General features: G+C 71.8%; 52 protein-coding genes (2 of these 52 cut by a window edge). 23 read left to right on the top strand and 29 right to left on the bottom strand.

Annotated features, from left to right (window positions below):
* A protein-coding gene (locus K318_RS21450) for a transglycosylase domain-containing protein (protein WP_084500153.1) crosses the window boundary here: on the bottom strand, positions 1-299 show its 5' portion. It extends 2026 nt beyond the left edge of the window; the window shows 299 of its 2325 coding nt (coding positions 1-299); the start codon lies at positions 297-299; its stop codon lies off the left edge, out of view.
* A gap of 368 nt (positions 300-667) precedes the next feature.
* Here K318_RS21450 and K318_RS25610 point away from each other — a divergent pair, with 368 nt between their 5' ends.
* Positions 668-1081, top strand: a complete 414-nt coding sequence (locus tag K318_RS25610) for an Rv0909 family putative TA system antitoxin (protein ID WP_051297928.1) — start codon at positions 668-670, stop codon at positions 1079-1081.
* A gap of 82 nt (positions 1082-1163) precedes the next feature.
* Here K318_RS25610 and K318_RS0111775 read toward each other — a convergent pair whose 3' ends face one another.
* Together K318_RS0111775 and K318_RS21440 are read right to left on the bottom strand one after the other, a co-directional pair.
* Positions 1164-2309 carry an acyl-CoA dehydrogenase family protein gene (locus tag K318_RS0111775; protein ID WP_029089628.1) on the bottom strand — a complete coding sequence of 382 codons (1146 nt, stop codon included), beginning with the start codon at positions 2307-2309 and terminating at the stop codon, positions 1164-1166.
* Positions 2310-2490: 181 nt separating this feature from the next.
* A complete protein-coding gene (locus tag K318_RS21440; RefSeq protein ID WP_035281742.1) occupies positions 2491-4182 on the bottom strand; it encodes a 5-(carboxyamino)imidazole ribonucleotide synthase in 1692 nt (563 codons plus the stop codon).
* A gap of 59 nt (positions 4183-4241) precedes the next feature.
* On the opposite strand from K318_RS21440, the gene K318_RS0111765 reads away from it, so the two are divergent.
* Positions 4242-4748, top strand: a complete 507-nt coding sequence (locus K318_RS0111765; protein ID WP_029089627.1) for a GtrA family protein — start codon at positions 4242-4244, stop codon at positions 4746-4748.
* A 3-nt stretch (positions 4749-4751) separates the two neighbouring features.
* Here K318_RS0111765 and K318_RS0111760 read toward each other — a convergent pair whose 3' ends face one another.
* Both K318_RS0111760 and K318_RS0111755 read right to left on the bottom strand, forming a co-directional pair.
* Positions 4752-5948 (bottom strand): alkaline phosphatase family protein, encoded by a 1197-nt coding sequence (locus K318_RS0111760; RefSeq protein ID WP_051297927.1) that lies wholly within the window; start codon positions 5946-5948, stop codon positions 4752-4754.
* 2 nt (positions 5949-5950) lie between these two features.
* Positions 5951-6538, bottom strand: coding sequence for a DUF5998 family protein (locus K318_RS0111755; protein WP_029089625.1), 588 nt, complete (start codon positions 6536-6538; stop codon positions 5951-5953).
* A gap of 62 nt (positions 6539-6600) precedes the next feature.
* Between K318_RS0111755 and K318_RS0111750 the strand changes: the two genes are divergently transcribed.
* Both K318_RS0111750 and K318_RS21435 read left to right on the top strand, forming a co-directional pair.
* Entirely contained in the window at positions 6601-9285 is a 2685-nt protein-coding gene (locus tag K318_RS0111750; RefSeq protein WP_029089624.1) for a bifunctional acetate--CoA ligase family protein/GNAT family N-acetyltransferase, read from the top strand.
* Between the two features lie 140 nt (positions 9286-9425).
* Complete coding sequence (locus K318_RS21435) at positions 9426-10376, top strand: siderophore-interacting protein (protein ID WP_084500118.1); 951 nt, start codon at positions 9426-9428, stop codon at positions 10374-10376.
* A gap of 55 nt (positions 10377-10431) precedes the next feature.
* Here K318_RS21435 and K318_RS0111740 read toward each other — a convergent pair whose 3' ends face one another.
* The 4 genes from K318_RS0111740 to K318_RS25035 form a co-directional block, all read right to left on the bottom strand.
* On the bottom strand, positions 10432-11163 hold the full coding sequence (locus tag K318_RS0111740) for a response regulator transcription factor (RefSeq protein WP_029089623.1): 732 nt from the start codon (positions 11161-11163) through the stop codon (positions 10432-10434).
* A complete protein-coding gene (locus tag K318_RS21430) occupies positions 11160-12542 on the bottom strand; it encodes a sensor histidine kinase (protein WP_051297926.1) in 1383 nt (460 codons plus the stop codon). The genes K318_RS0111740 and K318_RS21430 overlap by 4 nt, the downstream gene beginning before the upstream one ends.
* Positions 12543-12616: 74 nt before the next feature.
* A complete protein-coding gene (locus K318_RS0111730; RefSeq protein WP_029089622.1) occupies positions 12617-13330 on the bottom strand; it encodes a GNAT family N-acetyltransferase in 714 nt (237 codons plus the stop codon).
* On the bottom strand, positions 13311-13493 hold the full coding sequence (locus tag K318_RS25035) for a hypothetical protein (protein WP_169721465.1): 183 nt from the start codon (positions 13491-13493) through the stop codon (positions 13311-13313). The genes K318_RS0111730 and K318_RS25035 overlap by 20 nt, the downstream gene beginning before the upstream one ends.
* Positions 13494-13648: 155 nt before the next feature.
* Between K318_RS25035 and K318_RS0111720 the strand changes: the two genes are divergently transcribed.
* Positions 13649-14167: a hypothetical protein gene (locus K318_RS0111720; RefSeq protein ID WP_245579879.1), complete on the top strand. Its 519-nt coding sequence runs from the start codon at positions 13649-13651 to the stop codon at positions 14165-14167.
* Positions 14164-14616 (top strand): hypothetical protein, encoded by a 453-nt coding sequence (locus K318_RS0111715; RefSeq protein WP_029089619.1) that lies wholly within the window; start codon positions 14164-14166, stop codon positions 14614-14616. Before K318_RS0111720 ends, K318_RS0111715 begins: the two co-directional genes overlap by 4 nt.
* A gap of 36 nt (positions 14617-14652) precedes the next feature.
* On the opposite strand, the gene K318_RS0111710 is transcribed toward K318_RS0111715, so the two are convergent.
* Positions 14653-15399, bottom strand: a complete 747-nt coding sequence (locus K318_RS0111710) for a response regulator (RefSeq protein WP_084500116.1) — start codon at positions 15397-15399, stop codon at positions 14653-14655.
* A gap of 126 nt (positions 15400-15525) precedes the next feature.
* Between K318_RS0111710 and K318_RS0111705 the strand changes: the two genes are divergently transcribed.
* The 4 genes from K318_RS0111705 (at position 15526) to K318_RS0111690 (ending at position 22542) form a co-directional block, all read left to right on the top strand.
* A complete protein-coding gene (locus K318_RS0111705) occupies positions 15526-16755 on the top strand; it encodes a hypothetical protein (protein ID WP_029089617.1) in 1230 nt (409 codons plus the stop codon).
* 1 nt (position 16756) lies between these two features.
* Positions 16757-18892: a sensor histidine kinase gene (locus K318_RS23790; RefSeq protein ID WP_051297925.1), complete on the top strand. Its 2136-nt coding sequence runs from the start codon at positions 16757-16759 to the stop codon at positions 18890-18892.
* 30 nt (positions 18893-18922) lie between these two features.
* Positions 18923-19600 (top strand): DedA family protein, encoded by a 678-nt coding sequence (locus K318_RS0111695; protein ID WP_051297924.1) that lies wholly within the window; start codon positions 18923-18925, stop codon positions 19598-19600.
* Between the two features lie 176 nt (positions 19601-19776).
* Positions 19777-22542 (top strand): DNA gyrase/topoisomerase IV subunit A, encoded by a 2766-nt coding sequence (locus K318_RS0111690; protein ID WP_029089615.1) that lies wholly within the window; start codon positions 19777-19779, stop codon positions 22540-22542.
* Positions 22543-22645: 103 nt separating this feature from the next.
* Here K318_RS0111690 and K318_RS0111685 read toward each other — a convergent pair whose 3' ends face one another.
* Entirely contained in the window at positions 22646-22870 is a 225-nt protein-coding gene (locus tag K318_RS0111685; protein ID WP_029089614.1) for a hypothetical protein, read from the bottom strand.
* 129 nt (positions 22871-22999) lie between these two features.
* On the opposite strand from K318_RS0111685, the gene K318_RS0111680 reads away from it, so the two are divergent.
* The gene (locus tag K318_RS0111680) at positions 23000-23437 is read left to right on the top strand and encodes a MerR family transcriptional regulator (protein ID WP_029089613.1); all 438 of its coding nucleotides are present in this window, start codon (positions 23000-23002) and stop codon (positions 23435-23437) included.
* Positions 23438-23565: 128 nt separating this feature from the next.
* On the opposite strand, the gene K318_RS21420 is transcribed toward K318_RS0111680, so the two are convergent.
* Positions 23566-24219 (bottom strand): TetR/AcrR family transcriptional regulator, encoded by a 654-nt coding sequence (locus K318_RS21420; RefSeq protein ID WP_084500113.1) that lies wholly within the window; start codon positions 24217-24219, stop codon positions 23566-23568.
* Positions 24220-24323: 104 nt separating this feature from the next.
* On the opposite strand from K318_RS21420, the gene K318_RS21415 reads away from it, so the two are divergent.
* Both K318_RS21415 and K318_RS21410 read left to right on the top strand, forming a co-directional pair.
* Positions 24324-25163, top strand: coding sequence for an SDR family NAD(P)-dependent oxidoreductase (locus tag K318_RS21415; protein WP_035281739.1), 840 nt, complete (start codon positions 24324-24326; stop codon positions 25161-25163).
* 13 nt (positions 25164-25176) lie between these two features.
* Positions 25177-26118 carry an SDR family NAD(P)-dependent oxidoreductase gene (locus tag K318_RS21410; protein WP_035281737.1) on the top strand — a complete coding sequence of 314 codons (942 nt, stop codon included), beginning with the start codon at positions 25177-25179 and terminating at the stop codon, positions 26116-26118.
* A 36-nt stretch (positions 26119-26154) separates the two neighbouring features.
* On the opposite strand, the gene K318_RS21405 is transcribed toward K318_RS21410, so the two are convergent.
* Positions 26155-26628, bottom strand: coding sequence for a hypothetical protein (locus K318_RS21405; RefSeq protein ID WP_156913969.1), 474 nt, complete (start codon positions 26626-26628; stop codon positions 26155-26157).
* 220 nt (positions 26629-26848) lie between these two features.
* Between K318_RS21405 and K318_RS0111650 the strand changes: the two genes are divergently transcribed.
* Positions 26849-27364, top strand: a complete 516-nt coding sequence (locus tag K318_RS0111650; protein ID WP_029089611.1) for an OsmC family protein — start codon at positions 26849-26851, stop codon at positions 27362-27364.
* Positions 27365-27592: 228 nt separating this feature from the next.
* Here the strand turns inward: K318_RS0111650 and K318_RS23785 are convergent, their stop codons facing one another.
* Positions 27593-29413 (bottom strand): adenylate/guanylate cyclase domain-containing protein, encoded by a 1821-nt coding sequence (locus tag K318_RS23785; RefSeq protein ID WP_051297921.1) that lies wholly within the window; start codon positions 29411-29413, stop codon positions 27593-27595.
* Positions 29410-30333 carry a biotin--[acetyl-CoA-carboxylase] ligase gene (locus tag K318_RS21395; RefSeq protein WP_156913967.1) on the bottom strand — a complete coding sequence of 308 codons (924 nt, stop codon included), beginning with the start codon at positions 30331-30333 and terminating at the stop codon, positions 29410-29412. The genes K318_RS23785 and K318_RS21395 overlap by 4 nt, the downstream gene beginning before the upstream one ends.
* Before the next feature lie 99 nt (positions 30334-30432).
* On the opposite strand from K318_RS21395, the gene K318_RS0111635 reads away from it, so the two are divergent.
* Together K318_RS0111635 and K318_RS21390 are read left to right on the top strand one after the other, a co-directional pair.
* Positions 30433-32040 (top strand): acyl-CoA carboxylase subunit beta, encoded by a 1608-nt coding sequence (locus tag K318_RS0111635; protein WP_029089610.1) that lies wholly within the window; start codon positions 30433-30435, stop codon positions 32038-32040.
* Positions 32037-32396 carry a hypothetical protein gene (locus K318_RS21390; protein WP_156913965.1) on the top strand — a complete coding sequence of 120 codons (360 nt, stop codon included), beginning with the start codon at positions 32037-32039 and terminating at the stop codon, positions 32394-32396. Before K318_RS0111635 ends, K318_RS21390 begins: the two co-directional genes overlap by 4 nt.
* Before the next feature lie 293 nt (positions 32397-32689).
* On the opposite strand, the gene K318_RS0111625 is transcribed toward K318_RS21390, so the two are convergent.
* Together K318_RS0111625 and K318_RS0111620 are read right to left on the bottom strand one after the other, a co-directional pair.
* On the bottom strand, positions 32690-33877 hold the full coding sequence (locus K318_RS0111625; RefSeq protein ID WP_029089609.1) for an MFS transporter: 1188 nt from the start codon (positions 33875-33877) through the stop codon (positions 32690-32692).
* A gap of 77 nt (positions 33878-33954) precedes the next feature.
* Entirely contained in the window at positions 33955-35151 is a 1197-nt protein-coding gene (locus tag K318_RS0111620) for an MFS transporter (RefSeq protein WP_029089608.1), read from the bottom strand.
* A 252-nt stretch (positions 35152-35403) separates the two neighbouring features.
* Between K318_RS0111620 and K318_RS0111615 the strand changes: the two genes are divergently transcribed.
* The 3 genes from K318_RS0111615 to K318_RS0111605 all read left to right on the top strand — a co-directional run bounded on the left by K318_RS0111615 (position 35404) and on the right by K318_RS0111605 (position 38164).
* A complete protein-coding gene (locus tag K318_RS0111615) occupies positions 35404-35901 on the top strand; it encodes a hypothetical protein (protein ID WP_029089607.1) in 498 nt (165 codons plus the stop codon).
* Positions 35898-36236 (top strand): transcriptional regulator, encoded by a 339-nt coding sequence (locus tag K318_RS21385; RefSeq protein ID WP_035281733.1) that lies wholly within the window; start codon positions 35898-35900, stop codon positions 36234-36236. The genes K318_RS0111615 and K318_RS21385 overlap by 4 nt, the downstream gene beginning before the upstream one ends.
* 161 nt (positions 36237-36397) lie before the next feature.
* Positions 36398-38164, top strand: coding sequence for a DUF885 domain-containing protein (locus tag K318_RS0111605; RefSeq protein WP_035281731.1), 1767 nt, complete (start codon positions 36398-36400; stop codon positions 38162-38164).
* Positions 38165-38180: 16 nt separating this feature from the next.
* Here the strand turns inward: K318_RS0111605 and K318_RS21380 are convergent, their stop codons facing one another.
* The 9 genes from K318_RS21380 to K318_RS0111560 form a co-directional block, all read right to left on the bottom strand.
* Positions 38181-38483: a helix-turn-helix domain-containing protein gene (locus tag K318_RS21380; protein ID WP_051297919.1), complete on the bottom strand. Its 303-nt coding sequence runs from the start codon at positions 38481-38483 to the stop codon at positions 38181-38183.
* Between the two features lie 73 nt (positions 38484-38556).
* Complete coding sequence (locus tag K318_RS0111595; RefSeq protein WP_029089605.1) at positions 38557-39174, bottom strand: hypothetical protein; 618 nt, start codon at positions 39172-39174, stop codon at positions 38557-38559.
* Positions 39171-40766: a sodium/proline symporter gene (locus tag K318_RS21375; protein WP_084500111.1), complete on the bottom strand. Its 1596-nt coding sequence runs from the start codon at positions 40764-40766 to the stop codon at positions 39171-39173. The genes K318_RS0111595 and K318_RS21375 overlap by 4 nt, the downstream gene beginning before the upstream one ends.
* The gene (locus K318_RS25750) at positions 40763-40897 is read right to left on the bottom strand and encodes a hypothetical protein (protein ID WP_281170695.1); all 135 of its coding nucleotides are present in this window, start codon (positions 40895-40897) and stop codon (positions 40763-40765) included. Before K318_RS25750 ends, K318_RS21375 begins: the two co-directional genes overlap by 4 nt.
* An 82-nt stretch (positions 40898-40979) precedes the next feature.
* Positions 40980-41279: a hypothetical protein gene (locus K318_RS0111580; RefSeq protein ID WP_029089604.1), complete on the bottom strand. Its 300-nt coding sequence runs from the start codon at positions 41277-41279 to the stop codon at positions 40980-40982.
* Positions 41280-41334: 55 nt separating this feature from the next.
* The gene (locus K318_RS0111575) at positions 41335-42147 is read right to left on the bottom strand and encodes a Bax inhibitor-1/YccA family protein (protein WP_029089603.1); all 813 of its coding nucleotides are present in this window, start codon (positions 42145-42147) and stop codon (positions 41335-41337) included.
* A 197-nt stretch (positions 42148-42344) separates the two neighbouring features.
* The gene (locus tag K318_RS0111570; protein ID WP_245579893.1) at positions 42345-43862 is read right to left on the bottom strand and encodes an AbgT family transporter; all 1518 of its coding nucleotides are present in this window, start codon (positions 43860-43862) and stop codon (positions 42345-42347) included.
* 336 nt (positions 43863-44198) lie between these two features.
* The gene (locus K318_RS0111565; RefSeq protein WP_029089601.1) at positions 44199-45284 is read right to left on the bottom strand and encodes an inositol-3-phosphate synthase; all 1086 of its coding nucleotides are present in this window, start codon (positions 45282-45284) and stop codon (positions 44199-44201) included.
* A gap of 192 nt (positions 45285-45476) precedes the next feature.
* Positions 45477-47081: a peptide chain release factor 3 gene (locus K318_RS0111560; RefSeq protein WP_029089600.1), complete on the bottom strand. Its 1605-nt coding sequence runs from the start codon at positions 47079-47081 to the stop codon at positions 45477-45479.
* 57 nt (positions 47082-47138) lie between these two features.
* On the opposite strand from K318_RS0111560, the gene K318_RS0111555 reads away from it, so the two are divergent.
* Entirely contained in the window at positions 47139-47528 is a 390-nt protein-coding gene (locus tag K318_RS0111555; protein ID WP_029089599.1) for a hypothetical protein, read from the top strand.
* On the opposite strand, the gene erm is transcribed toward K318_RS0111555, so the two are convergent.
* Together erm and K318_RS24740 are read right to left on the bottom strand one after the other, a co-directional pair.
* The gene (gene erm, locus K318_RS0111550) at positions 47506-48300 is read right to left on the bottom strand and encodes a 23S ribosomal RNA methyltransferase Erm (RefSeq protein ID WP_029089598.1); all 795 of its coding nucleotides are present in this window, start codon (positions 48298-48300) and stop codon (positions 47506-47508) included. The two genes, K318_RS0111555 and erm, sit on opposite strands and share 23 nt — an antisense overlap.
* A 347-nt stretch (positions 48301-48647) precedes the next feature.
* The gene (locus tag K318_RS24740; RefSeq protein ID WP_156913963.1) at positions 48648-48821 is read right to left on the bottom strand and encodes a hypothetical protein; all 174 of its coding nucleotides are present in this window, start codon (positions 48819-48821) and stop codon (positions 48648-48650) included.
* A gap of 204 nt (positions 48822-49025) precedes the next feature.
* Here K318_RS24740 and K318_RS21370 point away from each other — a divergent pair, with 204 nt between their 5' ends.
* Both K318_RS21370 and K318_RS21365 read left to right on the top strand, forming a co-directional pair.
* A complete protein-coding gene (locus tag K318_RS21370) occupies positions 49026-50057 on the top strand; it encodes an alpha/beta hydrolase (RefSeq protein WP_211233326.1) in 1032 nt (343 codons plus the stop codon).
* Positions 50054-51814, top strand: a complete 1761-nt coding sequence (locus K318_RS21365) for a flavin-containing monooxygenase (RefSeq protein WP_084500108.1) — start codon at positions 50054-50056, stop codon at positions 51812-51814. Before K318_RS21370 ends, K318_RS21365 begins: the two co-directional genes overlap by 4 nt.
* A gap of 16 nt (positions 51815-51830) precedes the next feature.
* Here K318_RS21365 and hrpA read toward each other — a convergent pair whose 3' ends face one another.
* Positions 51831-56330, bottom strand: a complete 4500-nt coding sequence (hrpA, locus tag K318_RS21360) for an ATP-dependent RNA helicase HrpA (RefSeq protein WP_156913959.1) — start codon at positions 56328-56330, stop codon at positions 51831-51833.
* Between the two features lie 96 nt (positions 56331-56426).
* Here hrpA and K318_RS0111525 point away from each other — a divergent pair, with 96 nt between their 5' ends.
* Positions 56427-56523 carry the beginning of an AEC family transporter gene (locus tag K318_RS0111525; RefSeq protein WP_029089597.1) on the top strand. The gene runs 827 nt beyond the window's last position, so 97 of the gene's 924 nt are visible here — the first part of the coding sequence; its start codon is at positions 56427-56429; the stop codon falls past the right edge of the window.

Genomic DNA, 56523 nt, shown 5'->3' with positions numbered 1-56523 from the left:
TTCATCGCCTGTGAGATCTCGTCGAAGGCGACCTCCTCGCGGTTCTGCCAGTAGAACGTCGCGATCTCCGAGCCGTCTGCGGCGAGCATCCGGGACTGCTCCGCGAGCGGCCGCTCGTCGAGTTCGGCGGGCAGGGCGCTGAACACCTCAGCCCCGGTCTCGGCACCCGCGGCGGCACCGCCCACGGCGGGGATCGCGAGCCCGGCGCCCACGAGCCCCGCGATGCAGCTGACCGCGACGAAGTGGACGAGCGCCCGGAAGGAGGCGCCCTGCTGAATGCTGGACCCGGATGTCACCATGGCGGTGACGGTACCGAAGACCCTGCCCGGCCGCATTCAGGCCATGTGGAGGGAACTTTCAAGGGACATTGCTCTCCGAGTGTCGCAGGGGAAGCGATGCGCCTCTGGCGCGGGACAGCCCTCGCGTCCGACCGGAGGCGTCGAAGCGCTGTCGCGGGCCGGCCAATATAACCGTGGGGAGTAACACTTCGGCGGCGGTTGAGTGGGCAGTCGCCGTGAGTCTCCCGGGGAGTCTGAACGGGCTCTGAAACTTGTGAAACCATCCCGAGACATTCCCCCGATCCGGTTGCGCCGCTCGGCCCCTATGCCGAAGCGTGTCTGCCAAGCCGCAGCACGCGGTGGAGTTCCAGCGACGTAAGGAGACGCTCATGGGCATTGAAGACCTCGGCAACCGGGCAGCGGACGCGTTCAACTCCGAAGAGGGGCAGAACCTCGCGAACCAGGGCCTCGACCAGGCGGCACAGGCCGCTGACAGCGCAACGGGAGGCCGGTACTCCGAGCAGATCCAGCAGGGCCGCGAGGCCGCCGGCGAGTACGTCGGCGGCGGCGGAGGCCAGGGTCAGGGCGGCGGCGAAGGCCAGGGTCAGGGCGGCGGCGGAGGCCAGGGTCAGGGCGGCGGCGGAGGCCAGGGCCAGGGCGGCGGCGGAGGCCAGGGCCAGGGCGGCGGCTTCGGCGGCGGCGAGAACAGCCAGGGCGGCTACGGCGGTCGCGATGACGACCGTCAGGGCGGCGGCTTCGGCGAGGAGAGCAGCCGAGGCGGCGGCTTCGGCGGGGAGCGCTGAGCGTCCGCTGAGCTGAACCGACAGGGGCCGGGCCTGCACGTGCAGGCCCGGCCCCCTCTGTCAGCTCACTGCATCTGTCGGCTCACCGCAGCAGCTGGCGTCCCATCACGAGGCGCTGGACCTGGTTGGTCCCTTCGTAGATCTGGGTGATCTTCGCATCGCGCATCATGCGCTCGACCGGGTGGTCCTGGACGTAGCCGGCACCGCCGAGCAGCTGCACGGCATCCGTCGTGACCTCCATCGCGACGTCCGAGGCGTAGGCCTTCGCGGCGGCGCCGAAGTAGCCGAGGTCTGCGTCCCCGCGCTCGCTCTTGGCCGCTGCGGTGTAGGTGAGCTGCCGTGCGGCCTCGAGCTTCATGCCCATGTCCGCGACCATGAACTGGATCGCCTGGAAGTCCGCGATGTGCTTGCCGAACTGCTTCCGCTCCTTGATGTAGCCGATCGCGTAGTCCAGCGCACCCTGGGCGATGCCCACCGCCTGCGCGGCGATCGTCACGCGCGTGTGGTCGAGCGTGCGGAGCGCGATCTTGAGACCTTCACCCTCCTCACCCACGATCCGGTCCGCCGGCAGGAAGACGTCCTCGAAGAACAGCTCGCGCGTGGGGCTGCCCTTGATGCCGAGCTTGCGCTCCTTCTCCCCGAAGGTGAACCCCTCATCGTCCTTCTCCACGACGAAGGCCGTGATGTTGGACCCGCGCTTGCCGTCCGGATCCGTGACCGCCATGACGGTGTAGAAGTCCGAGACCCCGGCGTTCGTGATCCAGGTCTTCACCCCGTTGAGCCGCCAGCCGTCGCCCTCGCGCACCGCCCGGGTCTTCATGGAGGCGGTGTCGGAGCCGGCCTCGCGCTCGGACAGGCCGTAGGAGAAGCCGCGGCCCTCCGCGAGCTGCGTGAGGTACTTCTCCTTGACCTCCTCACCGCCGCCGAGCTCCACCGGCAGGGAGCCGAGCTTGTTCACGGCCGGGATGAGCGAGGACGAGGCGCACCCGCGGGCCACCTCCTCAATGACGATCGCGGTCGCGAGCGCATCCGCACCCACACCCCCGTACTCCTCCGGCACATGCGGGGCGTAGAAGTCCGTGGCCAGCAGCGCGTCGTGGGCCTCCTGCGGATACCGGGCCTCGGCATCGACCTCCGCGGCGTACGGCGCGACCTTGGCCTCGACCACCTCGCGCACGGCTGCGCGCAGCTCCTCGTGCTCCTCGGTGGGACGGTAGAGATCGTTCATGGGTTCTCCGTTCTCGGTGAAGGACTTCCGCACGGTCGTGCTCACGCGGGCTCCGGTGGGACAGTGTGCGGTGGGCTCCGGTGCCGCCTGCTGGGGTTCCGCCTCAGGTTACTCGCCGGAAGTGTGGGCTCGCACACGCCGGGCGCCCGCATGGGTGCGGGCCCCGGCGCGGACGGAAGACTCAGCTCCCCTGAGCGATCCGCTCCTGCAGGGCACGGCCCTTCGCCGCGGCGGTGTCGCGGAGCCCCGCACGGTGCGCATCGAGCGCCGCTGTCAGCCCTTCGTCCCCTCCTGCCGCGAGGATCCGGACGGCGAGCAGGCCGGCGTTCGCCGCCCCGCCCACGGACACCGTCGCCACCGGCACCCCTGCGGGCATCTGCACGATGGAGAGGAGGGAGTCCATGCCGTCGAGGTATTTGAGCGGCACCGGCACCCCGATCACGGGGACCGAGGTGACCGAGGCGAGCATCCCCGGCAGGTGAGCTGCTCCCCCGGCGCCGGCGATGATGACCTCGAGCCCGCGCTCGGCGGCCGTCGCACCCCAGTCGATCATCTCGTGCGGCATCCGGTGGGCGGAGACGACCTCGGCGGTGAAGGGGATGCCGAAGTCCCGCAGCTGCGCGGCCGCGGCCTCCATCGTGGGCCAGTCCGAGTCCGAGCCCATGACGATGCCCACGCGCGCACGGGCGGATGCGGCCTCGGCGGCGGTCTGCTCCCCGCCGAGGTCCGGGTGCGGGTTCGTGTCCGTCCCGGCGATGAAGTCCGCGGCGTGGCGGGCGCGGGCGAGGAGGCGCTCGGGATCGCCGGAGCCCGCGAGGTTGACGTGGCCGAGCTTGCGGCCCGGCCGCACGCCCTTGCCGTACATGTGGACCTTCACCTGCGGATCGTGCGCGAGGACGTGGAGGTAGGCGTGGTAGAGATCCTCACGGTCCGCGCCGAGGACGTTGACCATCGCGGTGGCGGGGAACTGCGCTGCGGGATCGCCCAGCGGGAGGTCGAGGACGGCGCGCAGGTGCTGCTCGAACTGGCTCGTGTACGAGCCGTCCTGCGTCCAGTGGCCGGTGTTGTGGGGGCGCATCGCGAGCTCGTTGACGAGGTAGCCGTCCGCGGTCTCGAACATCTCCATCGCCATGACGCCGGTGACGCCCAGGCGGGTGGCGAGCTCGATGACATCGCGCTGGATGCGCGCGGAGACCTCATCGCTCAGGCCCGGGGCGGGTGCGACGGCCTCCTTGCAGATGCCGTTGTCCTGGTAGGTCGCGACGACCGGCCACACCGCGGTCTGGCCCATGGGCGAACGGGCGACCATGACGGCGAGCTCGCGGGAGAAGTCCACCTTCTCCTCGGCCAGCAGGGGGCCGGGTGCGGAGTCGAACCAGTCGGCGGCCTCGGCGGGATCGTGGATGACCCGCACGCCGTGGCCGTCGTACCCGCCGCGGGGGGTCTTGAGGATGAGGGGCAGGCCGATGCGCTCGGCGGCCTCGGTCAGCTCCTCGACGCTGCTCACCTCCGCCCAGGCGGGGTTGGGCAGGCCGAGCTCGTCCATCTTCCGGCGCATGACGATCTTGTCCTGCGCGTGGATGAGCGCATCCGGCCCGGGATGGACGCTGTGGCCGGCCGCGGCGAGCGCGCGGAGGTGCTCCGGCGGCACGTGCTCATGGTCGAAGGTGAGGACGTCCACCGTCTCCGCGAACGCCCTGAGCGTCTCGAAGTCGCGGTAGTCGCCCACCGTCACCTGGGAGGAGACCTGCGCGGCCGAGGAGCCGGGGGCCTCGGAGAGGACATGGAAGGAGACGCCGAGCGCCTCTGCTGCGGGCGCCATCATGCGGGCCAGCTGTCCGCCGCCCACCACGCCGATCTTGGGAAAAGTCACGGGTCTCAGTCTACGCACCGGTGCACGGGCTCCTCAGCCTGCGTCGTTATCGTGGACGCATGGGAGCACTCGCGGAGGTCCGCAGACTGGGGAAGTTCTCCGTGGTCGGCGGAATCGCGTTCGTCGTGGACATCGCCCTGTTCAACCTGCTCCGGCCCGAGGCGGTGGGCATCGGCCCCCTGTGGGCGAAGGTCGCCTCGGTCGCCTCGGCCACCCTCGTCGCCTGGCTGGGCTCGCGCTACTGGACCTTCCGCGACGGCAGGAACCGCTCGGCCGGGTTCGAGGCGGTGGGCTTCTTCGCCGTGGGTGCGGCGGGCATGCTCATCGCGGTGGGCTGCCTCTGGTTCTCCAACCACGTGCTCGGACTCACCTCCGCGCTGGCCGACAACGTTTCCGGCAACATCGTGGGCGTGGCCCTGGGCAATGTGTTCCGCTACGGGATGTACCGCTTCGTGCTGTACCGGCCGAGGCGCGAGGGCGCACGCGGTGCCTCCCGCCGCCCGCCGAGGCGCGAGGTGGTCGAGCTCGACGCCCCTGAGGTGCGCCCCTCGGGCGGACGGCCGTGAGTCTCACACCGTCAGCAGGGGGATCTCCAGTTCGTCGTCGCTCACACCGCCGTGGTGGCCCAGCAGCGACAGCGCCGAGGCGGAGTCGCTGAGGGAGTCCACGATCCCGAAGCCCTCACCGGCGATGGCGATGACATCGCCCAGGCGCGGCAGGTTCTCCGGCCGCACCGTGTGGGCCGGACCGAACAGCCCCGCACGCACGGCCTCCTCGCGAGTGAGCACCGTCGCGCGGTCGCCCGCGAGTTCGCGCAGTCCGGCGGTGGCCTCGGCGGCGGCACCGGCCCGTGCGTACAGATGCGCGGCGCGCGGCTCGCCGCCGACCGCCCGCAGCAGCCCCCGCAGTCCGGGGTGCTCGGCCAGGTCGAGCCGGCCCTCATGGGGCACATCGACCATGCCGTGATCGGCGGTGATGAGCAGGGAGGCGTCCTCCGGCAGCGCGTTCGCCAGCATCCGCATCTTCTCGTCCGCGTGCTCGAGCTGCTCCAGCCATTCCCAGGAGTCCACGCCCTTGCCGTGGCCCGTCTTGTCCAGCGCGCCCCAGTACAGGTAGATCACCCGGGAGCCCGGCCTCCGCGCCTCCGCGACGGCGTGCCGCACCCGTTCCTCGAGCGAATGCGAGCCGCGGAACCTGGCTCCCCGCATCGAACCGTTGTTCAGCCCGCGCCCGGCGAATTTGGGCTCACCCAGATTGACGGCCTCGACCCCGCCGGCCATGAGCCGGTCGAACAGGGTCGCATCCGGCACCCAGGCGCGGCCGTCCACGTGCTCGGAGCCGGTGAGCTGGTTGAACACCTCGTCGCGCTCGGGGTCGAGCAGCCGGTAGCCCATGACGCCGTGGGCGCCCGGCAGCAGACCGGTGCCCAACGAGGACAGCGAGTTCGCCGTCGTGGAGGGGAACCCCGCGCTCAGCAGCTGCTCACCGGCGAGCAGCGAGCGGAGGAAGGGCGCGTGCGCGGCCCGCCTGCGCAGCAGCCGCGAGCCCAGACCGTCGACGAGGACGACCACCGCCGTCCGGGCGGCAGCGGCCGGAGCGATGCGGGCCGCGCGGGCTGCGGCCTCGGCGTCGAGGATGTGCTCCGCGCCCACGGCCAGGGCCGCGGCCGGGATCACATCGGAGAGCAGGGGGCTCGCATAGTCCGGGCCGCGGATCAGACCCGCCGCACCCGCATCGGGTCCGTCCTCGGCACCGGCGTCCGCCATGCTCAGCCCAGGCCCCGGCGGGCGCGGAAGACGGCCCGGCGCAGGTCGATCGCGAACGACTCCGCGCGCTCGACCACCTCGGGCCCCTCTGCCTGGGCGGAGATGCGCAGATTGAGGTCCTCGGACAGGAGGCTGCCGCCGTAGCCGTGGTCGGCATCGCACTGCGGGTCCGCACACGTCTCCGGGAACGCGTCGATGCGGGAGTTCTGCCCCCACCCCAGGGTGAGCGAGACCTCCACGGGTGCCTGGCCCGGCTGGAACCCCGCGGGCTTCTCGTACGTGCGGCCGATGAGCACGGTGCGCACGTCCGTGAGCTCGACGGCCTCGGAGGAGGTCATGCCGCGCGGGGGCTCGCCCGGGGCGGCCGGCTGCGGATCGTCATCCACGTGCGCGATGAGCAGGCGCGTGGGCGTGAGGGCGAAGGCCGTGACGTGCCGGTGGATCGAATCGAGGTCCACATGCGTGTCGATGTGGACGAGGTGGTTGGCGATCTCCTCGCCGAACAGGCTCTCGACGAGCATGGTCCCGGCGAGCTGCGGGTAGTAGCCGGCGGCCTGCAGGTCCGTCACGAGTGCATGGGGAATCGACATGCGACCAGCATAGACTTCCGGCCGGACACGGGAGACCTCCCGGCCCCGCATAGACTGGCGGCATGACGAGCTATCCCGCCCAGTGGGAGGCCGATGTCGTCCTCCGCGACGGAGGCACCGCGCATCTGCGCCCCATCGTGCCCGAGGACGCCGACGCCCTCCAGCGCTTCCACAAGGCCCAGTCCCCCGAGTCCATCTACCTGCGCTTCTTCGCTCCCATGCCCGAGCTCCCGCCCAGGGAGCTCGCCCGGTTCGTCACGGTCGACCACACCGACCGCGTGGCCTTCGTGCTCCTCGTGGGCGAGGACATCATCGGGGTGGGGCGCTACGACAGGCTGGACGCGATCTCCGCCGAGGTCGCCTTCAACATCGCCGATGCGCACCAGGGCCGCGGGATCGGCTCGATCCTGCTCGAGCACCTCGCCGCCGCCGCACTGGAGAACGGCATCACCGTCTTCACCGCCGAGGTTCTGCCCCAGAACCGCTCCATGCTCCAGGTGTTCGCCGCGGCCGGCTACGAGGTCTCGCGCGAGTTCGACGACGGTGTCGTCGCCGTCCGCTTCGAGATCGACCCCACGGACAAGTCCATGCAGGTGGTGGCCGCCCGCGAGCACCGCGCGGAGTCGCTGAGCGTCCGCCAGATCCTCCATCCGCGCTCGGTCGTCGTCATCGGCGCCTCGCGCACGCGCCATTCGACGGGCAACCTGCTGGTGCGCAACCTCTCCTCGGCCGGCTTCACGGGCCGGCTCACGATCGTCCATCCCGAGGCCGATTCCATCGCGGGCCTGCCCACCGTCCGCAGCCTCGAGGACCTCACGGAGCCCGCGGACCTCGCGGTCATCGCCGTCCCCGCCGAGGCCGTCTCCGGTGTGGTCCGCGACTGCGCCTCCCACGGGGTCAAGGCCGTGGTGGTCGTGTCCTCCGGCTTCGCCGAGACGGGCGCGGAGGGCACCGCGCTGCAGCGCGAGGTCGTCGCGACCGCGCGCATGCACGGGATGCGGCTCGTGGGGCCCAACAGCTTCGGCATCGCGAACACCGCCGGGGACATCGCGCTCAACGCCTCGCTCTCCCCCTTCTTCCCGGAGTCCGGCACACTGGGCCTGTTCAGCCAGTCCGGAGCGCTGGGCACCGCGCTCCTGGCGCGGGCCACGCAGCTGGGCCTCGGCATCTCCACCTTCGTCTCCGCCGGCAACCGCGCAGACCTCTCCGGCAACGACGTGCTGCAGTACTGGGAGGAGGACCCGGCGACCTCGGCGGTGGGCCTCTATCTCGAGTCGATCGGCAATCCGCGCAAGTTCTCCCGCATCGCCCGCCGGGTCTCCCGGGTCAAGCCCGTCGTGGTGGTCAAGAGCGATCTCACCGGGCAGGAGCTCCCGCCCGGGCACCAGGTGCGGCTGTCCGGGCTCGAGGAGCGGGCCTCGGGCGCCCTCGACGAGGTCCTCGCCCAGGCCGGGGTCATCCGCGCCGCCTCGACCCGCCAGCTCTTCGACGTCGCCCAGGTCCTCACCTCCCAGCCCCTGCCGGCCGGGCGCCGGGTGGGCATCGTGGGCAACTCCGCAGCGGTCGGGACGCTGCTCGCGCAGGGCGCGCGCGCCGACGGCCTCGAGGTGCCCCACGCCCCCGTCTCCCTCCACCCTGAGGTCCAGGCGGACGAGTTCGCCCGCGCGCTCGCGGAGATGTTCGCCCGCGAGGACGTGGACTCCGTCATCGTGAGCTTCACCCCCTCCGCGGGCGCCTCGGAGGCGGAGATCGCCGGAGCGCTGTCCGAGCTCGCCGCGACCTCGGACAAGACGACCGTCGCCTGCTTCTCCGGCGTGCAGGGCGTGCGCGAGGAGCTCACGGCCTTCGTCGCGGACGCCGACGGCCGGCGCATCTCGCGCTCCGTGCCCAGCTACTTCGGCCCCGAGGAGGCGGTCTGGGCACTCGCCCGGACGGTGGACTACGCGATGTGGCGGGCCGAGGACCACGGCCGCTACCCCGAGCTCGAGGGAATCGACCGGCGCTGCGCGCGCGGGATCGTGGACGAGGCGCTGGCCTCGGTGCCGGTGGGCGAGTCCGTGCTCCTGGGCGCCCCGGAGACTCGAGCGCTCATGTCCGCCTACGGCATCGCGCCCCTGCCCCTCATCACCACCCATTCCGTCGCAGAGGCCCGCGAGGCGGCGGAGCAGCTGGGCTACCCGGTCGCGATCAAGGCCGTCAACAAGCGGCTGCGGCACCGGATGGAACTCGGCGGTGTGCGGCTCAACATCGAGACCCCGGAGGAGCTCGCAGACGACTACGCGCAGGTGTGCGAGCTCGTCGCGGAGTACGCGGACGACGACGGGCCCACCGGCATCGACGTGCAGCAGATGGCCCCGCCCGGCATCCCCTGCGTGGTGCGCGCCGGCGAGGACCCGCTGCTCGGCCCCGTCGTATCCTTCTCCCTCGCCGGGGACACGAGCGAGCTGGTCGGGGACATCGCCCACCGGGTCGCCCCGCTCACGGACGTGGACGCCTCCGAGATGATCCGCTCGGTGAAGTCCTCCCCCCGCCTGTTCGGCTACAAGGGCCTGCCGGTCGCGAACGTCGAGCCCATCGAGGATCTGCTGCTGCGGGTGGCCGAGCTCGTCGACGACATTCCCGCAGTGGCCGATGTCGAGATCCACCCCGTCGTCGCCACGCCTGCGGGGGCCCATGTCCTCAGCACCCGGGTCATCCTCCGCGAATCTCACGACCGGATCGACTCGGGCCGGCGCCGGCTGGCGTGAGCCGGCGCGTCTCAGGTCAGGCACCGCTCACTGCGCTTAGGCTTGCCTGACCCGGAGAATAACGGTACGTTGGTGTGACGGAAAGGCGTGAAGAGTGCGGCTCACGAGGAGCTGCGCGAGGCCCGCTGGAGGAGGACACCATGAGCATTCTGCTTCCGTACGAGGGCCTGGAGGCTCCGGCCGCGCGCGGAGGGATCGCCGAGCTGTCCCCCGCAGCGCCCCGCCCGGCCTTCCGCACCCCGCACGAGGCGATGCGCGAATCCGCCCGGACCGCCACCTACCGCTTCTCCCCCCGTCCCCGCGTCCTCACCGTGGTGAGCGCCGTCCAGCTGTCCGCGAGCCTCAGGCGCGTGCGCTTCCGCGCCGATGACGATTTCGCGGACTTCCCCTTCATCAGCCCCGACGACCACCTCAAGCTCATCTTCGACACGGACACCGCGGGTGAGCCCGTGCTGCCCCCGTTCGCGGACGGGCAGTGCTCGCCGCGCGGCTTCGTCCACCGCGATTTCACGGTGCGCTGGTACGACACGACGGCCCGCACCATCGACATCGACTTCGTGCTCGGCACCCACGGGGTCGCCGCGCACTGGGCCGCGGATGCCGCCCCCGGCGACCGCCTGGGCTCACTCGGCCCCCGCGGCACCTACCTCGTCAAGGACGGCGTGCACGACTGGTACGTCCTCGCCGCCGACGACTCCGCGCTCCCCGCCCTCGCCCGCTGGGCCGAGTCCCTGCCGGAGGGCACACCCGCGACCGCCTTCGTCGAGGTCCAGGACGCGGCCTCGCACATCGACCTCCCCAGCCGGGCCGATCTCACCGTCCACTGGCTCCACCGCGGCGAGGCCGCACCGGGCACCACGACGCTGCTCGCCGATGCCGTCATGCAGCACGAGCTGCCCGACCGGAACGGCTACGTCTGGGCCGCGGGTGAGGCGCTGAGCGTGAAATCGCTGCGCTGCCACCTCCAGTTCCGGGCGGGACTGCCGCGGGACAGCTGGAGCGTCGAGGGCTACTGGCGCCGCGGCCGCGCCGACTACGAGCGCCCCGAACCCCTCCCCTGCTCCCGCTGCCAGGCCGAGGCCGCGCGCTGAGAGCCTGTTGTGAACCGCGTCCCGGAGACTTCTCCGGGGCGCGGTTCGAGCGCGCTCAGCCGCCCAGTCCTGCGCGCTGAGCGAGGAGGGCGAGCTCCGTCCGGTCGCGGGCGCCGAGCTTCGTGAGCATGCGGCTCACATAGGTGCGCGCTGTGGCGGGGCTGAGGAACAGGTGCGCGCCGATCTCCGCATTCGTCTCCCCGTGTGCGAGGCGCGCGAGCACCTCCATCTCGCGCTCCGTGAGCGCCGAGAGGTCGACGGGTACAGCTTCGGCCGTCGGGCCGATCCGGCCCGCGGCCGCCGCCTCGGTCTCCTCCCGGTCCTGGCCGCCTGTCGCAGTCGTGCGGGATGGGAGAGGACCAGCCTCCGCCATGTGCTCCATGAGAGTGCGTGCGACCTGCGGTGAGAGAAGGTTCCCGCCAGCGGCGACGGTGCGGACGGCCTCCCGCAGCGCCTCGGCGCGCGTGTCCTTGAGCAGATAGCCGGCCGCCCCCGCGCGCACCGCCGCGAGCACGTCCTCATCGTCGTCGAACGTCGTGAGCACGAGGACGCGGGTGCCGGACAGCGCGGTCTCGGCCCGAATGCGGCGTGTGGCCGCGGTCCCGTCCATGACCGGCATGCGGAGGTCCATGAGGACGACAGCGGGCACATGCGTCAGGGCCGCGGTCACGGCCGCCGCGCCATCAGGGGCCTCGGCCACGACCTCGATGTCCTCGGCACCGCTCAGCAGGGCGCGCAGGCCCGCGCGGACGAGATCCTGGTCATCGGCCAGCAGCACGGTGATCATGGGCGCTCCGCCTCGCCCGCGGCCTGCCCGTGCACACCTGGCCCTGCCGCGGCCGCCTCACCGCTCGGGCCGAGGGGAAGGCGCGCCTCGACGGCGAATCCGCGGCCCTGTGCGTCCGCGCGGTCGAAGCCGAGCGCGGCGGGGCTCCGGGGTCCGGCCTCGAAGGAGCCGCCCAGCGCCTCGGCGCGCTCGCGCATGCCCTGCAGGCCCAGGCCGCCGGGAGCGGGGCCCGCCTCCGGCCGAGGCGGACCGGGGTCCGCGATCAGCACGCACAGGTGCCCGGCGTCATCGTGTCCTCCGTGGCCTTCGCGGAAGCGACGCCGGGAGGTGCCGAGGCCACTGCCGCCCGCGGTCTCGAGCGCGACCGTGACCCGCGCTTCGGCGGCGAGCGAGTGCCTCACGACATTGGTGAGGGCCTCCTGGACGATCCGCACCGCTGCCGCCTCGACCTGTGCGGGCAGGGTGATCTCGCCGGTGCGCAGCGCACGGTCCAGCGCCGCGTCGACCTCCAGCGGCAGGGCGACGATCATGGGCGCGAGCGCGGAGAGGGAGAGCGGCGCCGGGGTGGAGCCGACGGAGGGCGAGCGGCCGCGCGGCCTCAGCGCGCGGACGGTCTCGTGCAGTTCGCCGGACATCGCATCGGCGGTCTCCCGGATGACGGCGAGCGCAGAGGCGAGAACAGCGGTGTCGGCCTCCCTCTCGTTCGTCTCGACGGCCTCGGCCGCGACCTCGGTGTGCAGGGAGAGCACGGCCAGACGGTGACCGAGGGAGTCGTGGAGCTCCCGGGCGAGTTCGGTCCGCTCCATGGCGAGCGCGGCTTGGGCCCCACTCCGCTCCCGCTCTCGCACGACGCTGAGCAGCTGCGCCGAGCGCTCGGCCAGTTCCCGCCGCAGCCGCAGGCTCGCGCCGAGGGCGATGGCCGCGGCCATGAGGCCGAGGTGGCCCACCAGCTCGTAGCCGATGATCCGGGTGAGGTCCTGCCCCTGGAGCAGCCGCACCCCGTAGCTCACGGCCAGGAGAACCGCCGAGGCGAGCAGCGGCCACCGGAGGCGGCAGAACTCCGCGGCGGTGAGCAGGGCACCGGCGGCGGGCACGCTGAGGCCCACGGCGGGATAGCCCGCGAAGTAGTAGCCGAAGAGCGCGGCCACCGTGATCCAGAGGACGAGCTGCGGGTACCTGCGGCGGACGAGCATGAGGCAGCCGAGCCCGAGCGCCCACAGATAGGCCAGCGCGTCCGGGGCGCGCTCACCGGCCTGGTCCGCGGTGATGAGCCAGGAGACGGAGCCCCACACCAGCACGGCGAGCATCACATCGAAGGCGAGCGCGCGGGAGAGCAGCGCGGAAGCCGGTGCCGGCGGTGCGCTCGCATTCGACGTCATGGTCCCAGTCTAGGAAGCGCGCCGCCCGCGCACAGTCGCCTGCAGGCGAATCCTCAGCGGCGCGCGCTGTCTCCTCAGGTCGACCCGGGGCGCTTCCACCGATGCCATGTCGCCCTCGATTCCCTCACGAAACCCAGGCTCAGGTAGAGGGCACCGGCGGCCTCGGTCTCATAGGAGATCTTGATCCGCTCCGCTCCGCGTGCGGCGAGCCTCGCGATGCCCTCGGCCAGCAGGACGCGGGCCACGCCGCGTCTGCGGAATCCCTCCATCACGCGGACCGGTTCGACGAGGCCGACCTTCGTCACCGGGTCGTGCCAGAACACTGCGTAGCCCGCGAGGCGCCCGTCCTCGCTCTCCACGGACAGATCGAGCTCGGGTGCGTAGAGGGAGCACTGCCGCATGCGGCTCTCGACGGCCGCACCGTTGAGGTGCCGGAGGGGATGCGGCGCATCGGCGCGCTGCGTGCGGTCGGTGAGCACGAGGCCTGCGGGCAGCGGCTGCGCCTCCGGCCGCTCGGCCGCGGGCATCCAGGCCGTGGCATCGCCGTCGCCGGGCACGAGGCCGGAGGCGCGCACGAGGGCCCCGAGCTCGGTGTCGTCGTCGCGGACGAGCACCCCATAGCCCTGTGCGGCATGGGCGGCCGCGGTCTCCTGGGCACATGCCCAGACCTCGGCGAGCGCAGGGCCGGGGAGGTCCGGGCTCCACAGCGGAGCGCACTCCCAGGTCTCCTTTCGGGCCTCGAGCACGAAGCCGGCGACGGGTCCCGCGTCATCGCACCAGAACCGCACCCCCCACGGCGTTCGCCGGACTCGGCCGGCGCCAGGCCCACTGGATGTCGGCAGCCTCCCACACGCCTCCCACCGCTGAGACCAGGCGCATGCGCTGCAGCAGCGCCGTGGCATGCTCCACTGCGGCCAGGCCGCTCACCTCCGCTGTCCTCAGCTCCGCCATCTCCGTCTCCCTTCCGTGCGAGTCCCGTCCCCGGCCGGGCACCGCATCGTTCCTCCCGATCGCGGGAGCTGTCGCCCAGAGGCGATTGCATTGCAGCGCGGACTGTCGCCCCTGGACGGATGTGCCGCATGCCCCGGCGTCCCTAGCGTGGAGCCATGATCGATTCTCCTCATGGCAGCCCCTCCCGTCCCATCACCGACCGCACCGACCGCACAGCGGCACCCGGCCCCGGAAGCCGCGGGCTCGTCCTCCTCGTCCTCGGCCTGGCGCTGCTGGGCGTGCCCCGCGTGGTCCTCCACGACCTGCACATCATCGAGGAGGGCACTGCGCTCAACGCGCTCTTCGTGTTCGTCCCTGTCGTCGTCTGGGTGGCGGCAGTGCTGCTCCTGCGCGTCCGGAGGCCGTTCCTCGTCCTCCTCGTGGTGGGCCTCGTCTACGGCGTGCTCCTCGCTGCGGTCCACCAGATCTTCTGGGCCACGACCTTCCCCGGAGGTCCGCCCCAGCTGGGCGGGAACCTCGCCGGCCTCGCTCCCGAGGTGCATAGCCTCATCGTCCGCGGCTTCTCGGTGTTCTCCAGTCTCGTGACCGGCACGCTCGTGGGCGCGGTGTGCGGGCTCGTCGCCGCCGGACTCGACGCCCTGCGCACCCGTATGCGCCCGGGAACCGCATCATGACCGCGGTCCCTCCCGGCCCCGCCTCCGGTCCGAACCCGGCGGGCAGCACGCCCCGCTTCCCCGCAGCCAGCCTCATCTGGGCGCTCGCCCTCGGCACTTTCGCGCTCGTCCGCCCCCTGCTGAAGATCACGGGGGTCGTCGGAGAGTCCGGGCCCGTGTCGTCCGCCGTCGGCTCGCTGGGTGCCACGGCCGTCATCACCCTCGTGTGGGTGCTGGTCGTCGGCCTCAGCCGGATTCCGCGTCCCCTGCTCACCCTCATCGCGGCGGGACTCACCTACGGTGTGCTCTCGATCCTGCTTTCGGGAGTGCTCTCCCCCATCCTCCTCGGGCAGCTCGAGGGCCCGCTCGCCCATCCCATCGCGATCCCGATGGTCCTGCTCACCAATCTGGTCTGGGGTGCGATCGCCGGCGGTCTCGCGCTCGGCCTGCGCCGGCTCCGGCGTGTGTGAGGAGCGGCCGAGCCGGCTCGGTGAGCGGCTGCTCCCTCAGCCGCCGACGCTCACGAGTCCGGATTCGTAGGCCGTGACCACCATCTGCGTGCGGTCGCGCAGACCGAGCTTGCCCAGCGTCCGCGAGACATGCGTCTTCACGGTCTGCTCCGAGACCACGAGTTCCTCCGCGATCTCCGCATTGGACCTCCCCGCCGCCACGAGCCGCATGACATCGAGCTCGCGCTCGGTGAGGTCGGCGAGCACGGCGCCGCTGCGCGGGGCGGGGCGACTCGCATAGTCGGCGATGAGGGTGCGCGTGACGGACGGCGACAGCAGGGCATCGCCGGCCGCGACCACCCGCACCGCGGAGACCAGCTCGTCCGCCGTCGCGTCCTTGAGCAGGAAGCCCGAGGCGCCCGCCCTCAGCGCGGCGAACACGTACTCGTCCGCATCGAAGGTCGTGAGGATGACGACGCGAGGGTGCCCCTCCCCCGGCATGGCGTGGATCGCGCGGGTGGCGTCGAGCCCGTTCATCCGGGGCATCCGGATGTCCATGAGCACGACGTCCGGCTGCGTCCGCCGGACGAGGTCCACGACCTCGCTCCCATCCTCCGCGCTGCCCACCACCGTGAGGTCCGGCTGCGCCTCCAGCAGAGCCCCGAAGCCCTGCCGCACCATCGCCTGATCGTCGACGATCGCCACACGGACGGGACGGGATGCGGAGGCGGAGTCCGCCGGTGAGACCGACTGACCCGGGACCGGCTGGGACGGACCGGACTGCGGCGCGGCTGTGTGCTCCATGCCTCCGAGCGTATCCCGCGAGGCACATCCGCGGGTCCGCAGCGCCGCACGTCATCCTCAGGGATGACATGCGTTTCACTCCGCGGAGTGATGCGCGGGCGCGCACCCCCTCCCTAGCTTCGAGTCATGGTCATCACCCCCGTCTTCCTCCTCGGCATCGCACTCGCCGCGCTCGGTGCGATCCTCCTCGCCGTCGGGACGCACATGCAGCACAGCGCGGTCACGCGCGAGCGCATCGGGCCCGGCACCTCCGGCGCTGTGAGCTCGGCGGGCGCCTCGCCCGCAGCCGCCCGCTCCCGCAGCGGAGTCCGGCTGGCCGTGCTCATGCGCCCGCTCTGGCTGCTCGGGACCGGTCTCATCGTCGCGGAGACGGTCCTCAACGTCCTCGCCCTGGGCCTGGCCCCCGTCGCGCTCATCCAGCCGCTCGGCGCGCTGTCGCTGGTGACCGCCGTGCTCATCAGCGCCGGGGTCGCGGGGCGGAGCTCCGGCTCCCCGCTGCCGCTCACCCGCGGCCTGTGCGCGGCCATCGCCGTCACCCTGGGCGCCGTGGCGGTGTTCGTGGGCATCTCCGCCCGCTATGCCCTCACCCCCGAGGTGACCCCGGCGCGCGCGGGCACCCTCACCGCGCTCCTGCTGCTGGGATCGCTCGCGGCTCTCCTGCTGGCCCGCAGTCCGGCAGGTCATCTGCCGCGCGTCGCCGGTGCCGGCATGCTCTTCGGCGGGGTCGCGACAGGCGCGCACCTCCTCGCCGTCCAGGTGTTCTCCTCCCTCGCCGTGCCCGAGGCGCACGGGGCCTCCGAGTCCGCCGGGATCGGTGCGACCCTCGACCGTCTCGGGCTCGGCGATCCGGACCCCTTCCTCTCCGCGGCCGCTCAGCTCTCCCCCGCCATGTGGGCGCTGCTGGTGAGCCTGGTGCCCGCCTCGGCGGCGGGCATGTGGCTGGTGCAGACCTCCTACGCCTCCGGGCCGCCGGAGACCGTCCTCGCCGGGCTCACCGTCATCGACCCGCTCACGGCGGTGGGCCTCGGCGGCCTCCTCCTGGGCGAGTACGCGCCCATGCCCCCGGCCGCCGTGCTGCTCCTCGTGCTGAGCGCGCTCGCGGCCGTGGGCGGCATCGGACTCCTCTCCCGGCACCACCCGCGAGCGGGAGCGCCCACGGCGGCAGCTCCCGAGACGGCACCCGCCGCCACAATCCCCGCGGCCCCTTCTGCTTCCCCAACCCTTCAGGCCTCCCCGGCCCCACGGCCTCTCTCCTCACTCCGGCCTGCAGCCCCTGCCGCGAACATCCACGCTGCTGCCCCCGCCTCTCTCCCCCAGGCACCTCATGGTGTCCTCGCACAGAACAGGAGACACTGACATGGTGAACCGCACGCACCCGGCCGCACCACACGACCGGAATCTCTCACGGCCCGGACCGGTGGGCACGCTCCGTCCCGGCCGCCATCCGATCTGGAGCCTCCGCGAGCTCGGCCGCGACTGTGCGTACGTGCTCGCCGGCTTCCCCCTCTCCCTGTTCGCGTTCGCCCTGCTGATCCCGCTGTTCGCGATGTCCGTGGGCACTGCGGTGATCTGGGTGGGAGTCCTCCTGCTGCCGGTCACCCTCATGCTCGCCTCGGGCTTCGCCGCGCTCTCCCGCGTCCGGCTCCGAGCCTGGGGACTGCCGCTCGCCCCCGCACAGCATCCCGTGCGGCCCAGCAGTGTCATGGGCCTCGTCCGCCGCATCGGGGAGCCCCGCCGCTGGCTCGACCTCGTGTTCGAGACCCTTGTGGCCTTCCCGCTGCGCACCGTGACCTTCGCCGTGGGCGTCGCGTGGCTCACAGGTGCCCTCGCAGGAGTCACCTTCCCCCTGTGGGGAATCTTCGTCCCCCGCAGCGACGGGACCCTGCCGGGCCTCATCCTCGACGCCCTCACCGACGGCGCGGCACCGGCCTCCCTCACCCGCTCCTATCTGCTGGACGCCGCCTTCAACTTCAGCGCGGGCGTGATCCTCCTCGCTACCCTGGCCCCGGTCATGCGCGGCCTGGCGTGCGCGGACGCCGCGATCACGCGTGCGGCACTGGGCGCCCTGCCCGACGAGCTCCTCGCCGCTGGGATGCCCACCACCCCTCAGACCCCAGGCGTCCCGCATGACCCCGCCGGCCCGCGGACCGCCCACCCCGGTCCGGCCGTGCTCAGCGCCGGCCCCGTCTCTCCGGAGTCTCGTCCCTCGCCCTCTTCTCACCCCCAGCCCTGCCCGCAGGCACCGACCTCCGCGCCCACATCCGCCCCCGGCGTGCTCAGCCGCAGCATCTCCGCGCGCGGCTGGGCGTGGCTCGGCGCAGGCTTCGCCGCGGCCGTCCTGCTGGCCGTGAACTGGCCCGTGACCGCCGCCGCCTACGGTGTGCCCGCCGTCTTCGCGATGCTCACCGCCGCAGGCCACAGCACGGGCCTGGCCCTCGCGGCGGCCCGCCCGTACGCGGCGGTCGTGCTCACCGCCGCCTCGGCCGCGGCGACCGCCCTGCTCACCGCCCACACCACCGGCCTGCCCTGGCCGTGGCCCGTGCCCGGCCTGCTCGCCGCCGCCGGAACCGTGCTCGTCCTCGCGCTCACCGGCCCGTGGCACAGGGCGCTCACCGGCTGGATCCTGTCCCAGGCCGCCGTGCTCGCCGCCCTCGCACTCGCAGCGCTCGTCAGCGGTTCCCCCTTCTCCCCCGGACTCACTCCCGGCGCGCTCTCCAGCCTCGTCACCGCCGCCTCGGTCACGGCTGCGGCCGGCCTGCTGGGCGCAGGCGTGCGCGCTCTGGCCGAGAGCCGCGGAGCACTCGCCGCCGAACGCCGCACGAGCGCAGACCTCACCGCCAAGCAGCGGGAGCTCGCCGAACGCAACCGCATCGCCCAGGAGCTCCACGACGTCGTCGCCCACAGCATGTCCGTCATCAGCGTGCAGGCCACCACCGCCCCCTACCGGCTGCAGGGCACGGGCCCCGAGGAGCAGGCGGAGTTCGCCTCCATCGCGGACTCCTCCCGGCGCGCGCTCACGGAGATGAGAGGGCTGCTGGCCCTCCTCCGAGCCACGGACGCCGAGGCTCCGCTCGCGCCCCAGCCCGGCCTCGCGGACGTGCCCGCCCTCGTGGAGGCGACCCGCGCCTCGGGCACGGAGATCACCCTGAGCGCGGGAGCCGGGGGCACCACGGACCCCGGCGGTCTCGCAGCCCCCGCGGCCACGGGACTCACCGCCTACCGGATCGTGCAGGAGGCGCTGTCCAATGCCGTGCGCCACGCCCCGGGCGCGCCCGTCTCCGTCACCCTCGCAGCGGATCCGGAGAGCGTCACCGTCGATGTGGTCAACGGCTCCGGCGCCCCGGATGCGGAGAGGCGCCTGACCGCGGCGCCCGGTGCCGGCCTCGGCCTGCGAGGAATCCGAGAGAGGGCCCAGGCTCTGGGCGGTATCGTGGAGGCGGGCCCTGCTCCGGACGGCGGCTTCCGGGTCCATGCGGTTCTGCCGCTGGGCTGACGCGGCGCCGAACTGAGGGGGGGTATCCGGATGGAGCTGCTGAGCGGTCTGGCCGAGCTGCTCTCGCACATCGAGGGCTATGTGGTGGACCTCGGCGCCTCGCCCTGGCTGCTCCTGGCCGTCGCCGTCCTCTCCTGCATCGACGGCTTCTTCCCTCCTGTGCCGAGCGAGTCCATCGTCATCGCAGGCGCCTCACTCGCCGTCACTGGCGATGCCGCCTGGTACTTCCTCCCCGCGCTCGCGCTCGCCGCCGCGGCGGGCGCGTTCTGCGGGGACCTCATCGCCTACCGGATCGGCGCCCGTGTGCCGGTCGAGCGGCTGCCGGGATTCCGCGGCCGGCGCGGGCGCATCGTCCTCGAACGGACCCGGCTGGCGCTGCGCCGCAACGGGACCACCTTCGTCATGGCAGGCCGGTTCATCCCCGTCGGCAGGGTCGCGGTCAACCTCACCGCGGGTGCCGTGGGCTTCCCCTTCGCCCGCTTCCGCATCGTGGCGGCGGCCGCCTCGCTGCTGTGGGGATGCCTCTCCGTGGCGCTCGGCCTGGCCGCCGGTCACGTCCTGGGGCACTCGCCGCTGCTCGCGATGGTCGTCGGCATCGTCGTGGGCGCGCTCGCGGGCTTCGGGGTGGACCGGCTCATCAGCGCGGTGGGCGGCCGGCTCTCGCGCATGCGCACCCACGTGCCGGGAGACCACCTGCCGCTGGACTGAGCTCCGCCTCGGCGGGCGCCAGTTCGAGGCGGAAACCGTACACGCGGGCGGCGGTCCCGCCCCACGTCCGTCCCAGCCGCTACGATGTCCCTGCACATGGGACGACCGGTGCGTGAGGCCGGCGCTCGCCGGCCCGTCGCGGCCGGAGAAGACCACAGGGAGCTGAAGCAGACATCATGGCAGGCGGCACCGCGGGGCACGACGCGCCGGGAAGCATCGAGGACATCGACGTCTCGCAGGAGATGGAGACCTCCTTCCTCGAGTACGCGTACTCCGTCATCTACTCCCGCGCCCTGCCGGACGCCCGTGACGGCCTCAAGCCCGTGCAGCGGCGCATCGTCTACCAGATGGGCGAGATGGGCCTGCGGCCGGACCGCGGCTTCGTGAAGTCCTCGCGCATCGTCGGCGATGTCATGGGCAAGCTGCACCCGCACGGCGACACCGCCATCTACGACGCCCTCGTGCGCCTGGCCCAGCCGTTCACCATGCGCCTGCCGCTCGTCGACGGCCACGGCAACTTCGGCAGCCTCGACGACGGCCCCGCCGCCCCCAGGTACACGGAGGCGCGCCTCCACTCCGCCGCTATGGCGATGATCGCGGGGCTCGACGAGGACGTCGTGAGCTTCGTGCCCAATTACGACGGCACCATCACGCAGCCGGAGGTGCTGCCGGCGGCGTTCCCCAATCTGCTGGTCAACGGCGCCTCGGGGATCGCGGTGGGCATGGCGACGAACATGGCCCCGCACAATGCGGGCGAGGTCATCGCCGCCGCCCAGCACCTCATCCGCCATCCGGATGCCACGCTGGACGAGCTCATGCGCTTCGTCCCGGGCCCGGATCTGCCCTCCGGCGGCCGGATCATCGGCCTCGACGGCGTGCGCGAGGCCTATGAGACCGGCCGCGGCACCTTCCGCACCCGTGCGAGCGTGAGATTCGAGAACCTCACCTCCCGGCGCAAGGGCATCGTCGTCACCGAGCTGCCGTATCTCGTGGGCCCGGAGAAGATCATCGAGCGGGTCAAGGACCAGGTGCAGGCCAAGCGCCTCACCGGGATCGCCTCGATCGACGACTTCTCCGACCGCAAGAAGGGCATGCGGCTGGTCATCGGGATCAAGACGGGCTTCGATCCCAAGGCGGTGCTCGAGGAGCTCTACCGCCTCACGCCCATGGAGGACAGCTTCGGCATCAACAACGTGTGCCTCGTGGACGGCCAGCCGCGCACCCTCGGCCTGCGCGAGCTCCTCCAGGTGTACGTGGACCACCGGATCGACGTGGTCCGCCGCCGGACGGCGTTCCGGCTGGGGAAGGCGAAGGACCGCCTCCACCTCGTCGAGGGACTGCTCATCGCGATCCTCGACATCGACGAGGTCATCCAGCTCATCCGCTCCTCCGATGACGCCGCGACCGCGCGCGGGCGCCTCATGGAGGTCTTCGACCTCTCCGAGGTGCAGGCCACCTACATCCTCGACCTGCAGCTGCGCAGGCTCACGCGCTTCTCCCGCCTCGAGCTGGAGGCGGAGAGGGACGAGCTGCGCGCGCTCATCGAGCAGCTCGAGCGCCTGCTCGCGGACGAGGGGGAGCTGCGCGAGCTGGTGGCTCGGGAGCTGGGCGAGATCGCCGAGCAGATCGCCGATCCCCGGCGGACGGTCCTCGTCGAGGGCTCGCTCAAGGAGCTCTCCGCGAAGGGCCGCAAGAAGGCTGCCGCCCCGCTCACGGTGGCCGACGACCCCTGCTGGGTGCTGCTGTCCACCTCGGGCCGGATCGCCCGCACCGCCAACAGGGAACCGCTGCCCGTGGGCGGGCGCAGGGCGAGCCACGATGCGCTCATCTCGCAGGTGCCCGCCACGGCGCAGGGCCGGATCGCCGCACTCACCTCCCTGGGCCGGCTCGTCCTGCTCGACGTCGTGGTGCTGCCGCAGCTGCCGGAGACGGCGACGCGGCCGACCCTCGCCGGCGGCGTGCCCGCCAAGGAGCTCGTGGAGCTGGGCCGGGGCGAGACGGTGCTCGCGCTCGTGGATCCGGACCGCGATGTCTTCCTCGCGACGGCCGCCGGCGTGGTCAAGCGGGCCGCCGGCGCGGGGGCTCCCAGCAGCCGCACGGACTGGGAGGCGATCACGCTCAAGGGCGGCGACACCGTGGTGGGCGCCGCACAGGCCGCGCCCGGCACGGACGCGGACGCGTGCGAGATCGTCCTGCTCACCTCCAGCGCCCAGCTGCTGCGCTTCTCCGCCTCCGTGCTCCGCGCGCAGGGCTGGGCCGCGGGCGGGGTGGCCGGGATCAAGCTCGCCGCCGAGGCACGGGTCATCGCCTTCTCCCTGCTGGGGCCCGGCGACGATGCGCGGGTCGTGACGATCGCCCGCGGCGAGAACTTCTACGGCGATCCGGTCTCCTCGATCAAGGTCTCCGATTTCGCGGAGTTCCCGGCGAAGGGCCGCGCGACCGGCGGCGTGCGCGCACACCGCTTCCTCACGGGCGAGACGGAGCTGGCGCTCGGCTTCGTGGGGCGTTCGCCGCTCGCGGCGGCCGCGGGCGGCGGAGCGCGGAACCTGCCCGAGGCGCTCTCCCGCCGCGACGGCTCAGGCGCCCCGCTCGAGGCGAAGATCGACGCCGTGGGAACGGTGCCCTTCGAGGCGCCGGGCGGTGCGGCGGCCTCGGGGGCGGCGGGCGGCAGCAGCTCGGGTGCTGGGGTGCCGGGGACAGACGGTTCGGCGGCAGGCAGGCCCGGTGTCGCCGCCGATTCCGGGGCCGCTCCCGCGGCCGGTGCGGCGGGGGCCCCTGTGGGCGCCGTCCCGGGGATGGCCTCGGGCACGTTGCCCGACCTGGAGACCGAGGACGACTCCCTCGCCGCGCGCAGGGAGGAGATCGCGCGGTCCCGCACGGACGATGCGGACGCCGTCATCGTCTCCCATGACGAGGACGGAGAGGACGGCTCGCTGTTCTGAGCCCGGGATTCCCGTGCCTGCCTCAGCGGTCGGCGCCGGGTGCAAGAGCAGACCGATGCCCGGGACGGCACGGCGGCATCCCCACGAGCGGCACTCCCGCCGATCAGCGGCCATCGCGATGGTCGGCGACTAGTTCGTCGGTCACCCTGTGCTCAGGGTTTCCGACGAGCACCGGGAACCCTGAGCCGGACTGCTCCGGACCGGGCAACGGTGTCAGGGCGACCAGCGCGATATCCGGCAGAGCCCGCCCCAGCGAGACCCGCTCGACGGCCGCTTTCGCCCGGGCGGCACTGAGGACCACCGGGTCGATGTCCAGCGTTATTCGCATAGCTGCACCATAGCCTCACACCCTCACCGCATCATGATGCCGCATGTGCGGCTCAGCGCGAGCGCACACCAGGGATCCTGAGCGAGACCGCCTTGAGCTGGAGTGCGCTCCAGGAGCTAGCCTCGGACCATGAGCGGGGAGACGGATGTGGGCATCGCGGAGATGGCGGAGCTCTCGGGACTGAGCCCGGACACGCTGCGCTGGTACGAGAAGGAGGGCATCCTGCCGCGGGTGAACCGGGACGCGACGGGACGCCGCAGCTACGGCCCGCGCGAGCGCGATCTCGTCCTGCTGCTCACCGCACTGCGCGCCACCGGCATGCCGACGGCGGCGATGAAGAGCTTCGTGGCACTGCTGGACGAGGGCGCGGCGAGCCACGGCCGAAGGATCACCCTCCTGGAGGAGACCCGCGAGATGCTCGCGCAGCGACGCAGGAGCCTCGCCGCCGCCGAGGCCGCCCTCGAGGCCAAGATCGGCCACTACCGGGAGCTCATCGCCGCCGGGCTGGACTGCGAGGGCGCCCCCGTACCGGCGACCGTGCGCGAGCTCCAGACCGCACGCGGCTGAGGGCCGACGCACTGACCCAGCCCCAGCGCGCCGACCAGCGGCCAGCCCTGCCGCCCTCCCCGCTGCGCGAGGCGCACACCGCACCCGCCCCCAGCCGGCGGTGGGCCCGCCGCTCCGGTTCCGGACCCTCATCCGTCCTGCGGTGCAAGGATGTGGGCGAGCGCCCGGACATCGCCATCGGTGAGAACGTGCGCCCCTGCGGCCGCAGCCCCCGGGCTGCCCTCGCCCTCTGAACCTGAGCCGGCCCCGCCCTCCATGCCGCCCGCGAGGATCGCCCCGAAGACCAGCCGGGCGGCGAGGCCCGCATCGACCGGACTGTGAGGCTCACCGCGGCTCGCCGCCCGCGCGAACATCTCCGCGAAGCGCACTTGCATCGGCTCCAGGAGACCTGTTCGCAGGACGTCCGCGAGCTCCGGATCGTGCGCGGACTCCCCCGCGAGGATGAGCACCACCTGGGCCAGCTGCCCGGACAGCACCCGCTGCTTGCCCTTGAGCAGCGCGCGCACATCACCGGACAGACTGCCGGTGTCCGCCTCGGCGTCCTCGTCCTCCGCGATCTGCCGCGCCGCGGCCAGCAGCAGCTCCCGCTTGGAGTCCCACCGCCGGTAGAGGGTGGCCGTGGAGACGCCCGCGCTCCGCGCCACCGCGGCCGTCGTGAGACGCGAGTACCCGCCCTCGGCGAGGACGTCCAGGACCGCGCGGAGGATCGCGGGCCCGAGGCCGGCATCCACCGGGCGCCCCGGCGCTCGCCCGGGGTCTCCCTCACCTTCGCCAGCAGCCATGCCTCCGACTCTAGGCCAGTCGCCCGGACCACAAGGATACGAAACTGACCAGTTTCCTATTGTGGTAGCCTCGGCCTCACAGACCGCAGTGCAGAGGAGCCGCCGTGCGCACCATCGTCATCACAGGAGCCAGTGACGGGATCGGTGCCGCAGCCGCCGCCCAGCTGGCGCACGAGGACACCCGGCTGGTGCTCGTCGGGCGGTCCCCCGCCAAGACCCGTGCCGTCGCCGCACGCGTGGGCGCAGAGCACCACGCGGTGGATTTCGAACGGCTCGATGAAGTGCGGGACCTCGCCGCCGCCCTGCGCGGGGAGTGCGCGCGGATCGATGTGCTCGCCGACAACGCCGGAGGCATGTTCTCCGGTCCGGCCCTCACGACGGACGGCGTCGAGAAGACCTTCCAGGTCAATCATCTTGCGCCCTACCTGCTGACCGCCCTGCTCGTCGACCGGCTCATCGGCAGCCGTGCCGCAGTCGTGAACACCGCAAGCGTGGGCGCGCGCCTCTTCGGCCGGATCGACCTGGACGATATCGACAGCCGGGACCGCTTCCACCCCAACCGGGCGTACGGCAACGCGAAGCTCGCGAACATCCTCTTCACCCGCGGTCTGCACGCGCGCTTCCGCTCGCGCGGTCTCACCGCCGTCGCCTTCCACCCGGGCATGATCGCGACCAATTTCGCCTCCGACACCAGCAGCGGCCTTCGGCGCGTCTATCACGGCGCGCTCCAGCGCTTCCTCACCCCGCCGGAGCGCGGCGGGGCCGTCCTCGCGCACTTCGTCACCGGCCGTCCGGACCGTGACTGGGCCCCGGGCGAGTTCCACGGCGCACACGGGCGGATCAGCAGAACGCACAGCCAGGCCTACGATCCCCTCATGGCGGAGCGGCACTGGGAGCAGAGCGCGCGGATGCTCGGCCTCGAACCCGCCTGGGGCCTCGCATGAGGCGTGACGCCGCATGAGCCGGACAGCACACCGGACCGTCGTCATGACCGGTGCGACCCGAGGCATCGGACGGCACGCGGCCGCCCGTCTCCTCGCGGAGGCACCCCGACTGCACCTCGTCGTCCTGGCACGGGGGACTTCCGGCGAGGCGCTCGCGGAATCGCTGTCCCGGCACCGCGACAGGCTCACGGTGCTCGAGGCCGACCTGCTCTCACTGGACAGCGTCCGCGCCGCCGCGGACCGCACGGCGCACATGCTCACCGCCGGCTCCCTGCCCCCGCTCCGCGGCCTCCTGCTCAACGGCGGAGTCCAGCACACCAGCAGCATGGTCGAGAGCGCGGACGGACTCGAGGCGACCTTCGCCGTCAACGTCCTCGCCCCGCACCTCCTCATCAGACGCCTGGGGGACCATATGCCGGAACCGGCGCGGATCGTGCTCACCGTGAGCGACACGCACTTCGGGGACCTGCGCCACAATCTGGGCCTCGTGCCCGGACCGCAGTGGATGGCTCCCGAGGCGCTGGCACGGCCCGGCGCGTTCTCCTCACCCGCCGGCGTCACCGCGGGGCGCACCGCCTATTCCACCAGCAAGCTCGCAGCGGTCCACCTCATCCACGAGCACGCCCGCAGGCTGCCGCCCGGCATCGTCATCGCAGGCTTCAACCCGGGGCTCGTGCCCGCCACCGGCATCGCACGCAGCGCCGACGCCCTCTCACGGTTCGCGATGCGCTGGGTGCTGCCGATGCTCGCCCTCACGCCCCTCGCAGCCATGCCGCGCACGGCCGGTCGCCAGCTCGCGCGGATGCTGCTGGACGAGACGCCTCCTCCCGACGGCGGCTATGTGAGCCGCGAGCGGGTGGTCGCCTCCTCGGCCGAGTCCTACGATCCCGCACGGGAGCGGGAGCTGTGGGACCTCGCGGAGCGCCTCACCGCGCCCTCCGCTCCCCCGGCTTGAACACCCGGGAGACGGAGCTGCGCCCCGGCTGCAGCGTCATCGGGACTCATCGGCGGTCCAGCTCGCGACCATCACCTCATAGGGCCCCGCGCTCATCGACGGGCCCTCCGGGGGCGCGAGGGCCAGAGCGGATTCGGGGACCACATTGCTCATCGTCATGGCCGCCCGTCCCGGTTCCAGCACCAGCTCGATCCGCCAGCCCCACTCCTCCGCATAGGTGCCCTCCACCGCGATCCGGGACTGCGAGCGCTCGCCGGTCAGCGACATCAGGCCCGGCTGCTGGTGCCAGGTGTCGAACAGCACGGCCTCCGCTGCACCGGCCTCCCCGGCACCGCCGATCAGCAGGACGCCCTGCTGCGGTCCGTCCGTCGGATGCGTCCACGAGTAGTGCACGCTCGTCCCGCCGCCCACCTCCGTGATCACGGCCGAGGAGGGCCCTTCCGCGAGCGGGTCCAGCGGCATCAGGCGGAATGCGCAGGTGCCGGCATAGGTCTGTCCTCCGAGATCCATGTCGTCATGCTTCCACACCGGGTCCCGCACCTCAACGGCTCCGGAGGTCCGCGAACGGGTGGTCGCCTCCCCTGCCGAGTCCTACGACCCGGATCGGGCACGGGAGCTGCGGAACCTCGCGGAGCGCCTCACTGCTCCCTCACCTTCCCCGCCTCCTCACTGTGTCCCTCGATGACATCGGCACGGATCGGCAGAGCGGCGGCATGTGACAATCGCGCACATGGATCGCACTGAACTCCGCGCACTGCAGGCCCCGCTCCGCGAGCGCTACACCGAGAACCCCGAGTCCGCCCTCACCCCCATCTCCGCAGACGGCGACTGGCGCGATGCCGGGATTACCGCGACCGTGGACACGTGGTCCGGGCCCACCCGCGCGGGCCTGCACTCCGCGACCGGCGGCGACGGCCAGGATGCCTGTTCCGGCGACATGCTCGTGGAAGCCCTGCTCGGCTGCGCCGGAGTGACCCTCCGCAGCGTCGCGACCGCCATGAACCTCGACGTCCGCAGCGCACGGCTGAGCGCACGGAGCACCTTCGACGCCCGGGGCACCCTGGGCATGGACCCGGACGTGCCCGTGGGCATCGGTCCGGTCGAGCTCATCGCGGAGGTGGACTGCGACGCCGATGACGCAAAGCTCGAGCGCCTCGCCGCGACGACGGAGCGCTACTGCGTCGTGGGTCAGAGCCTGCGCGAGACGCCGCGCGTCATCGTCCGCCGCGCTGGCTCCGCGGGCTGAGGCACCTCCGCCTCTTCTGGCGGGCGCCTGTCGCTCCGCCAGCCGGATGGCCGGCCCGGCGTATGCACTCGCGGCGCTCCCCGGCGCCCATACACGCAGAAGGCACATACGCGCAGAGACGAATTCCTGCGCGTATGTGCCTTCTGCGTACGGAAGCCGTTCATGGTGCAGGGAGCACATACGCAGAGCGTCGACATGAGCGGCGGCGCGGGCGCAGCAGGCCGCTTCTCAGTCGATGATGTCCTCCGTCGCGATGGTGCCCGCGGAGAGGCGGTGCATCTCGACCACGCCCACATCGCCGAGGCCCTGCAGCGGCAGATCGCGCCGACCGGTGAACTCGAAGGACCGGTCCCGCTCGATGATCCGCGCGGTGTCCGTGTCGGTGACGACGGTGCCGGGATCGGCCACGGCCGTCAGCCGCGCGGCGAGGTTCACCGTCGTCCCGAAGATGTCGCCCATCCGCGAGAGCACCCGGCCCCAGGAGAAGCCCACCCGGCACTGCGGCAGCGAGTCGTCGGCCTTCACCTGCTCCAGCAGGGTCATGGCGATCTCCGCGCCGGCCTGCGGCGTCTCCGTGGAGAAGAAGACCTCATCGCCCACGGTCTTGATGACGCGCCCGCCCCCGGCCGCGACGATGTTGTAGGCGAGGAACTGGAAGTGCTTCACGAGCCTGCTCAGCTCGCGCGAGTCGAGCTGCTGCGAGAGCCGGGTGTAGGACACGAGGTCGATGAAGCCGATCGCCCGGGCCAGCGGCATCGTCGCGTCCTGCCCGCGCTCGACCCCGCCGATCTCCAGCGAGTCCTCCACATTCACGTTGAGCCGGCTCAGCACTCCCGCGAGATTGCGTCGCCAGGCGTAGACCATGAGCCCCTCGAGCGGGTCGATGAGCTCGGCGAACACATCGAGCACGGCACGGCGGGCCTCGGAGTCGCTCAGCCCCTTCTCCTCCGTGAGGTACTCGACCATCGCCTCCATCTGCCACACGACGAGGCGGTCGGTCATCTGCCCCACCCCGCGGGCGAACTGCATCGCCGTCTCCTCGTCCACCCTGCCCGAGGAGACGAGATCGGCGACGCTGCGCACCGCCTCGGCGTCCTTGACCGTGTAGGCCACCTCCCGCTCGGGGATGAGGGGCTGCCCCAGCGCACGCCACAGCTTCCGCGCCGAGAGCGTCGAGACCTCCGCGAGCTGCGCGACCTCCTTGCGGGTGAGCACGCGCTTGCCGCCGATGAGCAGCTCCTCGAGGCGCTGTGCCGCGCTGCGGAGCTCGTAGACGGTGTCCGCGACCTCATCGGCCTCGCGGGCGGCGGCCTCCTCGTAGAGGTCCGCCCCGCCGTCCCCCCTCACGGACCAGCTGCTGGGCTCGTGGCTCACCGGCTCCGGCTCGTCGTCCGCCTCGGAAGGCGCCGCATCGGAGGCCTGTCCGGTCGGGTCGCCCTCACCGTCCTGGGACGAGGCAGCGCCGCCGCCGGGCGAGACAGGGCTGCTCGCGGACGAGGCAGTGTCCGGTCGTGACGAGACAGCGTCGGCCCCGGTCGCACGGACCGCGGCGTCCCCGGATGCGGCCCCACCGGTCTCAGCAGGCCCAGACGCAGCCGGTGCAGTCCCCGCAGGCGCAGTCTCAGCAGGGGCATCCGCACCAGCAGCGGGCGAGCCCTCGGAACGGATGCCGGGGCCCACCGCCTGAGCGGGCATCTCCCGAGCGCCGGTCTCCCGAGCACGCTCATAGGCCGCAGGGGCCCCGTCCGGCACATATGCGGAGGCATTCGCGGCTTGACCCCCGCCCTCGTCCGCGGCATCCGCACCGCTCGCGGCCGCGTCCGCGCTCCTACCTCTGGAGCCGTCAAAGCCCCTGGAGCCGTCAAAGCCGTCAGAGTCACCAGAGCCCTCAGCGCTCCCCCGCTCCTCGGACTCCGGCTCCGGCACGACCGGCAGGACCTGTGTACGAGGCTTCCATGCCTCGGGGTCGGCGGCGTCGGCCCAGCGCACCGAACCCGTCCAGGTGGGGACCTCGCCGGTCAGCGCATCGTCGTTCCGCGCACCGCTCATGCCGGCCTCACGTGCACCACATCCCCCGCGGACACGCGCACGAGGCCAGCCTGTCCTGCAGCATCGGCCTGCCCCGCAGGGACGGCACCGCCGTCGACGGCGGGAGCACCGGCGCCCGACCCGCCGGCAGACGCCTCGGCGTCCCGGCGGACCAGGAGATTGGCCTCGGCGTCGAGGCCGGCCGCCGTGCCCGTGAATGAGGTGTCCCCCGGCAGGTGGACCCGCACCCGGGAGCCCAGGGTGACCATGGCCTCGCGCACCTCCGCCGCGGCCCGGGTCGCGGAGAACCCCGGACCCGCGTCGAGCACCTCGCGGATGAGCCCCGGCAGCCGCAGCATGATCGCGGCCAGCAGGGCCTCCCGGTCCGGCCTCCCGCCCTCGAGCAGGATCGACGTCGCGGTCCCCACCGGCAGCTCCTCCTCCGTGAGCGACACGTTCGTGCCGATGCCCACGACCACGGTGCGCCCGCCGTCGGGCAGGAGCACGAGGCGGGAGAGGATGCCGCACAGCTTGCGCCCCTCGGCCGAGAGCACGTCATTGGGCCATTTGATCCCGGCCTCGACGCCCAGGTCCGCGAGCGCACGGGTCACGGCGAGGCCGGTGACGACGGGGATCCACCCCAGGCAGGAGAGGTCGGTCCCGGCGGGAACCGCCACGGGGACGGAGAAGGTGAGCGCGGCCCGAGCCGGCACCGACCAGGTCCGTCCCAGCCGGCCCTGACCGCCCACCTGGTGGTCGGCGCCCACGACGGCGAAGTCCGGCACCCGCACGCCGGATTCGAGCAGCGCGGCGAGACGGGTGTTGGTCGAGTCCCGCTCTGCCGGCCACTCGTGGACCATGATGGGACCACTGCCTGCGCGACGCCCGGCCTCGTCCAGCCTGACCTGGGAGAATGCTGTACGGTACTGCTCTCTGTGCACCACATCACCGTAGTCCGTTTTGGCGGGGCACCACAATGCGGCGGGGGCCTTCCTGGAACACTCGTCACCGCGCACGCCGCGCACGTAGGGTGGGGAGCCATGAGTGAGCCCTCCGAATCGCCCCAGACGCCCTCCGTCCCGCGCACCACTGCCGAACGCATCGCCGCCTTCGAAGCACGTCGCGCCGCCGCGCACGCAGGCTCCGAGAGGTCGATCGCGAATCAGCGGAAGAAGGGCAAGCAGACCGCCCGCGAAAGGATCGCGCAGCTGCTCGACGAGGGCTCCTTCCAGGAGGTCGACGAGTTCGTCCGGCACCACAACACCCACTTCGGCATGCAGCGCAACCGTCCGGACGGGGACGGCGTGGTCTGCGGACTGGGCACCATCGAAGGACGCACCGTCGCCGTCTTCGCCCACGACTTCACCGTGCTGGGCGGCTCGCTCGCCGAGGCCAACGGCCGCAAGATCGTCAAGGTGCAGGAGCTCGCGCTCAAGCTCGGCTGCCCCATCATCGGCATCAACGATTCCGGCGGCGCGCGCATCCAGGAGGGCGTGGGCTCGATCGCCCTGTTCGCGGAGATCTTCCGCCTCAACGTCGCCTCCTCCGGCGTCATCCCGCAGATCTCCCTCATCATGGGCCCCTCAGCAGGCGGCGCGGTCTACTCGCCCGCACTCACCGACCTCACCGTCATGGTGGACGGCACCTCGCACATGTACATCACGGGGCCAGACGTCATCAAGACCGTCACAGGTGAGAACGTGGGCCACGAGGAGCTGGGCGGCGGCCGCACCAACAACTCCGTCTCCGGCAATGCGCACTACCTCGCCTCCAGCGAGGCCGATGCGCTCGACTACGTCCGCGACGTCCTCTCCTACCTCCCGCAGAACAGCCTCGACCCCGTGCCCGCCTTCGACGAGCCCGCGGACCTCGAGGAGTCCGAGGCCGACCGGGCGCTGGACGGCCTCGTGCCGGACTCGCCCTCCCAGCCCTACGACATCCTCGACGTCGTCGAGACCGTGCTGGACCCGGACACGCTGCTGCAGGTCGCGGAGCTCTTCGCACCCAATGTCATCACCGCGTTCGGGCGAGTCGAGGGCCGTGCTGTGGGCATCATCGCCAACCAGCCCATGCAGCTGGCCGGCACGCTCGACATCGACGCCTCGGAGAAGGCGGCCCGGTTCGTGCGGCTGTGCGACGCCTTCGGCCTGCCCATCCTCACGTTCGTGGACGTGCCCGGCTTCCTGCCCGGCACGGACCAGGAGTACGGCGGAATCATCCGCCGCGGGGCCAAGCTCATCTACGCCTACGGCGAGGCAACCGTCCCGCTCATCACCCTCATCACCCGCAAGGCCTACGGCGGCGCGTACTGCGTCATGGGCTCCAAGCAGCTGGGCGCGGACATCAACCTCGCCTGGCCCTCGGCTCAGATCGCGGTCATGGGCGCGCAGGGAGCGGCGAACATCGTCTACCGGCGCGACCTCAAGGCCGTCGAGGAGGCCGGCGGCGATGTCGAGGCCCGCCGCGCCGAGCTCATCCAGGAGTACGAGGACGAGCTGCTCAACCCGTACCTCGCCGCCGAGGAGGGCTACATCGACGCCGTCATCCGCCCCTCCGAGACCCGTGCGCGCATCATCCGCTCGCTCCGGGCGCTCGAGAACAAGCACGTGGATCAGCCCGCCCGCAAGCACGGGAACATCCCGCTGTGAGCGCGGGCGAGGAAAGGGGCCGGGTGCCGCGGGACCGCGGCGAGCAGGCATCGGCGCCCCGCCCGCTGTCGCCGGGCGATGAGCGGCGTCTGGCGCAGCAGGCGGCAGTGGCCGCACTCACCGCCGTGGGCAGGATCCGGGGCTCCGCCGCCGAGGCCGCGGCGGGCGGCCGCACAGGCGCGGGCAGTCGCGCGGGGGCCTCGGGCCAGGGTTACGGCGCCTCGGGTTCGGGTTCGGGTTACGGTGCCTCGGGCGCTGGGACCTCCGGTTCCGGCGGCACGGTCCGCCACGGCTTCGCGTCCCCCGCGCGCGCGATCCGCCGTCAGGTGCGCGGCACCTGGCGCTCCCGCACCTGACCACCCGCCCCGGGTCTCCCACATCTGGCCCCCCGCCTCCGCCCCCCGGGTCACCTACCTCTGGCCTCCCACCTCCGGCCGCCCCGGGTCCACGCGCTCGCGTCTCCGTTCCTGCTCGTGTCTCCGTTCCTGCTCGTGTCTCACTCCGCTTCGCTCATCCCGCCGCACATCGATGTGGACTGAGACACCAGTGCAGAGTGAGACACGAGTGCAGAGGTGGGGCAGCAGCGCGGCGCGAGGGGCCAGCGCAGAGTGAGACACGCGTGCACGCCCGCGGCGCCCGGGCCGCTCCCTCAGCGACCCTGCCGCCCTCCACGGGCGCGGCGTCCGTGCACGAGCGCGTAGACGACGGCCGCGACGACCACGAGTCCCCCGCACAGCCAGTACATCGCGGAGTAGCCGCCCGCCGCCGCGACGGGTCCCAGGAAGACCGGGCCCACACCCGTGCCGAAGTCCAGCATGAGGTAGAACGTCGACGTGGCCACGCCCACCCGCGCCGCCGGGGTGCGCGAGATGAGGATCGCCTGCAGCGAGGGCAGCAGGCACCCGAACCCCAGCCCCACCAGCAGTCCGGCGAGGCCGAACATCCACACGGTGTGCGCCTCGGCGACGACGATCATGCCCGCGCCGTAGCTGATGAACACCGGGACGAGCACGATGTTGTCCCCGAACCTGTCCTGCACGCGGCCGGCGAACAGGCGCGCGGCCAGCGAACCCACCGCGAAGACGAGGAAGAAGGTGCCCGAGGCGCCGGGCAGCCCGATCTCGGCCGTGTGCACGGCGAGGAAGGACAGCACCGCGGAATAGGCCGCACCCGCCACGCACATGACGGCTCCCACCCGCAGGGACGGCGCGTCGACGAAGGTCGAGGGGTGGAGCGACCATTTGCGCGCCCGCTCCTCGGGCCCCGGCTCCCGCTCCTCGACGGTGTAGAGCAGCGCTGCGAGCATCGCCGCGAGGCCGCTGAGCGAGGACAGCCAGAACAGGACCTCGAAGCCGTACCGCCCTGAGAGCCAGACGCCCAGGAACGGCCCCAGCGCGGTGGCGAGCGTGGTGGCGGTGCCGAAGTAGCCGTTGCCCTCCGCCCGGCGGTGACCGGGGATGACCGACTGGATCGAGGCCACGAGGGCGGTGTTGCCCATGCCGAAGGCAGCACCGTGGACGAGCCGCAGGACGATGAGGAGCGCGAAGTCCCCCACCGGCACATAGGCGATGCCCGCGACCGCGAAGACCGCCATGGAGATGATGAGCAGGCGGCGCCGGCCGATGAAGTCGAGGAACTTCCCGGCGAGCACCCTGCCCGCGACCGCACCGATGATGAAGGCCGAGGATGCGAGTCCTGAGCCCGTCTCCGAGGCCCGGAAGCGATCGACGGCGTACATCGCCATCGTCGTCATGAGCAGGTAGAAGACGACGGCCATGAAGAGGTTGACGACGATGCCGATGACGAACGTCCTCGTCCACAGCTTCTGCTCGGGCACGGAGGCTCCTTCTCCCCCTCACGAGGGCGGGCGGGTGGTGGACCCGGCCATACTACGCCCGTGCGCGGATTCGGCTCTCAGCCCCGGGCGCCCGCGGCTCCCGCGGGACCGGCCTCGGGCTTGTGCCCGTGCAGGAGGAAGTAGGCGCCTCCTGCGAGCACCACGAGCCCGGCGGCGAGAAGGTAGACCACCTCGTAGCCGAACGGACCCGCCGCCAGCCCCAGGAGGATGGCGCCCAGCCCGAGGCCGAGGTCCATCGACAGCAGGTACGTCGAGGTCACCAGTCCCACCCGGGCGGGCCCGGCCATCCGGACGGCGATCGCCTGCGCGCAGGTGATGAGCGAACCGTAGCCGAAGCCTCCGAGCAGTCCGGCGAGCGCGAGGCCCGCCTGCGTGGGCCAGAGCGCCAGCAGCGTGCAGGAGCCGGCGAAGGAGACGAAGAGCGGATAGAGCACGATGTTGTCCCCGCGCCGGTCCTGCACCCGCCCGATGCTCAGACGCGCGAGGAGTGAGGACAGCGCGAAGCACATGAAGTACGTGGGCGAGCCGCCGGGGATCCCCTGCGCATGCGCGGCGAGGAAGGCGAGGACGGCGGAGTAGGCCGCACCCGACAGGAAGATGACGATCCCCATGCGCAGCCCCTCGGCATCGACCATCGAGGAGGGCCGCAGCGAGAGCGCTCTGCGCCGCTGGGCGGCCGAGAGCTCGCGCTCGGGCAGGCGCAGGAAGAACAGGCCCAGGCACCCCACGAGGGAGAATCCCAGCGAGATCGCGAACAGCGCCTGGTAGCCCCATTCCCCCACCGTGGTGACGGCGATGAGCGGGCCCAGCGCCGAGGACAGCGTCACCGAGGCCGCGAAGTACCCCGTCCCCTCGGATCGCCGCTCGGACGGGATGAGGTCCTGCACACCGGCGGCGAGGACCGTGTGCCCCACGCCGAACATCATGCCGTGAAGGAGCCGGGCGGCGATGAGGAGCACGAGATCGCCCACGACGAAGTACGCGAGGGAGACGAGCACCGCCGTCACCATCGAGAGGACGAGGAGCCGGCGGCGGCCCACGACGTCGAGGAGCTTGCCCGCCGCCGTGCGGGTCAGCACCGAGCCCAGGACGAAGGCGGAGGCGGCCATGCCCGCCTGGGCCTCACCGGCGGCGAAGCGGAGGGCGGCGTAGCCGGCCATCGAGGTGACGAGGAGGTAGAAGACGAAGGCGAGGAAGACGCTCATCCCGAGTGCGATGCTGAAGTCCCTGTTCCACAGCCGCCCCTGCGACATCTCCGCTCCTTCACGTCCCTCGCGCGGCCGGTCCTGATCGGTCGTTCGCTCCCCTGGCAGACTAGCCGGACCGGACCCCTGCTGCCGCCCCGTCTCATTCCCGCACCGCCTCCGGCACTCGTCGACGGCGCCGGGAAAGTACTTGACGTGATGGAAAATACTTGCAATGCTTGTCCCACCGCTTCGCGCGGTCGATGAAGCCGCCGCCCCTCGCCCGGGCGCGGATCGCACACTCAGCTCGAGGAGCAGGCCATGTCACACGCACATCCCGAACGCCCAGCCTCATCCGAGTCCGGAGCCGCACAGGCGCCCACCCCCGAGCAGGCGCAGGCGCTGCTCGCACAGGCCGCCGAGGCCGCCCGCACGCTCCCGGCCCCCGTCCCGGCCGCGCTGATCGGCTACGGCGTCCTCTGCACGGTCGGCTCGTTCGCGACCCTCGCCACGCACCTCGCACCGCACATGACCGCGCCGCCTGCTGCGCTGCCGCCCTTCCTCACGATCCTCCTCTTCTCCTTCGCCTGGATCCTCGCCGCGGTGCTCGCGATGCTGGTGTTCCGGGAGCGGTGGCGCCGCGGCCTCGGCCGCCGCTGGCTGATGTACATGGCCGTCTGGGCCGCCCTGTGGGTCCTCGGCATGTTCCTCGGCGCGACGGCCCTGGGCCTCGTCCTCGCACCGGCGTTCATCGTCGTCTTCATGATCGCCGTGACGACCGAGGCGAAGAAGGCACGGCAGTCGGGGGGTGCGGGATGACCTCGGAGACCGCGCCCCACTCCGAGGGCACCGCCCAGCACCCCCGGTTCGCGCTCGAGAGCACGCTCGCCCATCCCGTCCGCTTCTCCCTCGCCGCCGCCCTCGCCGCGGTGGAGAGCGCGCCCTTCGGACAGCTGCGCGATGAGCTGCAGGTGAGCGATTCCGTGCTCTCCAAGCAGGTCGCCGAGCTGGAGAGGGCGGGGCTCGTGAAGGCGTCGAAGGGCTTCGTGGGCAAGCGGCCGCGCACCACCCTCTCCCTCACCGCGGAAGGCCTGACCCGCTGGCAACGCCATCTCGAGGCGCTCAGGCGCATCGCAGAGCCCGCGCAGCGCTGAGGCGCGCCCGGGTCGGCGTCGCAAGTCCGCTCGGCAGCCCGCATCACAGCCCGCACAGCGTCCCGTTCGGCAGCCCGCGCAGCGCTTCGCGCCGACACCAGCGCCGCCGCGCCGTCCCGGCGGGGACGGCGCGGCGGCCCCGTCATGAGTAGGCTGGCCGCATGACAGAGCAGATCACTGAGCAGGCGGCCGGCACGGCGGCCGACAGCGCCACTCCCCGCACGCCCACTCCGGTCGACGAGGTGGCCGAGGCTCACTTCCGCGGCATGCTCGACCTCTCCCCCGCCCTGCGCATCGAGGTGGGCGCCCCCGGCCGCGACGATGAGCTCGACGACTACTCCCCCGGCGGCTGGGCCGCTCACGACGATCTCGCGGCCCGGACGCTGGCCGCCCTCGGAGCCGCGGAATCCGCCTCGCGCGCGGCCGGGACCTTCGATGAGACGGACGCCGTCACCGCGGACGCGCTGCGCGAGCGGCTCGGCCTCACCCGGGAGCTGCACTCGATCGGCGCCGATGCCTCCGCATTCAACGTCCTCGCCTCCCCCGTGCAGGAGATCCGCGAGTTCTTCGACCTCGTGCCGACCGCCTCGGCCGAGGACTGGGAGGCCAACGCCTCGCGCCTGCGCGCCGTGAGCCAGGCGCTGGCCGGGCATCGCGAATCCCTGCTGGCCGCCCGCGCCGGGGGCCGGTCGCCGGCGCGCGTGCAGGTGCAGGCCGTCATCGAGCAGGCGAGGGCTGCGGCCGAGGCCGGGGGCCACTTCGACCGGTTCGTCGCCGGGGCCTCCGCGGACCGCCCCGGCCCCGCGGACATCTCCTCCGGCCTGCAGGCCGAGCTCGCAGATGCCGCCGGCTCCGCACGGACCGCGTACGCGCGCTTCGCGGACTTCCTCGCCCAGCAGATGCTCCCCGATGCGCGCGAGGACGATGCGGTCGGCCGCGAGGAGTACGCCCTGCACTCGCGACAGTTCCTCGGCGCCGCGGTGGATCTCGACGAGACGTACGAGTGGGGGCTGGAGCTGCTCGCCTCCATCGACGCCGAGCAGCAGGAGATCGCGGAGGCGCTCTTCCCCGGCTCCTCGGTCACGGAGACGATGGCGAAGCTCGACGCGGACCCCGAGCGCCGCATCCACGGGCTCGACGCCCTGCGGACCTGGATGCAGGAGACGGCCGATGAGGCGACCGCAGCGCTGACCGGAACCCATTTCGACATCCCGGAGCAGGTGCGCGCCATCGAGTGCATGGTCCTCGAGGACGGCACCGGCGGCATCTACTACACGCCTCCCACCTCGGACTTCTCCCGCCCGGGCCGGATGTGGTGGTCGGTGCCCTCCGGTGTGGACTCGTTCTCCGCGTGGCAGGAGAGGACGACGGTCTACCACGAGGGCGTGCCGGGTCATCACCTGCAGCTGGGCGCTGCGGTCATGATGGAGAGCAGGCTCAACGCCTGGCGCAGGCAGGGAGTGTGGGTCTCCGGCCACGGCGAGGGCTGGGCGCTCTACGCCGAGCGCCTCATGGACGAGCTGGGCTTCCTCTCCGATCCCGGCGACCGGTTCGGCATGCTGGACTCCCAGCGCCTGCGCGCCGCCCGTGTGTGCGTCGACATCGGCGTGCACTGCCGCAAGCACGCCCCGGCCTCCGTGGGCGGGGGCATCTGGGACCGCGAGAAGGCCTGGCGGTTCCTCACCGACAACGTCGCGATGGAGCGCAGCTTCCTCGACTTCGAGCTCAAGCGCTATCTGGGCTGGCCGGGTCAGGCGCCCTCGTACTCCGTGGGCCAGCGCATCTGGCAGCAGATCAGGGACGCGGTGCGCGCCCGCGAGGAGCGGGACGGCCGGGTGTTCTCGCTCAGGGACTTCCACACGCGCGCGCTCGGCCTGGGCTCGGTGGGCCTGTCCACCCTGCAGAAGGCGCTCGTGGAGGGCTTCTGAGCGCTGCTGTCTTCCCTCACTCCCCCAGCCGCTCGGCGACCTCGCGCCTGCCGGTCTCGATGGCCTCGTCGATGAGCTCGCCCACGGGCACCCCGAGCGCCTCGCTCAGGCGCATGAGCATGAGGAAGGTGGGATTGGCCGGAGTGCGCGCGGCCCGCTGCGAGAGGCCGGATTCCAGCTGCTGATAGTAGTTGCGATTGATGCCGACCTGGTGCGCGAGCTTCTCCTGGGACAGCGCCTTCTCCATGCGCCGGGTCCGCAGCAGGTCGCCGAGCGCGCGGGACGCCGCCCGCTCCACCTCGCTCGCCTCATTCGCCACGAATCCAAGGTTGGGCGAAGCGCATGCGCGAGTCAGCCGCTTATAGGTGGATGTTGCAGGTGACCCGAGGGCCTCAGGCCTTCCGGTAGGAGATCACGTAGTGCGTGCCGTCCAGGCCGTCCAGGAGGAACTCCGCCGAGGCCTCGGACCCGCGTGCGCGCACATGCCAATTGGGCTTGAGGAGCAGCTGCGGCTCGCCGTCCTGGTCCAGGGCGAAGAGGAAGGCGAGCTTGGCGCGCTTGCGGATCGCGGCGGCGGCCGCCGCCCGTGAGGCCTCGGCGGCCTGTGCGGCGGAAACCCGAGGCTCACGATGCGGCACAGCGGTGTCGGCTCCCTCACCCGCATCCCCGGCGCGCAGCACGCGCTCCACCGCAGCCGCGAGCACCGGCTCGGACACCATGTGCGCCGTCGATGTCACGGCGTCCACGAGGCACAGCACGCGGTCGAAGCCCGCCGGCCCCCGCCTCACCGCGAACCGCACCGCCCACATGGGGTGGTGGATCAGGCCCGCCTCGGCCTCACCGCGCAGCGCTGCGGCACCGGGCTCCCAGCCGCCCGCACGCGAGCGGCCCGCTCCTCCGCCGAGGAGGAGGTGGAGTCCGCGGGAGCGGGCCTCAGCGGCGGAGAGGACCGTGGGCAGGGCCGGGAGCGCGCCCGCCTCCGGACGGGCGGCGTCTCCCTCCGCCGTCACTGCGGACGCGCCTCCGCGCCGCCGGGCCCCTCTGCCGCGTCCACGGGGCCGGCCGGACCGGTCACGGGGACCTGGCCGGCCAGACCGCTGTTCTGCGTCACCGCCAGCCGCGCCGGGATCGGACCGACCTTCGCCGTCTCGGCCACTGCCTCGCGGATGTGCGCAGGCACCGGGTGGGACTTCTGCGTGGCGAGCGACACGATCACGATCGCCAGGGTCGAGGCGACGATGCCCGAACCCATCGGATCGATCGTCGTGAGGTCCGTGAGCCCGCCGAGCTCCCAGCCCACCGCCACGACGGTCCCCGTGATCATCGAGGCCAGCGCGCCCGGGGTGTTCGCCTTCTTCCACCACACCGCACAGATGTAGACCGGCACGAACGCCGCACCCAGCACCGTCGTCGAGAAGATCACGATCGCCGCGACCGCCGGCGGATCATTCACCGCGACCACGTAGCCGATGATCGCCAGCAGGAGGACCGTGATCCGCGAGACCCACACCGACTGCCTCTCCGACATGTTCGGGTTGAGGAACCGGCGGTAGATGTCCTGTGCGGCGATGGTCCCCGACTGCAGCAGCAGCGCATCCGCCGTGGACATGATCGCGGCCATGATCGCCGCCATCACGATGCCGACCGCGAACGCCGGCAGCACCGTGTCCGCCACCTCGAAGATCGCGAGCTCCGGGTTGGTCAGTCCCGGCACGATCAGCAGCGCCATGAGGCCGATGATGTAGGGCGCCGGGATGAACAGGAGGTTGAAGCCCGTGGCGTAGAGGCTCGCGCGGCGGGCGACGGACGGCTTCTTCATCGCCATATGGCTCACGACCACGTGCGGCCAGCCCAGGTAGCCGATCGAGAAGATGAGCACCGCGCCGATGATGATGCCCCACTCATTGCCCTGATAGCCATCGGGCCCGAACATCGTCAGCAGATTCGGGTTGATCTCCGCGATGCGCGCATTGCCCGCCGTGAGACCGCCCACCGCCATCATCGTCGCGATGAAGATCCACAGCATGCCGATGAGCATGATGATCGCCTGCACGAAGTCCGTGTACGCAACAGCCAGGTACCCGCCCAGGAAGGTGTAGAACACGATCACGCCCACCGCGATGAGCAGCGCCCACGCGTACGGGATCCCCGTGACCATCTCCAGCCCCCGGCCGCCGCCGATGAACTGGCTCATGACGTAGAAGAAGATGCAGAACACCGCGATGGGGGCCGCGATCATCCGCGTCCACTTCGAGGGATAGCGCTGCTCGAGGTACTCGATGGAGGTGAGCGAACCCAGCATCTGCGAGAGCTTGCGCATCCGCCGGCCGAGGATCGAGAGGTTGAGCACGCCGCCGCCGATGTCGCCCATCGCGTACCACATGCCGAAGTAGCCCTGCGTGTTGCCCAGGGAGCCGGCCCCGAGGAACATGTAGCCGGACATCGAGGAGCTCTGCAGGCGCAGCGCTGTCACAGCGGGCCCGAGGCTGCGCCCGCCCAGCAGGAAGCCCTCGGAATCGCCGCTGCCCTTCCTCACGGACCAGACGCCGATCGCGCCCATCGCGGCGAAGTAGATGATGAGGAAGACGAGTTCGATGCTCACTGCTCACCCGCCTCCTTCACGTCCTCACGGGACCAGCCGCGGGAGGCCCAGACGAAGACGAGCGTGTAGACCGCCCAGGCGGCGGGGATGCCGAATATCACGGCGGAGGTGAAGGCAGGAAGACCGAACATGTGAGGGAGGATACACAACGCTGGCAGAACGATGTACCCGTGCCCACGCCTCGGGCACGGTCCGTCTCCTCCGCGGCCGGCCTCAGGGCAGCGCGCGACGCAGCCGCACCGCGATCCGCAGGGCCTCTGCCGTCGCCGGCTCCGGTGCCCCGTACTCCGGCAGGCAGTCGGACAGGAGCACCACGAGCTGGTCCGCGAGCACCCTGTCGCCGAGGTCGGGAACGGGGCGAGCCTCCGCGGAGAGCTCCGCGAGCTCCCGCAGGGCCGCGCGCACGGCTGTGCGCGCCCCGGCATCCAGCGCGGCCGCGGTCAGGCCCGTCACACGGATGCGCAGGCGGCGGATCTCCTCGTGGAGATCCGCCGCCTGCGCATCGTTCGTCATCGTCCGCCCCGTCCCGGCCGTCGCCGAGCGGCCGGCGGCCTGTGAGATCCTCGGGTCAGTTCTGCCTGAAGTAGGACAGGAGGCGCAGGATCTCGATGTAGAGCCAGATGAGGGTCACCATGATCGAGAACGCGCAGACCCAGGAGTACTTCTCGGGGATGCGGTGCTTGACGCCCTCCTCGATCATGTGGAAGTCGCTCACGAGCGTGAGCGCCGCGAGGATCACCGCGACGCCGGAGATGAGGACGCCCAGGGGCATCGTGATCCCCATGATCGAGATCTCCATCGTGCGAGCGTTCATCGCCCCGCCGCTGAACATCGCGAAGCCGAAGTTCACGAGGGAGAAGACCGCATAGCCGCCCACAGCGAGCATGAGGAACTTCATGAAGCCCGAGCTCATGCGGATGATCTTGAACTTGAACAGCCCGAACATCACGAAGAAGACGCTCAGCGTGCCGAGCACCGCCTGCATGACGATGCCGGGGTACAGCGCCTCGAAGGTGACGGAGATGCCGCCCAGGAAGGCGCCCTGGACCGCGGCGTAGACGAGGACGAGCGCGGGGCTCGGCTCCTTCTTGAACGCGACGATCAGTCCGAGGACCAGGCCCACCAGCATCGCGGGGAAGGCCAGCACCGGCACGATCCAGCCGATCACCGCGCCCGCGAGGAGCACGGCGAAGCACATGCCGGACTTCATGAGGACGTCGTCATAGGTCATCGCGCGTTCGGCGGCGGGCTGCTGCGGCTGGTACGACGGGGCGTCGTACATGCTCTGCAGGTCCTCCGGCGCGGGTGCCGGAATGCGGTTGGGCGTCTGGCCCGCCTTGATGCCCTCGTTGAGGCCGCGGCGCACGAGCGGATTGCTCATTGGGATCCTTTCCCCTGATATGTCGTGGTCTCGATGGTGTCCATCCTATGGAGTCAACCTGAGACGAACGCTCATAATTCCCGCCCGCTGCGAGGATCGTTCTCCAGCCGTGACCTCGCAGGCCGCGCCGTCGCGCACGCCGGCCGCGCCCCGGGGCGCGGCCGGCGCCGCTGAGCGGACCTCCGCCTCGGCGTGCCTCAGTGCGCGTAGTCGATGGGCGCGCCAGGACCCCACGGGATGCCCAGGCCCCACCAGGCGAAGAAGAACGCGCCCCACAGCACGAACATCGCGAACGACAGCGGGATCGTGAACGACAGCAGCGTCCCGATTCCCGCGGACCTCTTGTACCGCTGGATGAAGCCGAGCACCACGATGAAGTACGGGCTCATGGGCGAGATGATGTTCGTCGTCGAATCGCCGATCCGGTAGAGGGCCTGCGTGGTCTCCGGCGAGATGTGCAGGAGCATGAACATGGGCACGAGCACCGGGCCCATGAGCGTCCACAGTCCGGAGCCCGAGGTGATGAAGAGCGCCCCGAGGGCCACGAGCAGCCAGCCGCCGAGCAGGATGACGAAGGTGCCGGTCTCGAGCCCGCCGAAGAAGTCCGCTCCGCGGATCGCGAGGATCTCGCCCAGGCCCGACATCTTGAACATCGCGAGGAACTGGCTGGCCGCGAAGAACAGGACGAGCACGGGGACGAACGGCGCCAGGCCCTTCGCCATCATCTCCGGGATGTCCGACATCCGGGTGATGGTGCGGGTGGCGTAGCCGTACACGATGCCGAGGACGAAGAAGCCGAAGCCGATGATCGCGGCGATGCCGGCCATGAGGCCGGACTGCGGACCGAAGGCACCCTCCTCGTCGCGCAGGAAGGAGTCCGCCGGCAGGGCCAGCGACACCAACAGGCCGATGCACACGAGAAGCGCGATCGCGGCGATGACGAGGCCGCGCTTCTCCTTGGCCTCGAGTCGGATGCTCATGTCGAGCTCCTCCGGGTCGTCCTCGTCCGGCGGGTCGAGCTCGATGGTGTCCGCGCGCTTGGAGAGCACGAGCTCGGTCATGAGCGTGACCGCGGCGGCGACGACGAGCATCGAGGCCATGTTGAAGTACAGGTTCGCCACCGGCGTGACCACGTACTCGGGGTCGATGATCTGCGCCGCCGAGGTGGAGAGCCCGCCGAGGATCGCGTCGAGGGAGTTGACGAAGGGCGCGGCGGAGTAGCCGCCCGAGGTCGCGGCGTACGCGACGACGCAGCCCAGCAGCGGATTGCGGCCCACGGCCTTGAACGCGAGCCCGCCCAGCGGGATCATGATCATGTACGAGGCGTCCGAGGCGATGGAGGCCGCGCTGCCGGCCAGTGCCACGAGGAACGTGATCCACTTGGGCGAGGCGTTGGCGAGGGTGCCGCGCAGCACCGCGGGGATGAGGCCGGAGCGCTCCGCGACTGCCACGCCCAGCAGGACGACGAGCACGAGGCCCAGCGGCGGGAAGGTGACGAAGTTGTTCGTCGCCTCGCTCACGAGGATGCGCAGCGATTCCATGGAGAGCAGGTTGGTGACGGTGACCGTCTCCCCCGTCGCCGGATTCACGGCCTCCACGCCCACGGCCGCGAGGCTCGCGGAGAGGATCATGACGATCGCGGCGAGGCTCAGGAACAGCCAGAACGGATGCGGCAGCCTGTTGCCGGCCTTCTCGATGACGACGAGGAGGCGCATGAGCGGACCGAGGGTGTCCTCCCCGGACTGCGTCTTCGCCTTGTCTTGCGTTGGCACGTCGGTCTCCATTCCTTCGGGTTCCTGTCGGCAGGCCGCGCTCAGAGTACAGTCCTCCGGCGGGTGCGTCACGTCACGGCCGCCGAGGCCGGCTCCCGCCTCCTTCCAGTGCGGCCGCTCCGCCGGTCACCCGGCTCCCCCGGAGGGACGGATCCGGCGGACGGACCCGGCGGACGGGGACCCCTCGGCCCGACACGGGCGGGCCCCCACCGTGTGGTGGGGGCCTGCCGTCACGGGAGTGCGCCTCGGCGGCGGGGGTGCCGCGCGCCGGCGCCGGGATCAGGAGTCGAGCTCGCCCCGGATGAAGGCCTCGACGGCCTCGTGGGCGGCGTCATCGCCCTGCTGCACGGGGGGCGACTTCATGAAGTAGGAGGAGGCGCTGATGAGAGCGCCGCCCACGCCGCGGTCGAGGCCGATCTTCGCCGCACGCACGGCATCGATGATGACGCCGGCGGAATTGGGCGAGTCCCAGACCTCGAGCTTGTACTCGAGCGAGACCGGCGCATCGCCGAAATTGCGCCCTTCGAGGCGGACGAAGGCCCATTTGCGATCGTCGAGCCAGGCGACGTAGTCGCTGGGGCCGATGTGCACGTCCTTCTCCGCCAGCCGTGCGGAGGTGTTCGAGGTGACGGCCTGCGTCTTCGAGATCTTCTTGGACTCCAGGCGCTCGCGCTCGAGCATGTTCTTGAAGTCCATGTTCCCGCCCACGTTGAGCTGATAGGTGCGGTCGAGCACCACGCCGCGGTCCTCGAACAGCTTGGCCATCACCCGGTGCGTGATGGTCGCACCGATCTGGCTCTTGATGTCATCGCCCACGATCGGCACGCCGGCCGCCCGGAACTTCTCGTCCCACTCCTTGGTGCCGGCGATGAAGACCGGGAGCGCGTTGACGAAGGCCACACCGGCGTCGAGGGCCGCCTGCGCGTAGTGCTCGGTCGCCTCCTGGGAGCCCACCGGCAGGTAGCAGACGAGGACGTCGGCCCGGGCCTCGCGCAGCGCCTGCGCCACGTCGACGGGGGCCTCATCGGACTCCACGATGGTGTCGCGGTAGTACTGGCCCAGGCCGTCCAGCGTGGGTCCGCGCTGGACGCGCACACCGGTGGGCGGCACGTCCGCAAGCTTGAGGGTGTTGTTCTCGCTGGAGACGATCGCCTCCGCGATGTCCTGCCCCACCTTCTTGCCGTCCACGTCGAAGGCGGCGACGAACTCGAGATCGCTCACGTGGTAGTCCCCGAACTGCACGTGCATGAGACCGGGCACCTTCTGGCTGGCATCCGCGTCGCGGTAGTACTCGACCCCCTGGATCAGGGAACTTGCACAATTGCCAAGGCCGGCGATTGCGACCCGAATCGGATTTGCAGCCACAGTGTCGATTCTCCTTAGAGGAATTCCAGCGTGCGCGCATGCGCGTACGCGCCTGGTCGATCAGGCGCCAGTCCATAGTAGTCGGGTGCCTGTTCCGCGTCGAAAGCGGGGGCCGGACCCTCAGCGGGCCGCCCCGTCCGGGCACAACACGGGCAGGATGCCGGTTGTTCCGCCCGGCTCGCCGGGTGAGACTCAGCTCACGACGAGCGGCTCGAGCGTGACATCGGGATGCGCCCGCTCGACGCCCTGCAGGCGCCACCGGTCGGAGAAGAGCGCGAGCAGCTCACCGTCGGAGCGGCTGAGCACCTCGACGCTGCGCTCACGGGAGAGCGTGGGGATGTCCGCGGCGACGGTGCGGCGCGCGATCGAGAAGTTCAGCCGCTCGAGCGTGCTCGGCGCGTTGAACTCGTTAGTCATGCGGTCCTCGACGACCTCGAACTGCATGGGGCCCACGGCGCCGAGCACGGGGGCCTGGTCGCCGCGCAGATCGCTGCGGAGCACCTGGATGACGCCCTCGTGGTCGAGCTGCTGGATGCCGCGGCGGAACTGCTTGTACTTCGACGAGTCCTTGGCCCGGATGACCATGAAGTGCTCCGGAGAGAACGTGGGGATGCCGGGGAACTCGACCTTCCCGTCGAGGTAGAGGGAATCGCCCACGCGGAGGGCCGAGGCGTTCACGAGGCCCACGACGTCGCCGGGGAAGGCCTCGTCGATGACCTCGCGGTCGCGGCCGAAGACCTGCTGGGCGTACTTCGTCGCGAAGGGCTTGCCGGTCGCGGCGTGCGTGACGACCATGCCGCGCTCGAACACGCCCGAGCACACGCGCACATAGGCGAGACGGTCGCGGTGGTTCGAGTCCATGCCCGCCTGCACCTTGAACACGAATCCGGAGAAGGGCCGGTCGACGGGGCGGGGCACGCCCGCGGCATCGGGCCGGGCCTCGGCCGGGGGCGCGAAGTCGACGAGGGTGTCGAGGATCTTGCGCACGCCGAAGTTCAGCACCGCCGAGGCGAAGAGCACGGGCGTGGTCCTGCCCGCCAGGTACTGCTCCTCGTCGTGGTTCTGATCCTCCATCTCGAGCAGCTCGGACTCGTCGACGGCGGTGGTCCAGGCCTCGCCCTCGCGCTCCTCAGCCGCGGCCGGGTCGAAGGTCTCCTCACCGGCGATGTCGGCCCCGCCGTCCGTGCGCGTGTACTTGGTGTAGTCGCCCGTGAGCCGGTCGAGCACGCCGCGGAAGTCGCCGGACTGCCCCACCGGCCACGTGAGCGGGGTGGGCAGCATGCCGGTGCGCTCGTGGATCTCGTCCATGAGCGCCAGGGGCTCCATGCCGGGACGGTCCCATTTGTTGATGACGGTGATGATCGGCACACCGCGGTGCGCGCAGACCTCGAAGAGCTTCATGGTCTGCGCCTCGAGGCCCTTCGCGGCATCGACGAGCATGACGGCGGAGTCCACGGCGGAGAGCACCCGGTAGGTGTCCTCGGAGAAGTCCGCGTGGCCGGGGGTGTCGAGGAGGTTGAAGACGCAGTCGCGGTACTCGAACTGGAGTGCGGCCGAGGTGATGGAGATCCCGCGCTCCTGCTCCATCGCCATCCAGTCGGAGACCGTCGCCCGCCTGCCGGCCTTGCCGTGCACGGCGCCTGCCATGCCGATGGCCCTCGCGTGGAGGGCGAGCGCCTCGGTGAGCGTCGACTTGCCGGAGTCGGGATGGGAGATCACCGCGAATGTCCGGCGGCGGCCTGCCTGCGCGCGGACCTCGGCGGGAGAGTGCGAGGAGGAATGGGGACCAGAGTTCACCCGGCCATTCTACGGGGGTGGGCTCAGACCCCGCCCCCGGCCCGTAGGCTTGGCGACGTGAGCAGACGCAGGCGAGACGATGACGAGGCGGAGCTGACCACTGTCGCCCGCGACCCCGGACGGAGCGGGCGCTGGCTGCGCCTGCTCCCGCTGCTGCTCGGAGCGCTCGTCTCCGGCCCGTTCCTCTGGTTCTCGATCCTGTTCAGCGTCGAGGTCGCGGGGATCGCCGCGCTGCTGATCCAGCTGGACGCGGACACCCGCACCCTCCTGGGCGTGATCCTCATGACCGTGGGCGGATTCGTCTGCCTCGTCGGCACCCTCGTGTGCCTCTACGCGGGCTGGCGGCGGGACACCTGGACCTGGCGCTGGAGCTGGGCGGGGGCCGCCGTGCTGTGCGCCGCGCTCATGCCGCTGCTCGGACTGGTCACCGGCACCTACTGGGAGTGAGCCTCGGCCCTAGGCAGGTGAACAGGAGCGCCCACTGCTCCGGGTCCAGGTCGCGGGGCAGCGCGGCGGAGACTGCGCCTGCTTCGGCGAGCGCGGCGCGCACCTCGTGCGGCGGACGTCCCGTGGCTCGCTGGAGGATGCGCGGCAGCGCACCTCCCCTGCCCGTGAAGACCCGGTGCGCGAAATCCCGGTAAGCCCCGGCCGCGGCAGACGGGACGAGCGACTCCTCCCGCCTGCGGATGCGCAGGATGCCGCCGTCGACACTGGGAGCGGGCCGGAAGCCGCGGGCCGGGACGCGCCCATGCAGCTCGAACTCGAACCACGGTCCGGCCTGGGCGCTCATGAGCGTCCGCCCGCCCACGCCCGCGCGCTTGCGCGCCACCTCCCACTGGGTCAGGACGATCGCCTCCCGCCAGGCGCGAAGGCGCAGCAGCCGCCGCAGGATGGGAGTCGTGAGGTGGAAGGGCAGGTTCCCCACCAGCACCGGCGCGTGCATGGGATGGACCATGGCATCGCCGTGCTCCACTCGGACGTGCGCGGGCAGGGAGACGCGCAGGCGGCGCACCCTGTGCTCGTCGAGCTCGATGGCCGTGAGCGGCCGCCCGAGCGCAGCGAGCCTCCGCGTGAGTGCGCCGTCACCGGCCCCGATCTCGATGACCGGCCCGGCAGCGCTCGCGACGAGCGCGGTGAGGGAGTCGAGCGTGGGGGCGTGGACGAGGAAGTTCTGGCCCAGCTCATGGCGGCCGCCGTGGACTGAGCGGACTTCCTGCACACGGGAGTTCTGCGTGCGTGGGTTCGGAGTATGGGGAGAGGGGGTTCTGCGTGACAAGGCAAGCGCTCCAGGGGAGTTCCGGAGCACCTCGGGGATGCACAGCGGCACCGCTGCGAGGCAGCGCCCACGGACGGGGCGGGCCGAGCGGCGTGTGAGGCGCCTGAGGTCCGAGGTGCGGGGACGTATCGGACTCATGGCGCGCTGAGGCGTGGTTTCGCGAGCGCGCCCTCAGGCGCGGCGATCGCGGAACATGAGCTCATGCGCCATGACCGGCGCAGTGCAGAGAGTTCCCATGCGCACCAGGCTCGCATCCCCGGCGGCTTCGGGTCAAGGAGGGTTCCGCACGCTCAGCCGGATGCCGCTCCGTCCGCCCGGCGCGCGGCGCGGTTCACGGGCCGGAAGGCCGCCAGGACGAGACCGGTCTGGGCCAGCAGCGCGATCATGCCCGCGACGATCCCCGCCTCGCCGCCCCACAGCAGCGTCAGCAGCACCATGAGCACGAGGCCCGCCCCGCCCAGCACCGCCGCCGATTCAACCCCACTGGCGATGCGTCCGCACCGCACCATCCAACCGACCGGGAAACTGAACGAACGTACGAAGAAAAACATTGACGTGCGCCGCATTTCGGGTCAGGGTGAGGTATGACCCTCGACGCCGCATCACAGTCGCTGCTGGCACAGCTCGCCGCCGCAGGCTCTCCGCCCGTCCATGAATCCCCCCCCTCCATGGCCCGCCTCTCCGGGCCCGTCCTCGCCCGTCTCTCGGGTCCGGGGCCGGAGGTGGGCTCCGTCGCCGAGCACGAGCTGCCCGCCTCCGACGGAGGCTCCTTCCGCGTCCGCGTCCTCACTCCGCCCGGCGCCCCCACCGCCCTCGTCGTCTATCTCCACGGAGGCGGCTGGGTCACGAGCGACATCGACTACCAGTACGACGCCGTGGGGCGCCGGCTCTGCCTCGACGCACAGGCCACGATGGTCATGGTCAACTACCGCAAGGCCCCTGAACACCCCTTCCCCGCAGCCGTCGAGGACGCCTGGGCCGCACTCACCTGGGCCGCCGAGCGCAGCTCCGAGCTCGCCTCCCCGGAGGCCCCGCTCATCGTCGCCGGCGACAGTGCGGGCGGCAATCTGGCCGCCGTCATGGCCCAGCGGGCCCGCGACCGCGGCGGCCCGCACATCGACTTCCAGATCCTCGTCTACCCCGTCACGGACTGCGATTTCTCCCGTCCCTCCTACAACGCACCGGAGAACCAGCTGCTGCTCAGCCGCCCCGTCATGGAGTGGTTCTGGGACCACTACCTGCCCGATCCCGCCGAGCGCGCGCAGCCCGATGCCTCACCGCTGCACCACCCGGACCTCAGCGGCCTGCCGCCCGCCTACATCTGCCTCGCCGAACACGATCCGCTCTACGACGAAGGCCTCGAATACGCGCGCGAACTCGAGGCCGCGGGGGTGCCGGTGGAATGCGAGACCGCCGCCGGGCAGATGCACATCTTCTTCCAGATGGCGAACCTGCTGCCCGGCTGCACCGAGGCGATCGACACCGTCGCCGCCCGCATCCGCGCCGTCGCTGAGATTCCGTCCGCAGGGGAGCCCCGCACCGTCACCGGAGCCCGGCCCGTCGCCGGCGCGCAGGCAGCGGAGGCGAACGCGGCAGGGCGACCGGTCCGAGCCGCGCACACCGGAGCCGCAGGCCGGGGAACAGCACCCGCACAGAGCCCATCAGCACAGGACATCGAGACACGGGAGGCAGCGCTGTGAGCACCGAGACCGACATGGGCGCCGAGTGCGACGTCATCGTCGTGGGCGCCGGCTTCAGCGGCATGTACCAGCTCCACCGGCTCCGGGAGGCCGGCTTCCGCGTGCACGCCTTCGACACCGCCGCCGAGGTGGGCGGCACCTGGTACTGGAACCGGTACCCGGGCGCGCGCGTGGACATCGAGTCGACGCACTACTCCTACAGCTTCGACGAGGACCTCCAGCAGGTATGGGACTGGTCCGAGCGCTATGCCGCACAGCCGGAGATCCTCTCCTATGCCCGGCACGTCGCCGACCGCTTCGATCTGCGCCGCGACATCTCCTTCTCCACGCGGGTGGAGAGCCTCGACTGGGACGAGGCGAACCAGACCTGGACGGTGCGGACGGCGCCCGCCGAGGCCTCGGGAGCCTCACCCGCCTCAGACGGCGCGGGCATCCGGGACGCCCGGACGGTGGCAGGAACTCCGGCGGAGCCTGCGAACGGGACCGCGTCCTGCGCCGCAGAGGCCGGACGCACCTGGACCGCGCGCTTCGTGGTGCTCGCCACCGGCTGCCTCTCCGTGCCCCAGCGTCCGCGCATCCCCGGCATGGAGGACTTCGCGGGTGAGCTGTACTCCACAGCCGACTGGCCGCACGAGGGCGTGGACCTCTCCGGCAGGCGAGTCGCGGTGGTCGGCACGGGCTCCTCGGGCATCCAGACGATCACGGCGATCGCGGAGCAGACGGCAGAGCTGCGCATCTTCCAGCGCACGCCGAACTTCGCGATCCCCGCGCACAACCGCACACTCACCGCGGAGGAGCGGGCGGCCGTCAAGGCCGACTATGCGCGCATCCGCGCCGCCGACCGCGCCTCGGGCCTGGGATTCGCCACCCATGACGGGACCGGCCCCCTGCCCGCGGACGCACCCGCGGAGGTGGCCCGCGAGCTCGACGAGCGCTGGGCCCGCGGCGGCCTCGGCTATTCGCGCGCCTACACGGACGTCATGACGAACCCCGAGGCCAACGAGGTGCTGGCCGAGTACGCCCGGGCCCGCATCCGCGAGCGCGTGAGCGATCCCGAGCTCGCGGAGCTGCTCTCCCCGCGCACCTATCCGCTGGCCTCGAAGCGCATGTGCGTGGACACCGGGTACTTCGAGGTCTACGACCTCGACCATGTGCACCTGCATGATGCCTCCACCCACGCGATCGAGCGCTTCACGGAGACCGGCGTGCGCGCCGGCGGGGAGGACTTCGACGTCGACGTCATCGTCCTGGCCACCGGCTTCGATGCGATGACCGGCGCGATCACGAGCATCGACATCACCGCCGGTGGGGAGACGCTCGCGCAGAAGTGGGCGCACGGGCCGCGCACGTACCTGGGCCTCATGACCGCGGGCTTCCCCAATCTGCTCACGATCACGGGGCCGCAGAGCCCCTCCGTGCTCACGAACATGATGGTGTCGATCGAGTACCACGTGGACTGGATCACCCGGCTGCTCACGACCATGCGCGAGCGAGGGCTCACCCGGGTGGAGGCGCGAGCCGAGGCCGAGGACGACTGGGTGCGGGTCAACAACGACATCGCGGGCGCCTCCCTCATGCCGCAGGGCGCCTCCTGGTACATGGGCGCGAACATCCCCGGCAAGGAGCGGGTGTTCATGCCGTTCGCCGGGGGTTCGCACACCTACATCGGCCTCGTGGAGGGGTACACGTCCGCGAACCACCACGGCTTCCGGTTCGCGGACGAGGCGGGAGCGCAGCGGCCGGCCGGGGCCGCCTGAGCACACCCCGCCCTTCCTACAGCTTCGCCAGGGCCTTCTGGACGCGCTGCTCGGAGACCTTCCCCATCGCGCCCAGCGCCGGGGCGAAGAGGCTCAGCCGCAGCTCCTCGAGCTGGAACAGGACCGCGTGCCAGCCCTCGCCAGGGTGGCTGAGCACCTGCCCGGGCCGTCCCGCGCCGCCCGTCTCGACCGTGGCCCCCAGACGGGAGGCGCGACCCAGCGCCGCCGCCTCCGGCAGGACTGTGCGCAGCTTCTTGTCCACCGCGGCCTCGACCGCATGCGTCCGATCCATGAGCTGGCGGTCCCGCGGCGGCTGGTCCGCCATGGCGCGCACGCGCACGCAGGCGGCCTCCACCCACACCGGCAGGCGCAGCAGCGCCGCCTCGCTCAGCCCGCCCACGCCTTCGGCAGTGCACATCGCCTGCCGCCAGTCCCCCACGTCCGTGAGGTTCGCGAGGATGACGAGCGAGGACGAGGAGCTCACCAGCCTGTCAAGCACCGTCGCCTTTTCCAGGGCGCGCACGAGGCTGGGCAGCAGCGCGTCCATGCGCGCGGGCAGACCGGCCTGGGCGGACCGGGCCAGCGCCTCGGGATCCGCGGCGGCTCCGGCGCCCTGTGCCTCGCCTGCGCGACCCTGTGCGCTCCAACCCTCCGGTCCGATGCCCGCGGCAGCGAGCTCACCGCGGGCGGCCACCCGCAGCACGGCCGTCAGCAGCTCGTCCGTGCGCTTCTGATGTGCCGCGAGCACCAGCTTCTCCTGCGTGGAGAGGTGCTCCCGGACATAGGCGAGCACCGCGCCCGCACCGGAGACGACGGCGTCGACGAGGTCCACGCGCGTGGGTGCCTCGGGTCCGCCGCCGCGCCCCGGCAGCGTCCCCGAGGGCGAGCCCGCGCGGTCCTGGCCCCGGTCTTCCCGGCCCCGGTGCTCCGCGCCCCGACGCTCCGCGCCTCGGGCACTGCCTGCCGCACCGCCGCCACCTGCGGCTCCACCGCGTCCGCCCGCAGCTCCACCGACATCGCCTGCTGCACCGCTGCGCTCCTCCGCCCGGCGCCGGCGCTGCTCGCGCTGGAGCTCGGCGAGGTCGAAGGACTCTGCGAGCCTGCGCCCGCCGCGCATGAGCCGGAAGCGCATCCGCAGATGGCCGGGCACGCGCCCGAGGTCGAAGTCCTCGGGATGCACCGTAATCGGCGTGCGGTCCTCGAGCCGGCCCCCGCCCGCCCGCGCGGAGAGCTCGACTGCGAGCACCTCAGGCAGGCTGCCCACGCCTTCCTCACCCGCGGCGGCGAGTGCTGCGAGGATGTCCCGGGCCACGTCCGGGGCGGGCACGAAGTACGTGCGCTTGGCCTTGGGCAGCGAGCGGATGAGCGCGGCCGTGAGCTCCGCGCGCAGTCCCGGCACCTGCCAGGAGAAGGCGTGGGGATCGGCCCGATCGAGATCGCGCAGCTGGATCTCGGCCGTCACACCGTCGCCCTCGGTGCCCGGCTCGAAGGAGTAGCGCAGCTCCGCGCGGGCCGGGGCCTCGGAGGCCTCGCGCGCCGGCAGCTCCCAGTGCGTGGGATAGAGCCGGGCGAGCTCCGAGGAGCGATCCTCCGCTCCCTCGGCGAGCAGCCGGGACAGCGGCACGTCGAGGAAAGCGGGATCCTCCCGCCGCTTCTTCCGCCACCAGCCGGTGAACTCGCCCGCGGTCGCGATCTCCAGGGGCACTCGCTCGGCGTAGAACGCGCAGAGCGCGTCCTCGCCCTCGAGCACGCGGCGGTCACGGGAGCGGGAGGCGAACTCCTCGGCCTCTGCCAGGGTCGCGGCATTGGCCTCCTGGAAGGCGTGCTGCTCGCGCCACTCCCCGTGCACGAGGGCGTGGCGCAGGAACAGCTCGCGCGCGTGCTCCCGGTCGATGCGGGCATAGCTCACCGGCCGTTCGGCGTAGAGAGTCACGCCGTAGAGGGTGGCCTTCTCGTGTGCGAGGGCCTGCCCCGACTTCTGGGACCAGTGCGGGTCCGCGTGCGTGCGTTTCACGAGATCGCCCGCGGCGGCCACCGCCCAGTCGGGATCGGCGGCCGCGACGGTGCGCGCCCACAGGCGGGAGGTCTCGACGAGCTCGGCGGCCATGACGAAGTCCGGCTTCCGCTTGAACAGCCCGGAGCCGGGGAAGATCGCGAACCTGGTGCCGCGGGCGCCCTGGTACTCGCGGTTGTCCGGCGTCTTCTGTCCGATCATCGACAGCAGGCCTGTGAGCAGCGCGCGGTGGATCGCCTCACCGGAGTCGTCTGCGTCCGCCGCCCACTGCACCTGGCCCAGCTGGATGCCGGCGCCCCCTGCGAGCGAGCGCAGCTGCGAGACGAGATCCTGCCATTCGCGGATGCGCACGTAGTTGAGGAACTCCGCGCGCAGGGTCTTCCGGAACTTCGAGCCGGAGAGCTCCTGGGACTGCGAGCGCACGTAGTTCCACAGCGCGAGGAACGAGAGGAAATCGCTCGTGGGATGGGCGAAGCGCGCATGCGCGGCATCGGCCTCGCCGCGCTGCTCCACGGGCCGCTCGCGCGGGTCCTGCAGGGACAGCGCGGCGACGATGACCGCCACCTCGGCCCCGCAGCCGTGCTGCGCGCCCGCGAGCACCATGCGCGCCAGCCGGGGGTCGATGGGCAGGGCCGCGATCTTCCTGCCCGTGGCGGTGACGGACAGGCGGCCGTCCCGGTGCGTCCGCAGCGCGCCGAGCTCGTTCAGCAGCGCACGTCCGTCGCGCACGGCCCGCGGATCGGGAGGAGTGAGGAACGGGAACTCCGCGACCTCGGCCTCCGTGGCGGCGAAGCCCAGCGTCACCATCTGCAGGATGACGCTCGCAAGATTGGTGCGCAGGATCTCGGGATCGGTGAACTCGGGTCGCGACTCGAAGTCCGCCTCCGAGAACAGGCGGATGCAGATGCCCTCGCTCGTGCGGCCCGAACGGCCCTTGCGCTGGTTCGCGCTCGCCTGGCTGACGGGCTCGATGGGCAGGCGCTGCACCTTGGTCCGGTTCGAGTAGCGGGAGATGCGCGCCACGCCTGTGTCGACGACGTAGCGGATGCCGGGCACCGTGAGCGAGGTCTCCGCGACGTTCGTCGCGAGCACCACCCGCGGCCGGGAGTGGGGGGCGAAGACCCGCTGCTGCTCCGCGGCGGTGAGGCGGGCGAAGAGCGGGACGACCTCCCAGTCCGGGTAGCGGCGGTTCCGCTCCCGGGTCCGCCTCACGTGCGCGGCGAGCGCATCGGCGGCGTCCCGGATCTCGCGCTCCCCGGAGAGGAAGACGAGGATGTCCCCGTCCGGCTCCGCGGAGAGCTCGTCGACGGCGTCGAGGATGCCCTCGATCTGGTCCTTGGGCTCGCGGCGTGCGGGCACGGGTGCGCGGGCGCCCCGCGCGGCGGAGGCCTGGGTAGCTGTGCCCCGTGCCGCCGGGGTCTGTGCTGATGTGCCCCGTGCCGCCGAGGCCGCCTGCGCATTCCGGGCGTCCTCGGCCTCCCGGGCCTCCTCGGCCTCGAGCGCGCGGAGCTCGGCCAGCAGGGCTGCCTCCTCGGGATCGAGTCCGTCCTCGGCAGTCATTCCGTCCGCCGCCGAGGCGGCCTCCTCACCCGCCGCCGAGGCGCCCCCAGCGCGGGCGTGCTCGCCCTCCTCCGCCGGATCGAGGGGACGGTAGCGGACCTCCACGGGATAGGTGCGCCCGGAGACGGAGATGATGGGAGCGCCGCCGAAGTGCTCGCTGAAGGCCTCCGGATTGATCGTCGCCGAGGTGATGATCACCTTGAGCTCGGGGCGCTCGCGCAGGAGCCGGGTGAGGAAGCCGATGATGAAGTCGATGTTGAGGCTGCGCTCGTGCGCCTCGTCGATGATGAGGACCTCGTAGTCGCGCAGCAGCCGGTCGTGGCGCAGCTCCGAGAGCAGGATGCCGTCCGTCATGACCTTCACCCGCGTGTGGTCGGCCACCTGCGAGGTGAAGCGGACCTGGTAGCCCACAGTGCCGCCAAGGTCCTCGCCCATCTCCTCGGCGAGGCGGGCGGCCACGGAGCGCGCCGCGATCCGGCGGGGCTGCGTGTGCCCGATCATGCCGTTGACGCCGAGCCCCAGCTCGAGGCAGATCTTGGGGATCTGCGTCGTCTTGCCCGAACCGGTCTCGCCGGCGATCACCACGACCTGGTTGCCGGCGATCGCCTCCGCGATCTCCTCCCTGTGCTCGACGACCGGGAGCTCGGCCGGGTACTCGATGAGCGGGCTGCGCTCCGCCCGGGCCTCCCGCAGCGCCGCGCGCCTGCTCTCGTGGTGCTGCCGGCGCTCGTCCTTCCGGGCTCTGTCGTGCCGCCCGGTGCTGCCGTGCTGTGCGGACTTCCCCGGCTGTCCGGACTTCCCCTGCTGCGCGGACTCGTCGCTCCGCTGTGCGCGTCCTGCCCGGCTCCCCCTGCGCCGGGAGCCTCCCCTGCCTCGGCGGCCCGCCTTCTTCCCCGCTCCGGGGTCCTGCCCCGCTCCGGGGCCCGTCTGCTCGTCTCTCATCGCGAACACAAGGCTACCGGGCCGGGCCGAGGCGTACAGTCGCCTGGGTGAGGCTCCCGCGGCGCGCGGGACGAGCGGGTGCGGAGAGGGAGAGCAGTGCTGGCGGTCTTCGAGGGTTTCGGCGTCATCGCCGTCATCGTCCTCACCGGGTTCCTCGCCGGCCGACTCGACCTCCTGGGACCGCACGGACAGC

It is taken from the genome of Brevibacterium album DSM 18261 (assembly GCF_000426445.1).
GTDB classification, from domain to species: Bacteria; Actinomycetota; Actinomycetes; order Actinomycetales; family Brevibacteriaceae; genus Brevibacterium; species Brevibacterium album.
This window is presented reverse-complemented; position numbering and strand designations above follow the sequence as displayed.

Excerpts from the sequence above, each read along its gene's own strand:
- K318_RS25610 (WP_051297928.1), top strand. The coding sequence starts at position 668 with ATGGGCATTGAAGACCTCGGCAACCGGGCAGCGGACGCGTTCAACTCC.
- K318_RS0111775 (WP_029089628.1), bottom strand. The coding sequence starts at position 2,309 with ATGAACGATCTCTACCGTCCCACCGAGGAGCACGAGGAGCTGCGCGCA.
- K318_RS0111765 (WP_029089627.1), top strand. The coding sequence starts at position 4,242 with ATGGGAGCACTCGCGGAGGTCCGCAGACTGGGGAAGTTCTCCGTGGTC.
- K318_RS0111760 (WP_051297927.1), bottom strand. The coding sequence starts at position 5,948 with ATGGCGGACGCCGGTGCCGAGGACGGACCCGATGCGGGTGCGGCGGGT.
- K318_RS0111755 (WP_029089625.1), bottom strand. The coding sequence starts at position 6,538 with ATGTCGATTCCCCATGCACTCGTGACGGACCTGCAGGCCGCCGGCTAC.
- K318_RS0111750 (WP_029089624.1), top strand. The coding sequence starts at position 6,601 with ATGACGAGCTATCCCGCCCAGTGGGAGGCCGATGTCGTCCTCCGCGAC.
- K318_RS21435 (WP_084500118.1), top strand. The coding sequence starts at position 9,426 with ATGAGCATTCTGCTTCCGTACGAGGGCCTGGAGGCTCCGGCCGCGCGC.
- K318_RS0111740 (WP_029089623.1), bottom strand. The coding sequence starts at position 11,163 with ATGATCACCGTGCTGCTGGCCGATGACCAGGATCTCGTCCGCGCGGGC.
- K318_RS21430 (WP_051297926.1), bottom strand. The coding sequence starts at position 12,542 with ATGACGTCGAATGCGAGCGCACCGCCGGCACCGGCTTCCGCGCTGCTC.
- K318_RS25035 (WP_169721465.1), bottom strand. The coding sequence starts at position 13,493 with ATGGCGGAGCTGAGGACAGCGGAGGTGAGCGGCCTGGCCGCAGTGGAG.
- K318_RS0111720 (WP_245579879.1), top strand. The coding sequence starts at position 13,649 with ATGATCGATTCTCCTCATGGCAGCCCCTCCCGTCCCATCACCGACCGC.
- K318_RS0111715 (WP_029089619.1), top strand. The coding sequence starts at position 14,164 with ATGACCGCGGTCCCTCCCGGCCCCGCCTCCGGTCCGAACCCGGCGGGC.
- K318_RS0111710 (WP_084500116.1), bottom strand. The coding sequence starts at position 15,399 with ATGGAGCACACAGCCGCGCCGCAGTCCGGTCCGTCCCAGCCGGTCCCG.
- K318_RS0111705 (WP_029089617.1), top strand. The coding sequence starts at position 15,526 with ATGGTCATCACCCCCGTCTTCCTCCTCGGCATCGCACTCGCCGCGCTC.
- K318_RS23790 (WP_051297925.1), top strand. The coding sequence starts at position 16,757 with ATGGTGAACCGCACGCACCCGGCCGCACCACACGACCGGAATCTCTCA.
- K318_RS0111695 (WP_051297924.1), top strand. The coding sequence starts at position 18,923 with ATGGAGCTGCTGAGCGGTCTGGCCGAGCTGCTCTCGCACATCGAGGGC.
- K318_RS0111690 (WP_029089615.1), top strand. The coding sequence starts at position 19,777 with ATGGCAGGCGGCACCGCGGGGCACGACGCGCCGGGAAGCATCGAGGAC.
- K318_RS0111685 (WP_029089614.1), bottom strand. The coding sequence starts at position 22,870 with ATGCGAATAACGCTGGACATCGACCCGGTGGTCCTCAGTGCCGCCCGG.
- K318_RS0111680 (WP_029089613.1), top strand. The coding sequence starts at position 23,000 with ATGAGCGGGGAGACGGATGTGGGCATCGCGGAGATGGCGGAGCTCTCG.
- K318_RS21420 (WP_084500113.1), bottom strand. The coding sequence starts at position 24,219 with ATGGCTGCTGGCGAAGGTGAGGGAGACCCCGGGCGAGCGCCGGGGCGC.
- K318_RS21410 (WP_035281737.1), top strand. The coding sequence starts at position 25,177 with ATGAGCCGGACAGCACACCGGACCGTCGTCATGACCGGTGCGACCCGA.
- K318_RS21405 (WP_156913969.1), bottom strand. The coding sequence starts at position 26,628 with ATGGATCTCGGAGGACAGACCTATGCCGGCACCTGCGCATTCCGCCTG.
- K318_RS0111650 (WP_029089611.1), top strand. The coding sequence starts at position 26,849 with ATGGATCGCACTGAACTCCGCGCACTGCAGGCCCCGCTCCGCGAGCGC.
- K318_RS23785 (WP_051297921.1), bottom strand. The coding sequence starts at position 29,413 with ATGAGCGGTGCGCGGAACGACGATGCGCTGACCGGCGAGGTCCCCACC.
- K318_RS0111635 (WP_029089610.1), top strand. The coding sequence starts at position 30,433 with ATGAGTGAGCCCTCCGAATCGCCCCAGACGCCCTCCGTCCCGCGCACC.
- K318_RS0111620 (WP_029089608.1), bottom strand. The coding sequence starts at position 35,151 with ATGTCGCAGGGGCGGCTGTGGAACAGGGACTTCAGCATCGCACTCGGG.
- K318_RS0111615 (WP_029089607.1), top strand. The coding sequence starts at position 35,404 with ATGTCACACGCACATCCCGAACGCCCAGCCTCATCCGAGTCCGGAGCC.
- K318_RS21385 (WP_035281733.1), top strand. The coding sequence starts at position 35,898 with ATGACCTCGGAGACCGCGCCCCACTCCGAGGGCACCGCCCAGCACCCC.
- K318_RS0111605 (WP_035281731.1), top strand. The coding sequence starts at position 36,398 with ATGACAGAGCAGATCACTGAGCAGGCGGCCGGCACGGCGGCCGACAGC.
- K318_RS25750 (WP_281170695.1), bottom strand. The coding sequence starts at position 40,897 with ATGTTCGGTCTTCCTGCCTTCACCTCCGCCGTGATATTCGGCATCCCC.
- K318_RS0111580 (WP_029089604.1), bottom strand. The coding sequence starts at position 41,279 with ATGACGAACGATGCGCAGGCGGCGGATCTCCACGAGGAGATCCGCCGC.
- K318_RS0111575 (WP_029089603.1), bottom strand. The coding sequence starts at position 42,147 with ATGAGCAATCCGCTCGTGCGCCGCGGCCTCAACGAGGGCATCAAGGCG.
- K318_RS0111570 (WP_245579893.1), bottom strand. The coding sequence starts at position 43,862 with ATGCGCCTCCTCGTCGTCATCGAGAAGGCCGGCAACAGGCTGCCGCAT.
- K318_RS21370 (WP_211233326.1), top strand. The coding sequence starts at position 49,026 with ATGGCCCGCCTCTCCGGGCCCGTCCTCGCCCGTCTCTCGGGTCCGGGG.
- hrpA (WP_156913959.1), bottom strand. The coding sequence starts at position 56,330 with ATGAGAGACGAGCAGACGGGCCCCGGAGCGGGGCAGGACCCCGGAGCG.